Annotated in this window: 46 protein-coding genes (2 of these 46 running past the window's edge); 19 read left to right on the top strand and 27 right to left on the bottom strand. The window is 73.9% G+C overall.

All coding sequences use genetic code 11. The features are described 5' to 3' along the window. Nucleotides 1-947 carry the 3' portion of an SCO5717 family growth-regulating ATPase gene (locus EMA09_RS22330; RefSeq protein WP_240796519.1) on the top strand. 1,918 nt of this gene lie to the left of the window's left edge, so 947 of the gene's 2,865 nt are visible here — the last part of the coding sequence; the start codon falls outside the window, past its left edge; its stop codon occupies nucleotides 945-947. 35 nt (nucleotides 948-982) lie between these two features. Here the strand turns inward: EMA09_RS22330 and EMA09_RS22325 are convergent, their stop codons facing one another. The 8 genes from EMA09_RS22325 to rimP form a co-directional block, all read right to left on the bottom strand. Then, nucleotides 983-1,927 (bottom strand): bifunctional riboflavin kinase/FAD synthetase, encoded by a 945-nt coding sequence (locus tag EMA09_RS22325; RefSeq protein WP_129842766.1) that lies wholly within the window; start codon nucleotides 1,925-1,927, stop codon nucleotides 983-985. Between the two features lie 72 nt (nucleotides 1,928-1,999). Then, nucleotides 2,000-2,899, bottom strand: a complete 900-nt coding sequence (gene truB, locus EMA09_RS22320) for a tRNA pseudouridine(55) synthase TruB (RefSeq protein ID WP_129842765.1) — start codon at nucleotides 2,897-2,899, stop codon at nucleotides 2,000-2,002. Nucleotides 2,900-2,906: 7 nt separating this feature from the next. Continuing rightward, nucleotides 2,907-3,401, bottom strand: coding sequence for a 30S ribosome-binding factor RbfA (rbfA, locus tag EMA09_RS22315; RefSeq protein ID WP_129842764.1), 495 nt, complete (start codon nucleotides 3,399-3,401; stop codon nucleotides 2,907-2,909). 15 nt (nucleotides 3,402-3,416) lie between these two features. Beyond that, nucleotides 3,417-3,713, bottom strand: a complete 297-nt coding sequence (locus EMA09_RS22310; protein WP_129842763.1) for a DUF503 domain-containing protein — start codon at nucleotides 3,711-3,713, stop codon at nucleotides 3,417-3,419. Between the two features lie 77 nt (nucleotides 3,714-3,790). Then, on the bottom strand, nucleotides 3,791-6,820 hold the full coding sequence (infB, locus tag EMA09_RS22305) for a translation initiation factor IF-2 (RefSeq protein WP_129842762.1): 3,030 nt from the start codon (nucleotides 6,818-6,820) through the stop codon (nucleotides 3,791-3,793). Between the two features lie 159 nt (nucleotides 6,821-6,979). Beyond that, nucleotides 6,980-7,291, bottom strand: coding sequence for a YlxR family protein (locus tag EMA09_RS22300; protein ID WP_129842761.1), 312 nt, complete (start codon nucleotides 7,289-7,291; stop codon nucleotides 6,980-6,982). A 117-nt stretch (nucleotides 7,292-7,408) separates the two neighbouring features. Continuing rightward, nucleotides 7,409-8,425 carry a transcription termination factor NusA gene (nusA, locus tag EMA09_RS22295; RefSeq protein WP_129842760.1) on the bottom strand — a complete coding sequence of 339 codons (1,017 nt, stop codon included), beginning with the start codon at nucleotides 8,423-8,425 and terminating at the stop codon, nucleotides 7,409-7,411. Nucleotides 8,426-8,427: 2 nt separating this feature from the next. Further along, a complete protein-coding gene (gene rimP / locus EMA09_RS22290) occupies nucleotides 8,428-8,940 on the bottom strand; it encodes a ribosome maturation factor RimP (protein WP_129842759.1) in 513 nt (170 codons plus the stop codon). Nucleotides 8,941-9,167: 227 nt separating this feature from the next. Between rimP and EMA09_RS22285 the strand changes: the two genes are divergently transcribed. From EMA09_RS22285 to EMA09_RS22275, 3 genes are read left to right on the top strand one after another with little or no spacing between them, the layout of a single operon-like run. Then, nucleotides 9,168-9,656, top strand: a complete 489-nt coding sequence (locus EMA09_RS22285; protein ID WP_129842758.1) for a hypothetical protein — start codon at nucleotides 9,168-9,170, stop codon at nucleotides 9,654-9,656. Beyond that, the gene (locus EMA09_RS22280; protein WP_129842757.1) at nucleotides 9,653-10,132 is read left to right on the top strand and encodes a DUF4439 domain-containing protein; all 480 of its coding nucleotides are present in this window, start codon (nucleotides 9,653-9,655) and stop codon (nucleotides 10,130-10,132) included. Before EMA09_RS22285 ends, EMA09_RS22280 begins: the two co-directional genes overlap by 4 nt. A gap of 3 nt (nucleotides 10,133-10,135) precedes the next feature. Then, a complete protein-coding gene (locus tag EMA09_RS22275; protein WP_129842756.1) occupies nucleotides 10,136-11,026 on the top strand; it encodes an aminoglycoside phosphotransferase family protein in 891 nt (296 codons plus the stop codon). Nucleotides 11,027-11,044: 18 nt separating this feature from the next. Here the strand turns inward: EMA09_RS22275 and EMA09_RS22270 are convergent, their stop codons facing one another. From EMA09_RS22270 to dxr, 5 genes are all read right to left on the bottom strand, one after another. Further along, nucleotides 11,045-11,617 carry a GNAT family N-acetyltransferase gene (locus EMA09_RS22270; RefSeq protein ID WP_129842755.1) on the bottom strand — a complete coding sequence of 191 codons (573 nt, stop codon included), beginning with the start codon at nucleotides 11,615-11,617 and terminating at the stop codon, nucleotides 11,045-11,047. 59 nt (nucleotides 11,618-11,676) lie between these two features. Then, on the bottom strand, nucleotides 11,677-12,522 hold the full coding sequence (locus EMA09_RS22265) for a DUF4081 domain-containing GNAT family N-acetyltransferase (protein WP_129842754.1): 846 nt from the start codon (nucleotides 12,520-12,522) through the stop codon (nucleotides 11,677-11,679). Between the two features lie 73 nt (nucleotides 12,523-12,595). Further along, entirely contained in the window at nucleotides 12,596-13,750 is a 1,155-nt protein-coding gene (ispG, locus tag EMA09_RS22260) for a flavodoxin-dependent (E)-4-hydroxy-3-methylbut-2-enyl-diphosphate synthase (RefSeq protein ID WP_129842753.1), read from the bottom strand. Nucleotides 13,751-13,811: 61 nt separating this feature from the next. Beyond that, a complete protein-coding gene (locus EMA09_RS22255; protein WP_129842752.1) occupies nucleotides 13,812-15,116 on the bottom strand; it encodes a site-2 protease family protein in 1,305 nt (434 codons plus the stop codon). Next, nucleotides 15,113-16,393: a 1-deoxy-D-xylulose-5-phosphate reductoisomerase gene (gene dxr, locus EMA09_RS22250; RefSeq protein WP_129842751.1), complete on the bottom strand. Its 1,281-nt coding sequence runs from the start codon at nucleotides 16,391-16,393 to the stop codon at nucleotides 15,113-15,115. Before dxr ends, EMA09_RS22255 begins: the two co-directional genes overlap by 4 nt. A 93-nt stretch (nucleotides 16,394-16,486) precedes the next feature. Between dxr and EMA09_RS22245 the strand changes: the two genes are divergently transcribed. Genes EMA09_RS22245 through EMA09_RS22235 form a run of 3 tightly spaced genes read left to right on the top strand, consistent with a single transcriptional unit; the run spans nucleotide 16,487 to nucleotide 19,562 of the window. Next, nucleotides 16,487-16,876, top strand: a complete 390-nt coding sequence (locus EMA09_RS22245; RefSeq protein WP_129842750.1) for a hypothetical protein — start codon at nucleotides 16,487-16,489, stop codon at nucleotides 16,874-16,876. 17 nt (nucleotides 16,877-16,893) lie between these two features. Then, nucleotides 16,894-19,026: a hypothetical protein gene (locus EMA09_RS22240; protein ID WP_129842749.1), complete on the top strand. Its 2,133-nt coding sequence runs from the start codon at nucleotides 16,894-16,896 to the stop codon at nucleotides 19,024-19,026. Continuing rightward, the gene (locus tag EMA09_RS22235; RefSeq protein WP_129842748.1) at nucleotides 19,023-19,562 is read left to right on the top strand and encodes a hypothetical protein; all 540 of its coding nucleotides are present in this window, start codon (nucleotides 19,023-19,025) and stop codon (nucleotides 19,560-19,562) included. The genes EMA09_RS22240 and EMA09_RS22235 overlap by 4 nt, the downstream gene beginning before the upstream one ends. 7 nt (nucleotides 19,563-19,569) lie before the next feature. On the opposite strand, the gene EMA09_RS22230 is transcribed toward EMA09_RS22235, so the two are convergent. Continuing rightward, on the bottom strand, nucleotides 19,570-21,408 hold the full coding sequence (locus EMA09_RS22230; protein WP_240796518.1) for an acyl-CoA dehydrogenase family protein: 1,839 nt from the start codon (nucleotides 21,406-21,408) through the stop codon (nucleotides 19,570-19,572). Between the two features lie 224 nt (nucleotides 21,409-21,632). Between EMA09_RS22230 and EMA09_RS22225 the strand changes: the two genes are divergently transcribed. After that, nucleotides 21,633-22,679: a LacI family DNA-binding transcriptional regulator gene (locus EMA09_RS22225; protein WP_129842746.1), complete on the top strand. Its 1,047-nt coding sequence runs from the start codon at nucleotides 21,633-21,635 to the stop codon at nucleotides 22,677-22,679. Between the two features lie 105 nt (nucleotides 22,680-22,784). After that, the gene (locus tag EMA09_RS22220; protein WP_129842745.1) at nucleotides 22,785-24,830 is read left to right on the top strand and encodes a TIM-barrel domain-containing protein; all 2,046 of its coding nucleotides are present in this window, start codon (nucleotides 22,785-22,787) and stop codon (nucleotides 24,828-24,830) included. A 51-nt stretch (nucleotides 24,831-24,881) separates the two neighbouring features. Here the strand turns inward: EMA09_RS22220 and EMA09_RS22215 are convergent, their stop codons facing one another. The 4 genes from EMA09_RS22215 to EMA09_RS22200 all read right to left on the bottom strand — a co-directional run bounded on the left by EMA09_RS22215 (nucleotide 24,882) and on the right by EMA09_RS22200 (nucleotide 30,698). Continuing rightward, on the bottom strand, nucleotides 24,882-26,870 hold the full coding sequence (locus tag EMA09_RS22215) for a beta-galactosidase (RefSeq protein ID WP_129842744.1): 1,989 nt from the start codon (nucleotides 26,868-26,870) through the stop codon (nucleotides 24,882-24,884). Nucleotides 26,871-26,917: 47 nt separating this feature from the next. After that, nucleotides 26,918-27,862, bottom strand: a complete 945-nt coding sequence (locus EMA09_RS22210; RefSeq protein ID WP_129842743.1) for a carbohydrate ABC transporter permease — start codon at nucleotides 27,860-27,862, stop codon at nucleotides 26,918-26,920. After that, a complete protein-coding gene (locus EMA09_RS22205) occupies nucleotides 27,859-28,914 on the bottom strand; it encodes an ABC transporter permease subunit (protein ID WP_240796517.1) in 1,056 nt (351 codons plus the stop codon). The genes EMA09_RS22210 and EMA09_RS22205 overlap by 4 nt, the downstream gene beginning before the upstream one ends. Nucleotides 28,915-29,024: 110 nt before the next feature. Then, nucleotides 29,025-30,698 carry an extracellular solute-binding protein gene (locus EMA09_RS22200; RefSeq protein ID WP_129842742.1) on the bottom strand — a complete coding sequence of 558 codons (1,674 nt, stop codon included), beginning with the start codon at nucleotides 30,696-30,698 and terminating at the stop codon, nucleotides 29,025-29,027. A 296-nt stretch (nucleotides 30,699-30,994) separates the two neighbouring features. On the opposite strand from EMA09_RS22200, the gene EMA09_RS22195 reads away from it, so the two are divergent. Continuing rightward, nucleotides 30,995-33,928: a glycoside hydrolase family 3 C-terminal domain-containing protein gene (locus EMA09_RS22195; RefSeq protein ID WP_129842741.1), complete on the top strand. Its 2,934-nt coding sequence runs from the start codon at nucleotides 30,995-30,997 to the stop codon at nucleotides 33,926-33,928. 107 nt (nucleotides 33,929-34,035) lie between these two features. On the opposite strand, the gene EMA09_RS22190 is transcribed toward EMA09_RS22195, so the two are convergent. Beyond that, nucleotides 34,036-35,496, bottom strand: a complete 1,461-nt coding sequence (locus EMA09_RS22190; RefSeq protein WP_129842740.1) for an aldehyde dehydrogenase family protein — start codon at nucleotides 35,494-35,496, stop codon at nucleotides 34,036-34,038. A gap of 204 nt (nucleotides 35,497-35,700) precedes the next feature. Between EMA09_RS22190 and EMA09_RS22185 the strand changes: the two genes are divergently transcribed. Beyond that, entirely contained in the window at nucleotides 35,701-36,555 is an 855-nt protein-coding gene (locus EMA09_RS22185) for an SDR family NAD(P)-dependent oxidoreductase (RefSeq protein ID WP_129842739.1), read from the top strand. A 12-nt stretch (nucleotides 36,556-36,567) separates the two neighbouring features. Here EMA09_RS22185 and EMA09_RS22180 read toward each other — a convergent pair whose 3' ends face one another. Together EMA09_RS22180 and EMA09_RS22175 are read right to left on the bottom strand one after the other, a co-directional pair. Next, the gene (locus EMA09_RS22180; protein WP_129842738.1) at nucleotides 36,568-38,115 is read right to left on the bottom strand and encodes a PucR family transcriptional regulator; all 1,548 of its coding nucleotides are present in this window, start codon (nucleotides 38,113-38,115) and stop codon (nucleotides 36,568-36,570) included. 148 nt (nucleotides 38,116-38,263) lie between these two features. Then, entirely contained in the window at nucleotides 38,264-40,639 is a 2,376-nt protein-coding gene (locus tag EMA09_RS22175) for an ATP-binding protein (protein WP_129842737.1), read from the bottom strand. 193 nt (nucleotides 40,640-40,832) lie between these two features. Between EMA09_RS22175 and EMA09_RS22170 the strand changes: the two genes are divergently transcribed. Beyond that, complete coding sequence (locus EMA09_RS22170) at nucleotides 40,833-42,182, top strand: ABC transporter ATP-binding protein (RefSeq protein WP_129842736.1); 1,350 nt, start codon at nucleotides 40,833-40,835, stop codon at nucleotides 42,180-42,182. Nucleotides 42,183-42,547: 365 nt separating this feature from the next. Here the strand turns inward: EMA09_RS22170 and EMA09_RS22165 are convergent, their stop codons facing one another. Beyond that, the gene (locus EMA09_RS22165; RefSeq protein WP_240796516.1) at nucleotides 42,548-43,258 is read right to left on the bottom strand and encodes a maleylpyruvate isomerase family mycothiol-dependent enzyme; all 711 of its coding nucleotides are present in this window, start codon (nucleotides 43,256-43,258) and stop codon (nucleotides 42,548-42,550) included. Between the two features lie 204 nt (nucleotides 43,259-43,462). Between EMA09_RS22165 and gabT the strand changes: the two genes are divergently transcribed. Beyond that, the gene (gabT, locus tag EMA09_RS22160) at nucleotides 43,463-44,845 is read left to right on the top strand and encodes a 4-aminobutyrate--2-oxoglutarate transaminase (RefSeq protein ID WP_129842735.1); all 1,383 of its coding nucleotides are present in this window, start codon (nucleotides 43,463-43,465) and stop codon (nucleotides 44,843-44,845) included. Between the two features lie 101 nt (nucleotides 44,846-44,946). Here the strand turns inward: gabT and EMA09_RS22155 are convergent, their stop codons facing one another. From EMA09_RS22155 to EMA09_RS22145, 3 genes are all read right to left on the bottom strand, one after another. Then, nucleotides 44,947-45,711 (bottom strand): hypothetical protein, encoded by a 765-nt coding sequence (locus tag EMA09_RS22155; protein ID WP_206305982.1) that lies wholly within the window; start codon nucleotides 45,709-45,711, stop codon nucleotides 44,947-44,949. Beyond that, nucleotides 45,687-46,682 carry a serine/threonine-protein kinase gene (locus tag EMA09_RS22150; protein ID WP_206305981.1) on the bottom strand — a complete coding sequence of 332 codons (996 nt, stop codon included), beginning with the start codon at nucleotides 46,680-46,682 and terminating at the stop codon, nucleotides 45,687-45,689. Before EMA09_RS22150 ends, EMA09_RS22155 begins: the two co-directional genes overlap by 25 nt. 77 nt (nucleotides 46,683-46,759) lie before the next feature. Continuing rightward, complete coding sequence (locus EMA09_RS22145; RefSeq protein ID WP_129842733.1) at nucleotides 46,760-47,734, bottom strand: hypothetical protein; 975 nt, start codon at nucleotides 47,732-47,734, stop codon at nucleotides 46,760-46,762. 65 nt (nucleotides 47,735-47,799) lie between these two features. Here EMA09_RS22145 and EMA09_RS22140 point away from each other — a divergent pair, with 65 nt between their 5' ends. The 4 genes from EMA09_RS22140 (at nucleotide 47,800) to EMA09_RS22125 (ending at nucleotide 52,775) form a co-directional block, all read left to right on the top strand. Further along, nucleotides 47,800-48,855 carry an adenosine deaminase gene (locus EMA09_RS22140; RefSeq protein ID WP_129842732.1) on the top strand — a complete coding sequence of 352 codons (1,056 nt, stop codon included), beginning with the start codon at nucleotides 47,800-47,802 and terminating at the stop codon, nucleotides 48,853-48,855. After that, on the top strand, nucleotides 48,843-49,577 hold the full coding sequence (locus EMA09_RS22135; RefSeq protein WP_206305980.1) for a glycerophosphodiester phosphodiesterase: 735 nt from the start codon (nucleotides 48,843-48,845) through the stop codon (nucleotides 49,575-49,577). Before EMA09_RS22140 ends, EMA09_RS22135 begins: the two co-directional genes overlap by 13 nt. A gap of 190 nt (nucleotides 49,578-49,767) precedes the next feature. Next, complete coding sequence (locus EMA09_RS22130) at nucleotides 49,768-51,174, top strand: SWIM zinc finger family protein (protein ID WP_129842731.1); 1,407 nt, start codon at nucleotides 49,768-49,770, stop codon at nucleotides 51,172-51,174. Between the two features lie 839 nt (nucleotides 51,175-52,013). Next, nucleotides 52,014-52,775 carry a MerR family transcriptional regulator gene (locus EMA09_RS22125; RefSeq protein ID WP_129842730.1) on the top strand — a complete coding sequence of 254 codons (762 nt, stop codon included), beginning with the start codon at nucleotides 52,014-52,016 and terminating at the stop codon, nucleotides 52,773-52,775. A 159-nt stretch (nucleotides 52,776-52,934) separates the two neighbouring features. On the opposite strand, the gene EMA09_RS22120 is transcribed toward EMA09_RS22125, so the two are convergent. After that, the gene (locus EMA09_RS22120) at nucleotides 52,935-54,368 is read right to left on the bottom strand and encodes a gamma-aminobutyraldehyde dehydrogenase (protein WP_129842729.1); all 1,434 of its coding nucleotides are present in this window, start codon (nucleotides 54,366-54,368) and stop codon (nucleotides 52,935-52,937) included. 313 nt (nucleotides 54,369-54,681) lie between these two features. On the opposite strand from EMA09_RS22120, the gene EMA09_RS22115 reads away from it, so the two are divergent. Both EMA09_RS22115 and EMA09_RS22110 read left to right on the top strand, forming a co-directional pair. Beyond that, on the top strand, nucleotides 54,682-55,446 hold the full coding sequence (locus EMA09_RS22115; RefSeq protein WP_129842728.1) for an ATP-binding cassette domain-containing protein: 765 nt from the start codon (nucleotides 54,682-54,684) through the stop codon (nucleotides 55,444-55,446). Then, a complete protein-coding gene (locus EMA09_RS22110; protein ID WP_129842727.1) occupies nucleotides 55,428-56,621 on the top strand; it encodes a hypothetical protein in 1,194 nt (397 codons plus the stop codon). Before EMA09_RS22115 ends, EMA09_RS22110 begins: the two co-directional genes overlap by 19 nt. 7 nt (nucleotides 56,622-56,628) lie before the next feature. Here EMA09_RS22110 and EMA09_RS22105 read toward each other — a convergent pair whose 3' ends face one another. Beyond that, nucleotides 56,629-57,671 carry the 3' portion of an alkene reductase gene (locus EMA09_RS22105; RefSeq protein ID WP_129842726.1) on the bottom strand. It continues 85 nt past the right edge of the window, so 1,043 of the gene's 1,128 nt are visible here — the last part of the coding sequence; its start codon lies off the right edge, out of view — the gene reads right to left on this strand; it ends in the stop codon at nucleotides 56,629-56,631.

Here is a 57,671-nt window from a genome sequence, read left to right as displayed (position 1 = left end):
ACAAGGTCATCGCCATCGACGCCAACCCGGACGCCGGCACCCTCGGCCGCCGCGTGCGGCGCGAGACGGGCGCCACCATCCGCGACCTGGTCGGCGCGATCCCCTACCTGCACAGCTACATGGACATCCGCAGGTTCACCTCGCAGGCCCCCTCGGGTCTGGAGATCCTGGCGAACGACGTCGACCCGGCCATCTCGACGGCGTTCAACGACGAGGACTACCGCCGCGTCATCGAGGTCCTGGGCAAGCAGTACCCGATCATCCTCACGGACTCGGGCACGGGCCTCCTGTACAGCGCGATGCGCGGCGTCCTCGACCTCGCGCACCAGCTCATCATCGTGTCGACCCCCTCGGTGGACGGCGCGAGCAGCGCGAGCACGACGCTGGACTGGCTCTCCGCCCACGGGTACGGCGAGCTGGTGCGGCGCAGCATCACCGTCATCTCCGGCGTGCGCGAGACCGGCCGGATGGTCAAGGTCGAGGACATCGTGGCCCACTTCAGGACGCGCTGCCGCGGTGTGATCGTGGCGCCGTTCGACGAGCATCTCGCGGCCGGCGCCGAACTCGAACTGGACCTGATGCGTCCGAAGACACGGCAGGCGTACTTCGACCTGGCGGCGCTCATCGCGGAGGACTTCACCCGCATGCAGCAGGAGCAGGGCCTGTGGACGCCGGACGGTGGCATGCCGCCGCAGGTGGCGCCGCCGCTGCCGGGGCAGCAGGGCGGCCCGCAGGGGTATGGCTTCCCGCAGCCGGGCCAGCAGCAGCCGCCGGCGCAGCCGCAGCACGGCCAGCCCTACGGGTATCCGCAGCAGCCGGGCGCCCCCGTCGGCGGCCACCCCGGCCAGTACGCGGGCGGCCCCCCGCAGCCGGACGTGCCCGGCGGCTACGGCTTCCCGCCCCCGCCCCCGGGCGCCTGGGGCCAGCCGCAGCCCCCGCAGGGCTGACACGGCGGAGCGGCGGCCGGCCGGACCCCGTCCGGTCAGCCGCCGCTCGTCAGCTCACGCGCGCGCCGCAGGTCGTCGGCGATGCGCTCCAGCAGGGCGTCCAGGGACTCGAAGGTCTCCTGCCCCCGCAGGAACTCGGTGAAGTCGACCGCGACCCGCATGCCGTACAGGTCGAGGTCCGTGCGGTCCAGGGCGTGCGCCTCGACGGTGCGCCGCGTGCCGTGGAAGTGGGGGTTGGTCCCGACGGAGACGGCGGCGGGCATCCGTTCCCCCGCGGCGGTCAGATAACCCGCGTAGACACCGTCGGCGGGAATCGCGGAGTAGGGCACGGTGTCCAGGTTCGCGGTGGGGATGCCGAGTTCACGGCCGCGGCGCGCCCCGTGCACGACGATCCCCTCGACCCGGTGCGGCCGTCCCAGGACCTCGGCGGCGCCCGCGACATCGCCCCCGGCGATGAGGCGCCGCGCCAGCGACGAGGAGAACGGCTCCCCCTCCCCCGCCGCGCCCCGCTCGTACAGGTCGATGACGTGCACGTCGAAGCCGTAGGTCCCGCCCAGTTCCCGCAGCGTCTCCACGCTGCCGGCGGCACGGTGGCCGAAGCGGAACGTCGGCCCCTCGACGACCGCCCGCGCGTGCAGCCGCTCCACGAGCACCTTCACGACGAAGTCGGCGGGCGCCAGCCGCGAGAACTCCTCGGTGAACGGCAGCACGAGCACCGCGTCCACGCCCAGTTCCGCCATCAGCTCCGCGCGCCGCGGGTGCGGTGCGAGGAGCGGCGGGTGCGTCCCGGGGCGGGTGACCTCCTTGGGGTGCGGGTCGAAGGTGACGACCACCGCCGGCACCCCCAGCTCCCGCGCCCGCGCCACCGCCTGTCCGATGATCAGCTGATGCCCTCGGTGGACTCCGTCGTACGACCCGATGGTGACGACGCTGCGTCCCCAGTCACCGGGGATGTCCGCCAAGTCACGCCAGCGCTGCACCGTTCTCGCTCCTCGCCGCCTGGGCCTATGCCACTGCTGTGCTGTCTGCCGGTCCAAGGTACCGGCCGCCCCTCAGACGAAGACGGCCAGGCTGCGCGATGTCCCGCCCTCCGCCTCGATCAGCGCCACGAACCGCTCCTGCGGCCCGAAGACGGCGACCGGCCCGGACGGCAGCTCGGGCGCGCCGAGGCGCACACCGTTGCCGAGCAGACGGGCCTGCTCCTCGTCCACGTCCCAGCGGGGGAACGCGGCCGCCGCGGCCTCGCCGAGCGGCAGGACGGTCAGCCCGGCCCGCAGTTCGTCGAGCGTCCGGGCGCCGTCCAGGCCGTACGGGCCGACGCGCGTGCGCCGCAGCGCCGTCAGATGGCCACCGGTGCCGAGGGCGGCGCCGAGGTCGCGGGCGAGGGCGCGGATGTACGTGCCGGACGAGCAGACGACGCGCACGTCCACATCGGTGACGGGCGTGCCGTCCCCGGCCGTGCGTTCCGTGACCGCGTCGACGGTGAACACGGAGACCGTGACCGGCCGGGCCGGGATCTCGACGTCCTCTCCGTCCCGCACGCGCCGGTACGAGCGCTTCCCGTCGATCTTGACGGCGCTCACCCGTGCCGGCACCTGGAGGATCGGGCCGGTCAGCGCGGCGACGCCCGCGTCCAGCGCGGAACGGTCGATCCCCGCGGCGCCCGCCGAGGCCGTCACCTCGCCCTCGGCGTCGTCGGTGACGGTGTCCTGCCCGAGCCGGATCGTGCCCCGGTACTCCTTCTCGGTGAGCGCGAGATGGCCGAGGAGCCGCGTGGCGCGGCCGAGGCCGACGAGGAGCACGCCGGTCGCCATCGGGTCGAGCGTGCCGGCGTGGCCGACGCGCCGCGTCCGCGCGACGCCGCGCAGCACGGCCACGACGTCGTGGGAGGTGAAGCCGGCGGGCTTGTCGACGACGACAAGCCCGTCCACGGTGCTCGTGGTGCGGCCCATGTCCGGCTCAGTCCTCCCGCTCGCCGGTGGCGCCTTCGCCGTCCCCGCCGTCGCCCGCGCCGTCCGCGTCCTCCGCGTCGCCGTCACGGGTGACGTACGGGTCGGCGCCGGCCGCGTAGTCCGCGCCGGCGGCGGCCCGCCGCAGCTCCTCGTCCCGCTCCCGGGTGCGGTCGAACAGGTCGTCCAGCGTGCGCGCCGTCTCCGGCAGCGCGTCGGGCACGAACTCCAGGCTCGGCGTGTGCTTGACGCCGGCCGCCGCGCCCACCGCCGAGCGCAGCACGCCCCGCGCACTGCGCAGCCCGGCCGCCACCTCGGCGCGGTCGGCGTCGTCGCCCCACACCGTGTAGAACACGGTGGCCTCCCGGAGGTCTCCGGTGAGCCGGGCGTCGGTGATGGTCACCCGGCTGCCGAGCCGCGGGTCCTTGATGTCCCGCTGGAGCTTCCGTGCCACGACCTCGCGGATGAGGTCGGCCAGCCGCTTCGCCCGCGCGTTGTCGGCCATGGGTGTTTCTCCTCGCTATTCGTCCTCGTCGCCGTGGAACCGCCGCCGGGCCGACAGCAGCTCCACCTCGGGGCGGCCCGCCATCCACCGTTCGCAGGCGTCGAGCACCTCCGTGAGGTGCGCGGCGTCCCCGGACACCATGGCGAGCCCGATCCTGGCCCGCCGGTACAGATCCTGGTCGCCGACCTCGGCGACACTCACCGCGTACGACCGGCGCAGCTCCGCGACGATCGGCCGTACCACGGACCGTTTCTGCTTGAGCGACCGCACGTCGCCGAGCAGCAGGTCGAAGGACAAGGTCCCGGTATACATACGGTGATCGTACGGGGAGGGCCGGGCCTCCCTCGACGGAGTTTCCGCTCCGCCGGAGGGTGGCCCGGCCCCGTGGGTCAGGCGCGGGGCTTCTCCCGCATCTCGTAGGTGGCGATGACGTCGTCGACCTTGATGTCGTTGAAGTTGCCGAGGTTGATACCGCCCTCGAACCCTTCGCGGATCTCGGTGACGTCGTCCTTGAAGCGGCGCAGCCCCTCGATGGTGAGGTTCTCCGCCACGACCTTGCCGTCGCGCAGCAGGCGGGCCTTCGTGTTCCGCCGGACCTCGCCGGAGCGGATGAGGACACCCGCGATGTTGCCCAGCTTGGAGGACCGGAAGACCTCGCGGATCTCCGCCGTGCCCAGCTCGACCTCCTCGTACTCCGGCTTCAGCAGGCCCTTCAGGGCCGCCTCGATCTCCTCGATCGCCTGGTAGATGACCGAGTAGTACCGGACGTCGACGCCCTCGCGCTCGGCCGCCTGCGTGGCACGCCCCTCGGCGCGCACGTTGAAGCCGATGACGATGGCGTCCGAGCCCGCCGCCAGGTCGATGTCGGTCTCGGTGACCGCACCGACGCCGCGGTGGAGGACCCGCAGGTCCACGCCCTCGCCCACGTCGAGCTGGAGCAGCGACGACTCCAGGGCCTCGACGGAACCGGACGCGTCGCCCTTGAGGATGAGGTTGAGCTGCTGGATCTCGCCCGCCTTGAGCACCTTGTCCAGGTCCTCCAGGGAGACCCTGCGGGTGCGCTTGGCGAATGCCGCGTTCCGCTCGCGGGCGGCACGCTTCTCGGCGATCTGCCGGGCGGTGCGGTCCTCGCTGACGACGAGGAAGTTGTCGCCGGCGCCGGGGACGTTCGTCAGACCCTGGACCAGGACCGGGGTCGACGGGCCGGCCTCGGTGAGGTTGCGGCCCGTGTCGTCCAGCATGGCCCGGACACGGCCGTGGGCGTCACCCACCACCATCGTGTCGCCGACGCGGAGCGTGCCGCGCTGGACGAGGACGGTGGCGACGGCGCCGCGCCCGCGGTCGAGGTGGGCCTCGATCGCGATGCCCTGGGCATCCTGCTCCGGGTTGGCCCGCAGGTCGAGCGCCGCGTCGGCGGTGAGGACGACCGCTTCGAGGAGGTTCTCGATGTTGGTGCCCTGGCGTGCGGAGATGTCCACGAACATCGTGTCACCGCCGTACTCCTCGGCCACGAGACCGAACTCGGTGAGCTGGCCGCGCACCTTCGTCGGGTCGGCGCCCTCGACATCGATCTTGTTGACGGCGACGACGATCGGCACGTCGGCGGCCTTGGCGTGGTTCAGCGCCTCGACCGTCTGCGGCATGACGCCGTCGTTGGCCGCCACCACGAGGATCGCGATGTCGGTGGACTTCGCACCACGGGCACGCATGGCGGTGAACGCCTCGTGACCCGGGGTGTCGATGAACGTGATCCGCCGGTCCTCGCCGTTGACGCCGATGGAGACCTGGTAGGCACCGATGTGCTGGGTGATGCCGCCGGCCTCGCCCTCGATGACGTTCGTCTTGCGGATCGCGTCGAGCAGGCGGGTCTTGCCGTGGTCGACGTGGCCCATGACGGTGACCACCGGGGGCCGGGAGACCAGGGCCTCCTCGCCGCCCTCGTCCTCGCCGAACTCGATGTCGAAGGACTCGAGCAGCTCGCGGTCCTCCTCCTCCGGGCTCACGATCTGGACGGTGTAGTTCATCTCGTCGCCGAGCAGGTGCAGCGTCTCGTCGGAGACCGACTGGGTCGCGGTGACCATCTCGCCGAGGTTGAACATGACCTGGACGAGGGACGCCGGGTTGGCGTTGATCTTCTCCGCGAAGTCGGTCAGGGACGCGCCGCGGGAGAGACGGATCGTCTCGCCCTTGCCGCGCGGCAGCATGACGCCGCCGATGGACGGGGCCTGCATGGCCTCGAACTCCTGGCGCCGCTGCCGCTTCGACTTGCGGCCACGGCGCGCGGGACCGCCGGGACGGCCGAACGCGCCCTGCGTGCCGCCGCGGCCACCCGGGCCGCCGGGACGGCCGCCGAAGCCGGGACGGCCACCGCCGCCGCCGAAGCCGCCGCCACCCGGACGGGCACCCGTACCGGTGCCGCCACCGCGGCCGGCGAAACCGCCGCCGCCACCGCCACCGCCGAAGCCGCCGGGACGGCCACCGCCGCCACCGCGGCCGGCGAAGCCGCCGCCACCCGGGCGGGGACCGCCCGCCGGACGGCCGCCGGGGCCGCCGGGACGCCCGCCGGCCGAGGGCCGCTGCGGCATCATGCCGGGGTTCGGACGGTTACCGGGCGGGCCGGGACGCGGACCGCCGGGGCCGCCCGCGGCCTGGGGACGCGGCATGTTGCCCGGCGTGGCGCGACCGCCGCCCGGCGCCTGCGGACGCGGGCCACCGGGACCCGGGCGGTCCTGACCGCCGGGACGCGGGGCACCCTGGCCCTGGCCGCCGGGGCGCGGGCCACCGGGACCCGGCCGCGGGGCGGGCCGGGCCATGCCGGTGGAGCCGCTGGTCGTGAAGGGGTTGTTGCCCGGCCGCGGGCCCGCGGGCCTGCCGCCCGGCTTCGGGCCGCCCGGCTTGGCGCCGGGGGCCGGCCGCTGACCGCCACCGGCCGCGGGACCCGCCGGCTTCGGACCCGGACGGGCACCCGGCCGCGGGGCCTGCTGGCCGCCGGCACGCGGCGCGCCGGAACGGGGTGCCGCCGGCTCGCTCGCGGCGGGCGCGGGCGGCGCGGAGAACTCGGGGGCCGCGGGCGCCGGCTTGGCCGGCGGCTTCGGCGCGGCCGGGGCGGGACCCGGCGTCGGGCGCGGCGCGCCCGGCTTCGGGGCCTGCTGGCCACCCGGGCGCGGCGCACCCGGACGGGGACCCATGGCGCCCGGCTTGGGCGCCCCGGGCTTGGGGGCGGGCGCCCCCGGACGGGCGGGACGACGGCCTGAGCCGCCTCCCGCGTTGAATGCGTCCTGCAGTTTTCGGACGACCGGCGCCTCGATCGTCGAGGACGCCGAACGGACGAACTCACCAAGTTCCTGGAGCTTGGCCATGACGACCTTGCTCTCTACTCCCAGCTCCTTGGCGAGCTCGTATACCCGGACCTTAGCCACTTCGCTCCTTATGCGGTCCGGGGTCGGTCGTCCGCCGGACCTTCGCTACTTCTCGGGCGTACTCATCGCGTACTCATCGAGTGCTCATCGCAATCTCGACCTACTTCCGACTCGCGAGGTACCTGCCGCGCGGCCTGTCCGCGCGGCGCTTGTTACGTGTTACGTGTCCCGGCGGGGCCGGTCCTGCGGCGCTTCCGGGGCCGCCGTCACGACGGCGCTCCGGAGGTTCCCGGTGTCGAGCGGCCCCTGGACCTTCAGTGCCCGGGGAAACGCCCGGCGGCGGACCGCCAGTTCGAGACAGTCAGGCGTGGGGTGCAGATACGCGCCCCGACCGGGCAGCGTACCGCGAAGATCGGGGACACAGCGATCCCCGTGTGCCACCACACGCAGCAGGTCGTTCCTGGCTGAGCGGCGGCGGCATCCGACGCAGGTACGTTCCGGGCAGGCGCGCGTACGCGTCCGGCCAGACACTTCGGATTCTACCTCCCCGTCCGCCCGGCCCCGCAGGGGGGCGGGGTGGCGGTGGTCGTTGCAACGGGCGGGGGGCCGCCCGTATTCCGGGTCCGCCGGGACGAGTCCCGGCGGACCTCACGCCTCGCTGGCGGAGCGCTCGGGCCGTGCCTGCTGCTCCGCGGTGTCCGGCCGGATGTCGATGCGCCAGCCGGTGAGGCGGGCGGCGAGCCGGGCGTTCTGCCCCTCCTTGCCGATGGCGAGGGAGAGCTGGTAGTCCGGCACCGTGACACGCGCCGACCGCGCGGCGGCGTCCACCACCTCCACCCGGGTGACGCGGGCGGGCGACAGGGCGTTCGCGACCAGCTCCGCCGGGTCGTCCGACCAGTCGACGATGTCGATCTTCTCGCCGTGCAGCTCGGCCATGACGCTGCGGACCCGCCCGCCCATCGGGCCGATGCAGGCGCCCTTGGCGTTCAGCCCGGAGCGGAGGGACCGCACGGCGATCTTGGTGCGGTGACCGGCCTCGCGGGCGATCGCGGCGATCTCCACCGAGCCGTCGGCGATCTCCGGCACCTCCAGCTCGAACAGCTTCTTCACCAGGTTCGGGTGGGTGCGGGAGAGCGTGACGGACGGGCCGCGCGCGCCCTTCACGACGCGGACGACGTACGACCGCAGCCGGGTCCCGTGCGGGTACTCCTCGCCGGGGACCTGCTCCTGCGGCGGCAGGATCGCCTCCAGGCGCCCGATGTCGACGAGCACGCTCTTCGGATCCCGCCCCTGCTGGACCACGCCGGCGACGACGTCGCCCTCGCGCCCGGCGTACTCGCCGAAGGTGACGTCCTCCTCGGCGTCGCGCAGCCGCTGGAGGATGACCTGCTTCGCGGTGGTGGCGGCGATCCGGCCGAAGCCCGACGGGGTGTCGTCGAACTCCCGCGGCTCGGCCCCCTCACCGTCGAGGTCGGCGGCGTCCTCGCGCGCCCACACCGTCACATGCCCGCTGGCGCGGTCGAGGACCACGCGGGCCTGGCGGTGACTGCCCTCGGTGCGGTGGTAGGCGATCAGGAGGGCCGATTCGATGGCCTCCACCAGCAGGTCCAGGGAGATCTCCTTCTCCCGGACGAGCAGACGCAGCGCACTCATGTCGATGTCCACGGCTATGCCTCCTTCTGGCTCTCGTCGTCGGCGGCGGCGGGCTTGCGGTTGAACTCGACCTGGACGCGCGCCTTGGCGATCTCGGTGAACTCGACCCGGCGAGCCGTGGGCCTGCGTCCCTTCTCCCCCGGGACCTCCAGATCCACTCCCGCTTCGTCCGCGGCGGTGACGCGCGCGGTCAGCGGCGTACCCCGGTGCGGGGTGACGAGCACCAGCCGGCCCGTCGCACGGCGCCAGTGGCGCGGCTCGGACAGGGATCGTTCGGCACCGGGCGAGGTGACCTCGAGTTCGTAGGGGGCGTCGCCCATGACGTCGGAGGCGTCGAGGGCGGCCGAGGCGTCACGGCTGAGGTCGGCGCAGGCGTCCAGGCGTACGCCCTCGTCCGTGTCCACGACGACCTGGAGGAGCCGGCGCCGGCCCGCCGGGGTGATCCGCACGTCCTCCAGATCCATGCCCCGGGCCGCCGCCAGCGGTTCCAGGAGTGCCCGCAGCCTCTCGATCTGGGTCGTGCTCATCCGGGTGACTCCTCGGCCGCGTGTGCTGTTGTGGAACGGGTGCGTGTCGGGCGCGCTCGGCCCACACCCTATCGTCTGCGGCACGCCGCGCCGACCGCCGGCACCGGCCGGCGCCGGGGGCTGGCACGCCGGGCGCGCCGGGGTGCCACGGGATGGCGCCACACCCCCGGGTACGCTCACCGTGCGGTGATCTTGTCGTTCACTCACAACGGGAAGTGCGGGAAGCCATGTCCTCTGCTCCGCCCACGGCCCTCCCCCGGCGCACCCTGCTGGCCTGCGGTGTCGCGGCCGGGCTGGCCGGCTGCACCGGCGGGGACGGCGGCGGGGGCGTCACCGAGATGGAACCGTCCGCCGTGCGCGGCGTGCGCCGCCGGGCGGCCCGCGACAGCGCCGGTCTCCTCGCCAGGTACGACGCGACGACCGCCGCGCATCCGGACCTCGACGGCACGCTCGCGCCCTTCCGCGCCGTCGCCGCCGCCCACCTGACCGCGCTCGCCGAGGACGACCCCGCCGCCTCCGTCACCCCGGACGGCGCCCCCGAGGTCCCCGCGGACGGCGCCGCGGCCGTCACCGCGCTCGCCGACGCCGAACGGACCCTGGCCGACGAGCGGACCCGCGCCCTCACCGGGCTCCCCCCGGAACTCGCCCGCCTGCTCGCCTCCCTGGCCGCCGCCGGCGCCGCCACGGCGTATCTCCTGAACGAGGTCAGCGCATGACCGCACCGCACGCCCCCACCCGTACCGCGGCCGGGGAGGAGACTCCGACGGAGCTCTCCGCCGCGCAGGCCGCGCTGGCCGCCGAGCACGCCGCCGTGTACGGCTACGGCGTGGTCGGCGGGCGCGTCGGCGAGGACCGGGGCCGGGAGGCCGAGGACGCCTGGACCGCGCACCGCGCCCGCCGTGACGCCCTCCGCCGGACGGTGCGGGACCTCGGCGGCACGCCGGTCGCCGCGGCCGCCGCGTACAGCCTGCCGTTCGATGTGGCCGACGAGGCGGGGGCGGTCCGGCTCGCGGGCGAGCTGGAGACCGGCCTCGCCGCCGCCTACGCGGACCTCGTGGGGGCCGGTGACGAGGACACGCGCCGGGACGCGGCGGCCGCCCTCGGCGAGGCGGCCGTGCGGGCGGCCCGCTGGCAGGGCGCGCCGGCGGCGTTCCCCGGCCTGCCCGAGTACGCGGCGGACGGGAGCCGCTGACCGATGGAGTTCGCCCCGCCGGAACACCTCGTCCGCGCCCAGCGGGCCACCGCGCCCGGCTGGCTCGACGACCTGCCGGCGCTGGCGGCGCGGACCGCGGAACGCTGGCGGCTGACGCCCGAACGTGTGATCGCGCCCGGCGGCCGGACGAGCATGACGGTCCTCGTGCGCACGGCGGACGGCGTTCCCGCGGTGCTCAAGCTGACGGCGCCCGGCCGTTCCGCTCCGCTGGAGGACGCGGCGCTGCGCACCTGGGACGGCCTCGGCGCCGTACGGCCCCTGCGGCTCGACGCCGACGCGGGCGCCCTCCTGCTGGAGCGGCTGAGCCCGGCCACGTCGCTGCGTTCCCTGGCGGACGCGAAGGCCACGCTGGAGGCGGTGTCGGTCCTGCGGCGGCTGTGGGTGGCGCCGGTCGCGGGGCACCCGTTCCCGGATGTCGCGGAGCTGACGGGCGCGCAGACGGAGCTGATGCGGTCGGCCGTGCCGCACGAAGCGGCGCCGCTGGTCGAAGCGGCCCTCACGGCGCGCGCCGGACTCCTCGCCGGCGCGCCCGAGGCCGTCCTGCTGCACGGCGACTTCCGGCAGGGCGCCGTCCTCGCCGCGGCCACGGACCGGGCGCACTGGCTCGCGGTCGGTCCCGACCCACTGGTCGGGGAGCGGGCCTACGACCTCGCGCGGCTCGTCCGCGACCGGCTGCACGACCTGGTCGCCTCGCCGGGCGCCGCGGCGGCGACTCGGCGCCGGGTCACGCGGCTGGCGGGCTCCGTCGAACTCGACCCCGAGCGGCTGCGCGGGTGGGCGCTGTTCCGGGCCGTCGCGGCCGCGGCCCGGGCGTACGCGGCGAAGCGGGACGGGGCGGCCGAGCACCTGCTGGAGTTCGCCACCTGGCTGTGACGGCGGGCCGGCCGCCGGTCAGGCGTCCCGGCGGCGCAGCGGAAGCGGGGCACCCATGACGGCGTACGGGGTGGCCGCGGAGGGGAACATGACGCGCTGCGCCAGGTCCTGGTAGCCGAGCTTGCGGTACAGGCCGCGGGCGGGGCTCTCGATGTCGAGCGCGGAGAGGATCGACCGCGGCTCATCGGCGGTGTCGGTCAGCTCGGTGATGAGCCGGCGGCCTATGCCGTGCTTCTGGTGGCTCGGCAGGACGTGGAGTTCGGTGACGGTGAAGGAGTCGTCGAGCCAGGAGTCGTTCCCGGCCCGCCGCAGGTACGGCTCGACGACGGTGGACCACCACTGCGCGCGGTCGTTCGGCATGCCGTAGATGAAGCCGACGAGCCGCCCGTCCGGCGTGGTGGCGCCGAGGGCGCGCGCTCCCGGGGCGGCCGCGTGCCGCAGCACGATGTGGCGCCGCACGGCGACCTCCTCGGGACTCAGCCCGAACGCCCGGGCCTGCACGGCAAGGGCGTCGTCGACCGACGCCGTCAGGTCGAGGGGGGCGATGCGGATGCGCTGGTCGTCGTGTGCGGCGCCGCCGGATGGTGTCATGCGGGGAGGCTAACGCGCGGCCGGGCGGAAGTCGCGTCCGGTGTGCCCGTGGAGCGGAATCAGAACAGGACGCTCATGAGGGTGCCGGCGTCGCGGAAGCCGAGGCGCCGGTACACGGCGAGGGCGGGGGCGTTGAAGTCGTTGACGTAGAGGCTGACGACGGGGGCGATCTCGGTGAGGGCGCACCGCAGGACCGTCGCGAGGCCGGCCGTGGCGAGGCCGCGGCCGCGCCGGTCGGGGGCCGTCCAGACGCCCTGGAGCTGGCAGACGCCGGGCGTGACGGCGCCGATCTCCGCCTTGAAGACGACGCGGCCGGCCTCGAAGCGGGCGAAGCAGCGGCCGGTGCCGACGGTCTCGGCGACGCGCGACTGGTACGTGAGCCCGCCGTCGTGGGCGTCCAGCGGGGAGACGCCGACCTCCTCGGTGAACATGGCGACGGCGGCCGGCAGGACGAGGTCCATCTCGTCCTTGCGGACCCGGCGGACCGCCGGGTCGGGCGTCACACCGGCGGGGACGGCGCCGGTGGCCATGAGGGGCTGGCGGCGCCGCAGTTGCCTGGCCGGGCCCCAGCGGGGCTCCAGGTGGTCCCACAGCAGGGCCGTGGGCTCGGCCGGGCCGACGATGGAGGAGCAGCGGCGGCCCTGCCGCAGGGCGCGGACGGCGAACGCGCGGACCGCCGCGGGACCCGCGCCGATGGGGACGAGGTTGGCGCCCGCGTAGGCCAGGGAGCGGAGGCGCCCGTCCCGGTACCAGCCCCACATCTCGCCGCCGAGCCAGGCCGGTTCGAGACCGGAGTCGAGCACGCGGGCGGTCACGAAGGCGTTCGCGACGGGGTCCTCGTCCAGGACGCCGAGGACGGCGTCGAGGTCGGCCGGTGTGAGGAGCCGTGTGGCGGATGTGGGCACAGGGTCGGGACCTCGGGTCGGGCGCCCGGGGCACGGACGGCGCGCGGCGCGGCCGTGCCCCCGGTGGCGTCGGTCAGCTGACGGCGACCTCGGGCTCGCCGGACGGCGTGCCCTCCGCCCGCATCCGCTCCGCGATCCGCATGGCCTCGTCGATGAGCGTCTCGACGATCTTCGACTCGGGGACGGTACGGACGACCTCGCCCTTGACGAAGATCTGGCCCTTGCCGTTGCCCGAGGCGACGCCGAGGTCGGCCTCGCGGGCCTCGCCCGGGCCGTTGACGACGCAGCCCATGACGGCGACGCGCAGCGGCACGTCCATGCCCTCCAGGCCGGCGGTGACCTCCTCGGCGAGCTTGTACACGTCGACCTGGGCGCGGCCGCAGGACGGGCAGGACACGATCTCCAGGCCGCGTTCCCGCAGGCCGAGGGACTCGAGGATCTGCGTGCCGACCTTGACCTCCTCCACCGGCGGGGCGGAGAGGGAGACGCGGATGGTGTCGCCGATGCCCTCGCTCAGCAGCGCGCCGAACGCGACGGCCGACTTGATGGTGCCCTGGAAGGCGGGGCCGGCCTCCGTGACGCCGAGGTGCAGCGGGTAGTCGCAGGCGGCGGCGAGCTGCCGGTAGGCGTTCACCATGACGACGGGGTCGTTGTGCTTGACGGAGATCTTGATGTCGCGGAAGCCGTGCTCCTCGAAGAGGGAGCACTCCCACAGCGCCGACTCGACCAGCGCCTCGGGGGTGGCCTTGCCGTACTTCGCGAGGAGGCGGCGGTCGAGGGAGCCGGCGTTGACGCCGATGCGGATCGGGGTGCCGGCGTCGCCGGCGGCCTTCGCGATCTCGCGGACGCGGTCGTCGAACTGCTTGATGTTGCCCGGGTTGACGCGGACGGCGGCGCAGCCGGCGTCGATGGCGGCGAAGACGTACTTCGGCTGGAAGTGGATGTCCGCGATGACGGGGATCTGCGACTTGCGGGCGATCACCGGCAGGGCGTCGGCGTCGTCCTGCGTGGGGACGGCGACGCGGACGATCTGGCAGCCGGACGCCGTCAGCTCGGCGATCTGCTGGAGGGTGGCGCCGATGTCCGACGTGCGGGTGGTCGTCATCGACTGGACGGACACCGGGGCGTCACCGCCGACGGGGACCGATCCGACGTTGATCCGGCGGCTGGGGCGGCGCTCGGCCAGCTTGAGCGGAACGGACGGCATTCCCAGCGAGATGGCTGTCATGACTGTGTGCGACCCCACGGTGCGGTTGGGCGGTGAACCTGTTGTCCGAGCCTACGGCACCTCACCCGGTCAGACTCACGGGACTGACGATATCCGCGACCAGGACCAGCAGGGTGAAGCAGATGAAGACACCGGCGACGACGTAGGCGACGGGCATGAGCTGCGCCACGTCGAACGGCCCCGGGTCGGGGCGGCGCCTGACCTTGGCGACCCCGCGGCGCAGCGACTCCCACAGGGCTCCCGCGACGTGGCCGCCGTCGAGGGGCAGCAGCGGCAGCATGTTGAAGAGGAAGAGGGAGAGGTTGAATCCCGCGACGAGGAAGAGGGCCGTCGCGATCTGCTGGCTGGCCGGGATGTCGAGGGTGAAGATCTGGCCGCCGACGCGGGCCGCGCCGACGACGCCCATGGGCGAGTCCGGTTCGCGCTCCCCGTTGCCGAGGGCGGCGTTCCACAGGTCGGGGATCTTGGAGGGGATGTCCACCAGGGACTGGACGCCCGTGACCATGATGTCGCCCATGCGCCCGACGGACTCGGGGAAGCTCTGGCGCACGACGCCGCTGGCCGGCGAGAAGCCGAGGAAGCCGGCGCTGACGTACTCGTCCTCGACGTAGCCGCCGTCGCCGTCGGTCTTGGCGACCTGGTTCTCGATGAGGTCGGCGTGCAGGTCGAGGGTGCGGCCGTCGCGCTCGACCGTGACGGTGGCCGGGCCGATGGTATCGCGGATGCGGTCCTGGAGGGTGCCCCACTCGTCGATGGACTCGCCGTTGAACGCGACGATGCGGTCCCCCGGCTGCAGCCCGGCGGCGGCGGCCGGCGCGGCCGGGTCGGAGTCGCGGCACTCGCGGGCGCCCTCGTCCTGCGGGACGACGCACTCCGAGACGCTGGCCACGGTGGTCGTCTGCGTGTTGACGCCGAAGGCCATCAGGACGCCGAGGAAGATCACGACGGCGAGCAGCAGGTTCTGGAACGGGCCGGCGAACATGACGATGATCCGCTGCCACGGCTTGCGCGTGTAGAAGAGCCGCTTCTCGTCGCCGGGCTGCAGCTCCTCGAAGGCGGCGGCGCGCGCGTCCTCGATCATGCCGCGGAACGGCGAGGTGGACCGTTTGCGGATGGCGCCGTCCTCGCCGGGCGGGAACATGCCGATCATGCGGATGTAGCCGCCGAGCGGGATCGCCTTGACGCCGTACTCGGTCTCCCCCCGCTTGCGCGACCAGACCGTGGGGCCGAAGCCGACCATGAACTGCGGCACGCGCACGCCGAACATGCGGGCGGTCGTGAAGTGGCCGAACTCGTGCCACGCGATGGAGAACAGCAGTCCGAGGACGAAGACGAGTATGCCGAGGATGAACATCAGCGCCGTCATGCGGTCATCTCCTGGTTCTCCTGGTGCGCGCGGGAGGCCGTACCGGTCAGCTCGCGGGCGCGGCGGCGGGCGGCCGCCTCCGCTTCGAGGACGTCCGGGAGGGTCGGGGAAGTTCCGGCGGGGCCGCCGGCCAGCTCCTCGACGACCCGGGCGACGGTGTCCACGATCCCGGTGAAGGGGAGCCGTCCGGCGAGGAACGCGTCCACGCACTCCTCGTTGGCGGCGTTGAACACCGCGGGCGCCGTACCGCCGAGGCTACCGACCAGCCGGGCCAGCGGCACGGAGGGGAAGGCATCGGTGTCCAGCGGCTGGAACTCCCAGGTGTGCGCGCGGGTCCAGTCGACGGGGGCGGCGGCGCCCGGCACCCGTTCGGGCCAGCCGAGGCCGAGGGCGATCGGCATCCGCATGTCCGGGGGGCTGGCCTGGGCGAGCGTCGAGCCGTCCGTGAACTCGACCATGGAGTGCACGTACGACTGGGGGTGGACGACGACCTCGATGCGGTCGAACGGGATGCCGTACAGCAGGTGGGCCTCGATCACCTCGAGGCCCTTGTTGACGAGGGTCGCCGAGTTCACGGTGATGACCGGTCCCATGGCCCAGGTGGGGTGCGCGAGGGCGTCGTCGGGCGTGACGCCGGCCAGCTCGGCGCGGGTGCGGCCGCGGAAGGGGCCGCCGCTCGCCGTGACGACGAGCTTCGCGATCTCCGCGCGGGTGCCGCCCATCAGGGCCTGGAAGAGGGCGGAGTGCTCGGAGTCGACGGGCACGATCTGCCCGGGGGCGGCGAGGTCCGTCACGAGGGGGCCGCCGACGATGAGGGACTCCTTGTTCGCCAGCGCGAGGACGCTGCCGGCCCGCAGCGCGGCCAGCGTGGGGGCGAGACCGATGGAGCCGGTGATGCCGTTGAGCACGGTGTGGCAGGGGCTCGCGGCCAGGTCGGTGGCGGCGTCGGGGCCGGCCAGCACCTCGGGCAGCGGCTCCCCGGCGCCGTACCGGGCGCGCAGGGCGGCGCGCAGCTCGCCGGCGAGGCCCGCCCGTGCCACGCCGACCGCGCGGACCCGCAGCCGGTGGGCCTGGTCGGCCAGCAGGTCGAGCCGTCCGCCCGCCGCCGACAGGGCGGTGACGCGGAACCGGTCGGGGTTGCGCAGCACGACGTCGACGGCCTGGGTGCCGATCGATCCGGTGGAGCCGAGGATCACGACCTCGCGCGGCGCCCCGGACGGCGAGGCATCCGGTCGGCGCAGGTGCGGGTCGGCGAGACAGACGGGACTCTCGGTCATCCCCCCATTGTGACCCGCCCGCCGGGTGCCCCGGCACACCGTCCTTGCTACCGTGTGCGCGTCATCGGACACGCGGTGCAGCTGGGGGGCGGTATGGCATCGGGGGCGGAGGCACGGGACGAGGGCGCGGGTGACCTGGCGCTGAGCACGGAGGTCCTCGGGCGGATCGGGCAGGACGCGGCCGGGCTGCGGACTGATCTGCTGGACCGGGCACTGCGTGCCGTGGACGCGAGCGGGCACGCCGCGTCGGCGCTCACGGACGCGGGCCTCACGACCGGCGCCGCGCTGAGCACGGCGCTGGAACGGTTCGAGGAGAAGACGGACGCGCTGGCGGGCGACTGCGAGTCGATCGACGGGCATCTGTCGGTCACCGTCAGCGCGAACACCACACTGGACACGGGCCTGCGCTCGGTCCTGCAGCAGTTGCACACGGCGGGGGACGGCGTGGGGATTCCCCTGAACCCGGGTATCGCGGATCTGTGACGGGGCGGGGGGACCGTATGACGACGTACAGAAAGCTGACCGAACTGGACCTGGCGGCGCTCGACGGCGCGGTCGCGGACTGGGAGGGCGTCGCCAGGGAACTGGGGACGCTGGCCGGGGACGCGCGGGACGGGATGGGCACGCGGGCCGGCGAGGCCGACTGGGACGGTGCGAACGCGGCCGTCACCCGCAGATTCGTCACGGCGACGGTGGACCGGTTCGGCTACGCGCACGAGCACGCCGACGGCATCCGGCTGGTCCTCGGGGAACTGGCCGCCGTGCTGCGCCGCTGCCGGACGCAGCTCGACGACATCGCGGCGGACGCGGACGGCGACGGGCTGCTGATCACCGAGGACGGTGTGGTGCTGCTCGCGGGCGAGAGTCCGTACGGGGCGGTCCAGCAGCACCCGTACCCCGACCGGCGCGACAACACCGGCGGCGAGGCGGCGGAGCGGGAGATCGCGGCGTTCAACGAACGGCTTGCGGCGTCGCACGACCTCAAGAACCTGTACGCCGACCGGATCGCCGCCGTGCTCGCGGAGGCGGCGGAGGCGGACGAGACGGCCGCCCGGGCGCTGCGGGAGATGGCCGGCGAGGGACACGGGCCGTTCACCGCCGGGGCGTACGAGTCCTGGGATGACGTGGAGGAGACGTTCGGCCGCCGGGCCGCCGAGGAGGTCCTTCCCCTGCTGCGGGAGGGCTGGGACATGTCCGACGAGGAGGCCGCGTGGCTGAACTCGGTGGTCGAGGAGAACAAGGACAACCAGTACTTCGCCGCCGCCCTGGCCGGCGAGCTGGGCGCCCGGGGTGTGCTCGACTTCTGGACGGACATGACCGATCCGGAGCACGAGTGGGAGACGAGCGACGAGCGCAGGGAGACCCTGACCGCGCTGCAGGGCAACCTCGGGGAGGCACTGGGCCTCGCCACGACGCTCACGGACGATCCGGTGATGCAGCAGTGGCGGACCGACATGATCGACCTGGGGCGCGAACGCCTCGGCGACGACGTCCGCTGGTCGCCGTACGGGTTCCAGGTGATGAGCAACCTGATGGCGTCGGGCGCGTACGACTCGGGGTTCCTTGAGGCGTACGGCGAGGAGCTGATCGAGTTCGAGCGCGACAGCGACGTGCCCGGCGGGATGTGGGCCGAGGTGGAGGGGGAGCCCAACCCGATCACCATCGGGGACGCGTTCCGGCTGGACCCGATGACCGGCTACATGGACGCACTGAGCCACAACCCGGACGCGGCCAACACGGTCTTCACGGACGCGGAGACGGCGGAATACCTGCTGACGCAGCGCATCGACGGCCACGTCATCGTGACGGAGGACGACCAGGGAAGGGACGTGGCGCTGCAGTCCACGGGCAACGCCCTCTTCGCGGCGACGACGGGCCTCGACCCCGACCACCTCGAACGCCCACCGACCGTCGACCGCGACCGGCAGGCGGGAGTCCTGGACAGGTCCCTGAGCATGCTGGCGGGCACAGGCCACGAATTCCCACCGGAATTCCGCGAACCAGTGGCCCAAATCCTGGTCAACCACGGCGCCGAAGTACACGACACGACCAGCGGCTACCTCCTCGACACGGCCCTCGACCGGGAAGACCTGCGCGGGGTGATCACCGAGGTCTCCCGGGACGGCGGCGCATACGCCCTGCTCAACGAAGGGCTTATGCACTCCATTGTCGGATCCTTCGACGACACGGAGACCCTGCGTGAAAGCACCCTCGATCCCGGGCAAACCCTGGACAGGGCGGGGCAGACGGTGGGATATCTCGAAGGAGCCCGCAGGGAAGCAATCGACCTCGAACTGCAGGATCGTGGCGACGATTTGGCCTGGGATACCCAGATGGCTGGTTATATGACGGGCACAGCCGCAAGTTACGTCCCGTACGGCGGCTTCGCCGGAATTCTGGCGGACGCCGTGATCACCGAGTGGAGCAAGGACGAGCAGCGGAGGATCGCGGAATTCTCCGAAGATGCCACTGCTGCGGCCAACCAGGTGCGCACCTATCAACTCAACTCCCTGGCGGATGCCTGGTACGAGATAAACCGCGACTGGGCCGACGGGCATGATCGATACGAGCATGAAGGCTCTCGTTACTCCCACATCGCCGATTCAGCAGTAAACGGGGAGCGCTACAGGTGATCAAACACACTTTCGCCAACCGGAAGTCCCGCATTCCTCTCATGCTGGCCATTTTGGCAACTCCTACCCTGTCCGGCTGCGGGGGGAATGACCAGGATGCTCTTGGCTACAGCACGCCCGAGGAGCTGTGCGAAGTCAAGATCGATGCCACTTTGTTGGAGCCGCTTCTCCCTCCGGGTGACCGACTGTCGTTCTCCGAGGACGGCCTTGGGATCTCCTGCGTCGCTCTTGTGGACGGCACCACAGCGGTCATATCCACTGCATTCCTCCTTCCCGAGGCCGATGCACCGCTGTCATGGGCAGGTGACGATGCCGAGCCGGCGCAGATCGGCGACGAAGGAGCCGTATCTCCCAGCGGGGCAGCCGCTTCCATCGCGTGCGTTTCCGATCAGGAACCCGATACCTCTTACGCCCTTATCCAGTTGGGTGGTTTTCAGCGCGACGGGGAAGATCCCGAAGAATGGATCGACATGATCGAGGCGTTCGCCCGCGACTATGTCGAGCACTTCAAGGAGGTGTACTGCACTGGGGAGTGAGGCCCGGTCATGGTGTCGTCGAAGGGTCCAGTGTCGGTTCTTCCAGCCATGTGTAGCGGTCCGCTGTCACCCGTAGTGCCAGTGTCGTGTCGCGTGTGTCCGTGTTGTGCCACAGTGCGCGGAACAGTGTCTCCGTCCGCAGGCGTGCGTGGCCGCACCATGCGTCGGCCAGTTCGTATGCCTCCCGGCCGTGGTCGCCGCGGGAGCGGAGGCGTTCGGCGTGGACGCAGGCCGCTGACGTCGCGAAGAGTTCGGCTCCGATGTCCACGACGCGTGCCAGGAAGTTCTGGCGGGATTCGAGGCCCGTCTGCCAGCGTGACATGCCGTAGAACGTGGCGCGGGCCAGGCGGCGGGCCGTGCGTTCCGTCCAGCGCAGGTGCGCCGCGAGGTCGGGGTAGCCGGAGATGTGGAAGTCACCGTAGGACAGCGGCAGATGGCCGCGGCCGGTGGCAAGGCTCGGGAGCCAGCGTGCGTAGAACCGGCCGGCCGCGAGGCCCGCGCGGCGTTTGCGGGTGAGGCTCGCCTCCGGGTCGACCAGGTCGCCGGCCACCTTGAGGTGCGCGTCCACGGCCTCCCGGGACAGCAGGACGTGCATGATCTCGGTCGTGCCGCCGGCCACCCGGGCGGCACGCAGGTCGCGGAGGAACTGTTCGGCCGGGATGCCCCGTTCCCCCCTGGCGGTGAGGGACGCGGCGGTCTCCAGGCCGCGTCCGCCGCGCAGCTGGACCAGTTCGTCGGCCATGCGCCAGGCCAGTTCGCCCCCGAGCAGCTTCGCGAGCGCCGACTCGGCACGCAGGTCGCAGCGGCCCTCGTCGGCGAGTTCGGCGGTGAGCTCGACGACGGCGTCGAGGGCGAAGGCCGTCGCCGCGATGAACGCGACGCGGCCGGCGACCGCCTCGTGCCGGACGATCACATGGCCGCCCTGGCGGCGGCTGCCCGACCATTCCCGGGCGATCCGCAGACACCATTTCCCCGCGCCGACGCACAGCGCGGGGACCGCGAGGCGCCCCGTGGTGAGGACGGAGAAGGCGATGCGCAGCCCGTCGCCCTCGGCTCCGACACGGTGCGCGGCGGGCACGCGGACGCCGCGCAGGCGTACCGTCCCGGTGCCGCTGCCGCGCAGGCCGAGGAACCCCGTGGTGTCCTCCACGGCGACACCGCGCGCGCCGGCCTCCACGACGAACGCGGCCGGTCCGGCGCCGGGCACCGTCGCGACGACGAGGAGCAGTTCGGCGGCGGCGGCGTTGACGGTCCACAGTTTCACGCCGTCCAGCACATAGCCGTCGCCGTCCGGCACGGCGGTGGTGGCGAGGCGGGACGGGTCGGAGCCGGCGTCCGGTTCGGTCAGCAGGAACGCCGACAGCGCGCCGCGCGCGCAGCGGGGCAGGAACGCGGCACGCTGCTCCGCGGTGCCGGCGACCGCAAGGGCCTGCGGCACGCCGGTGGACACGTGGGCGGTCAGCACGGCGGCCAGCGCCGGGCTGACCGAGCCGATGACGGCGAGCGCGCGGTTGCAGGTGACATGGCCCAGGCCGAGGCCGCCGTACTCCGGGTCGATGCGCATGCCGAACGCGCCGAGGTCGGCGAGCCCGCGGAGGGTGCGGGCGGGGACGCGGGCGTCGCGTTCGATCGCGGCGGGGTCAACCGACGTACGGCAGAAGTCGGCGAGGCGCGCGAGGAACGCGTCCCTGCGCCGTCCGGTCTCCGGATCCGGCTCGGGGCGCGGGTGCACCAGGTCCATGCGGAGGCGGCCGAGGAACAGATGGTCCGCGAAGCCGGGTTCGAGCCGGTGCGCGGTACGGGCCGCGGCGGCGGCCCTGCGGGCGTCCCGTCCGGGGATCGACATGCGCATCACCTCGTCACGGCGCGGGGCGCGTCCTGGCCGCGCTCCGTGACCCGTATGTACCCGCCCGATGGCGCCGCGTATCCGCCGACGGGCCGTCAGCTTCCGTGTTGAAGCGCTTCAACACGTGTATGGACACCGCCATGGCACCGGTCTAAGGTCAACGCGATCGCCAAGAGTTCCGCTGTCGAAGCGCTTCACGCCTTCCACCCACCACGGGAGAGCCGATGGTCACTCTCGCCGAGGTCGCCCGCCACGCGGGCGTCTCAGCCAGCACGGTGAGTTACGTCCTCAGCGGGAAACGCACCATCTCGACGCCGACCAGGGAGCGGGTCGAGCGCAGCATCAGGGAGCTGGGCTACCACCCCAACGCGGGTGCCCGCGCGCTCGCCAGCGCGAAGTCGAACATCATCGCCCTCATGATGCCGCTGCGGACCGAGATGTACGTCCCGGTGATGACGGACATCGCCGTCGCCGTGGCGACGACAGCCCGTGAACAGGCCCACGACGTGCTGCTCGTGACGGGGCACGAGGGTCCCGCCGCGGTGCGGCGCGTGGTGGGCAGCGGTCTCGCCGACGCCATGATCCTCATGGACGTCGAGCTGGAGGACGGCCGCCTCCCGCTGGTGCGGGAGGCCCACCGCCCGGCCGTCCTCATCGGACTGCCGGCCGACGCCGCCGACCTCACCTGTGTCGACCTGGACTTCGCCGCCACGGGCCGGCTGTGCGTCGACCATCTCGCGGACCTCGGGCACCGCGACATCGCGGTGGTCGGCGAGGCGGCCGCCGTGTACGAGCGCCGCACCGGGTTCGCCGAACGCACGGTGCAGGGCGTCCGGGAACGCGCCGCCGAGCTGGGGGTGCGCGTCCTGCACCGGCCGTGCGAAGGCAGCTACGAGTCGGTTGCCGGCACGCTGGCGCGGATCTTCGACGAGCGCCCCGCCACGACCGGGTTCGTCGTCCAGAACGAGGCGGCCATCGGCCCGCTGCTCGGCCTGCTGCGGCAGCAGGGCCGCGCCGTGCCGGAGGACATCTCGGTGGTCGCCGTCTGCCCCGACCACGTGGCGACGCAGACATCGGTCGCGCTCACGTCCGTCGCGATCCCCGCGCAGGAGATGGGGCGGCGCGCCGTGGACCTCGTGATGGCGAAGATGCGGGAGGCGTCCGCCGAGCCGGTCGTCGAACTGCTCCCGCCGCAGCTCACCGTGCGGGCGAGCACCGGTCCCGCGCCCGCCGCGCCCCGGACCGGGCCGGCCGTGCCCGCCGCCCGCTGACCCCGCGCCCCCGCTCCCCCCGTACGTCCGCGCCGCCGCGCAGCCCCGCGCCGCACGCCGGCGCGGCCGGCCAACTGCCACCCGCCGCCGTCCGACAGGAGCAGCGTGAACGATCCGACTTCCGTCTCCCTCGCCCAGTCCTCCCCGACCGTCGGCACCTTCACCGAGCGCGACGGCGCGCTGGAGTGGAGCGGCCGGCAGGAGACCCTGCGGGTCGAGCCGTGGGGTCCCGACGCGGTCCGCGTCCGGGCGCGGCTCGGCGGCCCCGTGCTGCGGGACCTGCCGGGCGCGCTGGACGGGACGCCGCCGCCGAGCGGCACCGCGGCCGTGCGCATCGGTGCCGGGGCCGCCACGCTCGTCAGCGGCGCGATCACGGCGGAGGTGAGTGCCGAGGGCATGGTGCGGTTCACGCGCACCGGCGACGGTTCCGAGCTGCTCGCCGAGGAGCGCGCGCACTTCTGGTGGCCCGGCCCCCGCCTCTACACGGCCACGGGCAACGGCTACCACCGCCTCGAACAGCGCTTCGCCGCGTACGAGGGGGAGCGCCTGTACGGGCTCGGGCAGCACCAGCACGGGCTGTTCGACCAGAAGGGCGCGGTCGTCGACCTGGTGCAGCGCAACGCCGAGGTGTCGATCCCGGTCCTGACGTCGAGCCGCGGGTACACCCTGCTGTGGAACAACCCGGCGATCGGGCGCGTCGAGCTGGCGCACAACGGGACGCGCTGGGTCGCGGACAGCGCGCGCCAGATCGACTACTGGATCACGGCCGGCTCCCCCGCCGACGCGCAGCGCCGGTACTCGGCGGCGACGGGGCGCGCGCCGCTGCTGCCCGAGTGGGCGTCCGGCTTCTGGCAGTGCAAGCTGCGCTACCGCACGCAGGACGAACTTCTCGGCGTCGCGCGGGAGTACGCGCGGCGCGGGCTGCCGGTCTCGGCGATCGTGTGCGACTTCTTCCACTGGACGCACCTGGGCGAGTGGAAGTTCGACCCGGCCGAGTGGCCCGACCCGGCGGCGATGGTGCGCGAGCTGGACGAACTCGGCATCCGGCTCGTCGTGTCGGTGTGGCCGTCCGTGTCGCCGCTGAGCGAGCACCACGGGCCGATGGAGCAGCGCGGCTGGTTCATCGGCACGGAGTACGGGCCGCTGGCGCACGCGGACTGGCCCGACAAGGAGGTCGCCTCGACGGTGCAGGTGGCGTTCTACGACGCGACGAACCCGGAGGCGCGCGGCTTCGTGTGGGACCGGGTGCGGGAGAACTACCTGGAGCCGTACGGGATATCGGCGTACTGGCTGGACGCGTGCGAGCCGGAGCTGAAGCCGGGCTTCGCCGCGAACCTGCGCTACCACGCCGGTCCCGGCCTGGAGGTGGGGAACCTGTATCCGCGGGAGAACGCGCGGGCGTTCGCGGAGGGGCTGTGGGCGTCGGGCGCGGGCGAGGACGGCGTCATCACGCTGAACCGTTCCGCCTGGGCGGGCAGCCAGCGGTGGGGCGCGGCCCTGTGGTCGGGCGACATCGGCACGGACTTCGCGACGCTGCGGCGGCAGATCGCCGCGGGCCTCAACACGGCGCTGTCCGGCATCCCGTGGTGGAACACGGACATCGGCGGTTTCCACGGCGGCGACCCGGACGACCCGGCGTACCGGGAGGTGCTGGTGCGGTGGTTCCAGTTCGGGGCGCTGTCGCCGCTGATGCGGCTGCACGGGTTCCGCGACCCCGGGATGCCGCTCGGTCCGGCGATGACGGGCGGGCCGAACGAGGTGTGGTCCTACGGTGCGGGGGCCGGGGAGATCCTGGAGGCGTACCTGCGGCTGCGGGAGCGGCTGCGGCCGTACGTGATGCGGCTGATGCGGGAGGCGCACGAGGAGGGCCTGCCGCCCATGCGCCCGCTGTTCCTGGAGTTCCCGGACGACGGGCGGGCGTGGGACGTCGCCGACGCGTACCTGTTCGGCCCCGACCTGCTGGTGGCGCCGGTGCTCGACGCGGGCGCGCGGGAGCGGACGGTGTACCTGCCGGCGGGCGCGCGGTGGACCGACGCGTGGACCGGCGAGGCGTACGACGGCGGCGCCGAGGTGACGGTGGCGGCGCCGCTCGAGCGCATTCCGCTGTTCCTGCGGGACGGGGCGCGGCTGCCCGTGCGCGACGGCGCGTGACCCCGTGCGCCCCCGGCCGGCCGTCACCGGCCGGCCGGGGGCGGCACGCGGTCAGGGCCGCAGGACCGCCACGCCACGGCCTTCGACGGTGATCTCCGCCTCGTGCCGCGCGCCGGTGAGCAGGTCGGTGCACGGCTCCGGCACGGCCACGGTGGCCGGCTCGGCGGTGTGGTTCAGGACGAAGAGGAGCGGTCCGCGCCGTACGGCCTCCACGCCGGCCGGCGCGCCCGGCAGGACGGGCTCCACACCGGCGTCGGCGGCGGTGCCGGCCAGCAGGTCGCCGAGGGCGTCGGCCCCGGGCAGCGTGGAGACGTACCAGGCGGTGCCCTCACCGTGCCGGTGGCGGGTGATGGCGGGGCGCCCGGCGAGGTCGCCCTCGGCGTAGGCGGCGTGTGTCGTCGCGCCGGCCGGCTCGACGTCCTCGCTCCACAGCGTGCCGGCCGTCCCGTCCGTCAGGGCGACGGTGCCGCCGGTCGGCAGCGGGCACCACTCGTGGACGGCCGCGAGGCCGAGGACGCGGCGCAGGCGGGCGTCCATGCCGCCGGGGCGCACCCGGTCGTCGGCGTCGGCGACACCGGTGAAGAAGCCGCACACGAGGACGCCGCCGTCGTGCACCCAGGCGGCGAGGTTGTCGAGGGCGGCGTCGGTGAGGAGGTAGAGCTGCGGGACGACGACCATGCGGTAGCGGCTCAGGTCGGCCTCGGGGTGGGCGAGGTCGGTGGTGAGGTTGCGCCGCCACAGGGCGTGGTGCCAGGCGGCGAGGACGTCGGGGTACGACAGGTCTGTCGACGGGCGTCCCGGCTGCTCGGACGCCCACCAGGCGGGCCAGTCGTGGAGGATGGCGATGTCGGCGGGGACCCGGGTGCCCGTGACGGGGGCGAGGGCGTCGAGTTCGGCGCCGAGGGCGCGGATCTCCCGGTGCACGCGGGAGTGCTCCCCGCTGTGCGGCAGCATCGCCGAGTGGAACTTCTCGCTGCCCTGCCGGGACTGGCGCCACTGGAAGAAGCACAGGGCGTCGGCGCCCCTGGCGACGGCCTGCAGCGACCACAGGCGCATCAGGCCCGGCGGCTTCGGACGGTTCACCGGCCGCCAGCTCACGCCGGACGCCGCCTGCTCCATCAGCGCCCAGGGGCCGCCCGCCTGCGAGCGGGTGAGGTCCTGCACCAGCGCGCCGTACGCCGCGCCCGCGGGCTCGTCGGGACCGGCCGCCGGGTCCGGGTAGATGTCGACGGACACCGCCGACTCCTCGGCGGCCCAGCGCCAGCCGTCGAGACCGGCGAACAGCGGCATGAAGTTGGTCGTGACGGGGACGCCGGGGCTCGCGGCGGTGACGATGTCGCGTTCGGCCGTGAAGCACTCCATGAGGGCGTCGCTGGTGAAGCGGCGGAAGTCGAGGAGCTGCGTCGGGTTGATGAGGTACTGGGCGCGGCGCGGGGGGATGATCTCGTCCCACTCGCTGTAGCGCTGGCTCCAGAACGCGGTGCCCCACGCCTCGTTGAGGGCGTCGAGGGTGTCGTAGCGTGCGCGGAGCCACCTGCGGAAGTGGCGGGCCGACTCGTCGCACCAGCAGGAGGTGCAGTACTCGTTGCCGACGTGCCACATGCGGAGCGCCGGGTGGGAGCCGTAGCGGTCGGCGACGGCCTGCGCGATGGCGGCGGCGTGCTCGCGGTAGACGGGGGACGAGGGGCAGAACTGGTTGCGCGAGCCGTACCAGACGACCGTGCCGTTCTCGTCGCGCGGCAGTGTCTCGGGGTGGCGTGCGCCGAGCCAGGGCGGGGGTGACGCGGTGGGGGTGGCGAGGCAGACGCCGATGCCCGCCTCGTCCAGGAGGCCGAGCACGGAGTCGAGCCAGGAGAACTCGCGGGCACCGGGCGTCGGCTCCAGAGTGGCCCACGAGAACACGCCGACCGTGGCGATGTTGACGCCCGCCTCGCGCATGAGGCGGATGTCGTCGTGCCACACCTCGGCCGGCCACTGTTCGGGGTTGTAGTCGCCGCCGAACAGCAGGCGGCCTCGGGTGGCGTCGTTGAGCGCGGACATGGTGTGGTGTCTCCGGTGGTGCTGGGGTGCAGGGGTACGGCGGCCGGTCAGCCCTTCACGGCTCCGATCAGCATGCCCTTCTTGAAGTGCCGCTGGACGAACGGCGAGAGGACGGCCACCGGCAGCAGCGCGAGGATCATAACGGCCGTCTGGACGGCGAGGCTGGGAATCTGCCCGGTGCCGATGAGCTGGGCCATGCCCGCGGGCCGCTCGTTGGCGAGGACGATCTGCTGGAGGATGTTCTGCAGGGGCAGCTTGTCCTGGTCGGTGATGTAGATGAAGCCGGCGAACCAGTTGCCCCAGTACGCGACGGCGTAGAAGAGGGAGATCACGGCGAGGACGGCGCGGGACAGCGGCAGGACGAGCTGGAGCAGGATGCGCAGCTCGCCGGCGCCGTCGATGCGGGCGCTGTCGATGATCTCCTGCCCGATGTTCATGAAGAACGCGCGGAGCACGAGGATGTTGAAGACGTTCACGGCCATCGGGAGGATGAGGGCCGCGTAGGTGTTCATCAGGCCGAGGCTCTGGATCAGCAGGTACGTCGGGATGATGCCGGCGCCGCCGAAGAACATCGTCGCCATGAGCGTGAACAGCAGCGGCCGGTGCGCGAACGTCCCGAGGCGGGAGAGGCCGTAGGCGGCCAGCACGGACACGACCATGCTGAAGAGGGTGCCGACGACCGTGACGCCGATGGAGACGATCATGGCCTGGGACACCTCGCCGCCGGAGAGCAGTTCGCGGTACGCGTCCAGGCTGATGCCGTCGGGCCACACGACGAGGCCGCCGGTGCGGGAGATCGTCTCGGCGTCGGAGATGCTGGTGGCGAACACGATCCAGACGGGGAAGAGGATGATGAGCAGGGCGACGGTGAGGGCCGCGCCCTTGGCGCCCTGGCCGATGGCGGTCGGCTTCTCCTCCCAGACGGGGCGGCGGCCGTCCGCCCGGAGTTCGTCGGCCTCGCGGACGCCTGCCGTGGTGTCGATGGCGGTCATCGGCGCTGGTACACCCCCTGCTCGCCCATCGCGTGGGCGACTCGGTTGGCGGCGAGCACGAGCAGGACGCTGAAGACGCCCTTGACGATGCCGATCGCCGCCGCGTAACTGAAGTCCCCGTTCTGGATGCCGGTGTTCCAGACGTAGGAGTCGAGCACCTCGGAGGCGCCGGGTCCCACGGCGGTGCGCTGGATGAGGTACTGCTCGCCGCCGATCGTCAGCATGTTGCCGACCTGGAGGACGAGCAGCAGTGCGATGACCGGGCGCAGCGCGGGCAGCGTGATGTGCCACATGCGGCGCCAGCGGCCGGCGCCGTCGGCGGCGGCGGACTCGTACAGCTCGGCGTTGACCGTGGAGAGGGCGGCGAGGAAGACGATGATGCCCCAGCCGGCGTCCTTCCAGATGACCTGGGCCGTGATGAGCCACTTGAAGAAGCCGGGGTCCGTCATCAGGTCGAAGCTGTCGGACACGCCCCAGTCGCGGAACAGCTGGGCGACGAGGCCGGCGCCGCCGAACATCTGCTGGAAGACGGTGATGACGAGGACCCAGGAGAAGAAGTGCGGCAGGTACAGCACGGCCTGTGCCCAGGCGCGCAGGCGGCGGTGCAGGATGCTGTTGATGAGCAGCGCGAGCGCGATGGGGATGGGGAAGTAGAAGAGAAGCTGGAGCGACGAGAACAGGAGGGTGTTCTGCACGGCGTTCCAGAAGTCCCGGTCGTCGAGCATCCGGGAGAAGTTCTCCATGCCGGTCCAGGCGCTGTTGGCCATGGAGTCGAAGAAGCCGTCGCCGGCGTAGGGGCTGAAGAACTGGAACGCGATGACGTTGCCGGCGATCGGGACGTAGGCGAAGACGATCAGCAGCACGACGGCCGGGAGCGTCATCAGGATCAGCGGGTAGTCGCGCCGCAGCCGGTGGCGCAGGGGTACGCGTGCCGAGGGACGGCCGGCGCCGGGGGCGCCGGTCCGGCCGCGGCGTCCCGGGCCGCGCCGGGGCTGGCGTGTCTCCGCCGCCGAGGGCGGGGGCGGCGGGTGCGGGGCCGTGCTCTGCGACACGGGGTCCTCCTTGTCCGTGGCGGCCCGGCTCGTCGCGGGCCGCCCGTTCGCGGACCGGCCGGGCGCGGTGGGATCCGCGCCCGGCCGGTCCGGGCCGTCGCCGGCCTCGATCAGGCGCCTTCCTCGTCCAGCAGGCCCTGGTAGAAGTCGCGCAGTTCGTCGCCGCCGGCGCTGCGCCAGTCGGCGACCGCGTCCTGGAGGTCGCTGATGGAGCGGCGGCCGCGCACGACGTCGTCCTCCAGGTCCTCGAAGCCGTCGTTGAGGGTGGCGAGGCGGGCCGGCTCCTGGATCTGGCGGCCGTAGAAGAGGGGCTCGCGGGCGTAGGCGAGGTTCTTCTTCTGCCAGGCGGTCCAGTCCTCGACGACCTGCGGGGTGTCGGGGAGCGCGATGACGTGGCCCGGGGAGCAGATGAACGTGTAGGTCTCGGGGACGACCTCGGTCTCGCCCTGCGTCGTGCGGACGGGCAGGCCGTCCTCGACGGTGTAGTGGGTGCCCTCGACGCCGTAGGTGCGCATGCGGTTCTCGACGGTGCCGTAGGGGGCGGCCGTGTAGTTGGCGAGCGCGAGTGCTTCCTTGATGCGGTCCTCGGAGAGGTTCTTGTTGATGAACGTCCAGATGGTGGCGCCGTTGCCGAGGTAGAGGACGGGGTCGTGGCCGTCGACCTTCGGGTAGTCGAAGGCGTTCATGTGGAAGTCGGGGTTGGCCGCGCGCTGTTCGACGACGGTGTTGTGCCAGGTGCCGTCGCCCTGGTTGAACATGAGGACCTCGCCCGACGTGAAGCGCTGCGTCGAGTCGCCCGACGCGGCGACGGCGTCGGGGTGGACGACCTCGGCCTCGTACAGCTTGCGGGTCCATTCGAGCGCTTCGAGGTACGCGTCGGTCTCGTAGCGGTTGATGAGCTTGCCGTTGTCGCCACGGGCGAAGTAGTTGGGCCTCTCGGGCAGCACGCCGAACATGATGAACGCCGACCACTTGAGGTCCTCGCAGGCCCAGCGGCGGTCGCGGGCGGAGGTGATCTCCTTGCAGAAGTCGATGAAGTCGTTGGCGTCGGTGGGGACTTCCCAGCCGTTGGCCTCGAAGACGTCCTGCCGGTAGTACGGGACGACGCTGCCGATGGGGGCGGCCGGCATCGGCAGGCCGCAGAGCCTGCCGCCGAAGACGGACGCCTGCCAGGCCGCGGTGGGGATGGCGGCGAGGTTCGGGTAGTCGAGGACGGCGTCGCCGGAGAGGTACGGGCCGAGGTCGGCGAAGCGGCTGCCGATGGCCTGGGGTATCTGGCCGTTGAGGTTCCAGCCGGGGATGCACACGAGGTCCGGGATGTCGCTGCCGGCGAGGACCGCGCCGAGCTTCTCGTTGTACGTGTTGCCGTCCTGGGTCTGCCAGTTCATGCGGACGCCGATGGCCTCGTCCATCGCGGTCCAGAAGGCGTTGCCGCTGTCCGGCGGGGTGCCCCACAGCGGTGTCATGGCCGTGAACTCGCCGCCCTTGCCGAGGACTTCGGGGACCGAGGTGCCGAGGTCGGCGGTCGGGATCCACGAGGTGTAGCCGGGGCTCGACCCGTTCTCCGCCGCGATGTCCGGCTCGACCGCGGTCGCCGACGCCTGGTAGGTCGGCATGAGGCCCGTCAGCTCGTCCTCCGACACACGGCCCTCCTGGCCGCCGCCCCCGCCGCCTCCGCCCCCGCACGCGGCGAGCAGCGGCGCGCCGCCCGCGGCGGCCAGTGCGGCGAACGTCGAGGAGCGGAGGAATCTTCTCCGGCTCGGGGCCAGGCGCGGGTTGGGCATGGTGACAACACCCCTTGAGGCTCTGCGAATTGGCAAGACCATGGCGACAACCTGGTCGAAGCGCTTCGATGTTGCGCTGAGGCTAAGACCCGACCCGGAGGCACACAAGACTTGGTTCGCGAAAACTTTCGACGCCTCATCCGGCCCCCGGTCCCGGCCGCATCAAGGCGATGAGCACGCGGTGCGCCACGGTGTCTTGACACGACCGGGGGCCTGAACTCAGCATCGAAGCGCTTCGAACGACCTCGTCGCACACACCGGCGGGTGCGCCGCCGCCACCGCAAGGGAACTCCTCCGTGACCGACGGAACCCCGCCGTACCGCGACCCGGACCTGCCCGTCGACGAGCGTGTCGCCGACCTGCTGGAGCGGCTGACCCCCGCCGAGCGCGTGGCGATGCTCCACCAGTTCGCCCCCGCCGTACCGCGCCTCGGACTGCCCGCGTTCCGCACGGGCCAGGAGGCGCTGCACGGGGTGGCGTGGATGGGTCCTGCGACCGTCTTCCCACAGGCGGTCGGCCTCGGCGCGACCTGGAACGACGAGCTGGTGCGGCGTGTCGGCGAGGCCGCGGGCCGCGAGGTGCGGGCCATGCGCGACAAGGACCCGCGCGTCGGGCTGAACGTGTGGTCCCCCACCGTGAACCTCCTGCGCCATCCCCTGTGGGGCCGCAACGAGGAGGGGTACGCCGAGGACCCGCACCTCACCGCCTCCCTCGCCACCGCCTACACCCGCGGCCTGCGCGGCGATCACCCCGTCTACTGGCGTACGGCGCCGGTGCTCAAGCACTGGCTCGCCCACAACCACGAGCACGAGCGGGACACGGCGTCCACGTCCGTCCGTCCGCGTGTCCTGCGGGAGTACGAACTCCCCGCGTTCCGCGGCCCGGTGCGGGCCGGCGCGGTCGCGGGGGTCATGCCCGCGTACAACCTGGTCAACGGCCGCCCCAACCACCTCTCCCCGCTGATCGCGGCCGAGCTGCGCGGTTGGAGCGACCTGCCGCTCGTCGTCTGCTCCGACGCGGGCGCGCCCAGCAACATCGCGGGCTCCGAGCAGTACCTGCCGAGCCACGAGGAGGGGCTCGCCGCCGCGCTGCGGGCGGGCGTGGACAGCTTCACCGACCACGGGGAGGACGGCGGGCCGACCGTCGCGCGGCTGACGGCGGCGCTGGAGCGCGGTCTGATCGACCGGGCGGACGTGGACGCGGCCGTGGCTCGGCTGCTGGCGATGCGCTTCCGGCTCGGCCTCTTCGACCCGGAGCGCGACCCGTACGCGGCGGACGCGGCGTTCGACACCCCGGCGCACCGCGAGCTGGCGCGGGAGGCGGCCGAGCAGGCCGTGGTGCTGCTGCGCAACGCGCCCGGCGGCGCGGCGGGGGCGGCGGCGCTGCCGCTGCGGCCGGGGACGCGCGTCGCGGTGGTCGGGCCGCTCGCGGACGAGGTGAAGCTCGACTGGTACAGCGGTTCACTGCTGCACCGGGTCACGCCCCTCGACGGCCTGCGCGCGCACCCGGGCCTCGGCTCCGTCACGCACGCGGACGGCGACGACCGGGTGCTGCTGCGCACGGCGGGCGGCGCGGTGACCGTGCCCGACGCCGGCGGTGCCGCGGAACCGGCGGCCGGCGACCGGGGCGCCGCCCTGGACCCCGCGCTGCTGCGCGGCCGTACCGACCTGCCGCCGCTGACCGTGGACCCGTCGGGCACCGGCACGGTGCTGCGGCTGGCCGACTGGGGCGACGGTGTCCTCACCCTGCGGGCGCCGGACGGGAACTTCCTGTCGGTGGCCGACGACGGCCTGGTCCGGGCGTCGGCGGCGCAGCCGGGCGGCTGGATCGTGCAGGAGACGTTCACGCTCGAACCGCTGCCGGGGGCTCAGGCCGGGCCGGCGGCGCCGGGCACCGTGGCCGGGCTGCTGCGGCACCTCGGCACGGGCCGGCCGCTGGTGGCCGGCGACGAGGGGCTGCGGGTGGCGCCCGAGGGCGCGGCCGGGGACGTGTTCACCGTGGAGACGGTGCGGCGCGGCACGGACGACGTGGCCTCCGCCGCGGCGGAGGCGGACGCCGTGGTCGTCGTCCTGGGGAACGATCCCCACATCAACGGGCGCGAGACACAGGACCGTTCGACACTGGCCCTGCCGCCTGCGCAGGACCTGCTGTGGCGCGCGGCCCACGCGTCCAACCCCCGCACCATCCTGGTGATGACCTCCGCCTACCCCTACGCCGTCCCCGAGGCCGACGCCACGCTGCCCGCCCTGCTGTGGACGGCCCATGGCGGCCAGGCCGCCGGTACGGCTCTGGCGCGCGTGCTCTGCGGCGACGTCTCTCCCGCCGGACGCCTGCCGCAGACCTGGTACGCCTCGGACGGCGATCTGCCCGGCCTCCTCGACTACGACCTGATCACCGCACGCAGCACCTACCTGTACTTCGACGGGACCCCGCTCTACCCGTTCGGCCACGGCCTGTCGTACTCGTCCTTCTCCTACGGGGACGCTGTCGCGGCCCTCGACGGCGACCGGCTCACCGCCGGGGTCACCGTCACCAACACGGGTGACATGGAGGCCGACGAGGTGGTGCAGCTCTACGTACGCGCCGTACGGCCGTCCGTCCCGCGCCCCCACCGGTCGCTGGCGGCGCACCGCCGCGTGCGGCTGGCGCCGGGCGAGGCGCTGCGCGTGGAGTTCTCCGTGCCCGCCGGCGATGCGCTCGGTTTCTGGGACGTGGCGCACGGCCGGTGGACGGTCGAACCCGGCCCGTACGCCGTCGAGTCGGGCGCGTCCAGCGGGGACATCAGGACGTCCGTCACCGTGACGGCCGCCGGGAAGCCCGTCGGGCCGCGCCCGGTGCGGGCGGCCGGTCTCGCGGCGGCCGACTTCGACGAGGCGCAGGGCGTGGCGCTCGTGGACCTCACGCGGGTGGCCGGTGACGCGGTGGCGCCGGCGGACGGCGGGGCGCCGGGCCGGCTGCTGTTCCGCCGCTGCGCGCTGGGCGACGGGGGCGACGGCGGGCCGGCGGAGGTCGCGCTGCGGGCCGCGTGCGAGGAGGCGGACGGGGCGAGCGTGGTCGTCGAAATCCCCGGGACCGGCTGGAGCGCGGAGCTGCCCGTGCCGTCGACCGGCGACCGGTACGCCTACACGACGGTGACCGCGCCGCTGACGGACTTCCCCGCGGGCGTGCGCGACGTACGGCTCACGCTGCGGGGCGCCGTACGGGTGGACCGCCTGGACTTCACGGGCTGAGACGGCGGGGCCGACCGCGACCGCGGCGGCCCCGCGCACGACGAGCGGGCGACCGGGGACCGTGCAGGGGTTCCCGGGCGCCCGCTCCCCTCACCGCGCCCGGCGGCTCACAGGTCGATGCCGGTCAGCACCATGACGCGCTCGTACGTGTAGTCCTCCATCGCGAAGCGCACGCCCTCGCGCCCCACGCCGGACGCCTTGACCCCGCCGTACGGCATCTGGTCGGCGCGGTACGACGGCACGTCGCCGATCACCACGCCGCCGACCTCCAGCGCCCGGTGCGCGCGGAAGGCCGCCTGCAGGTCGTGGGTGAAGACGCCGGCCTGGAGACCGAACTGCGAGTCGTTGGCCGCCGCGAAGGCCGCCGCCTCGCCGTCGGCGCGGGTCACCATGAGGACGGGACCGAAGATCTCCTCCCTGGCCACCTTCGCGTCGGCCGGCACGTCCGTCAGGATCGTGGGAGCGTACGCGGCGCCCTGCCGCACGCCCCCGGTGAGCACCTTCGCGCCCGCCGCGGTGGCCTCGTCCACCCAGCCCTCGATGCGGCGCGCGGCGTCCTCGCTGATCTGCGGCCCGACGTCGGTCGCGTCGTCGGACGGGTCACCGGTGACCAGGGCCTCGACGGCGGCGACCAGGCGGGGCAGCAGGCGGTCGTACACGGCGGAGTCGGCGATGACGCGCTGCACGGAGATGCAGGACTGCCCGCCCTGGTAGTTGGAGAAGGTCGCGATGCGCTGGGCGGCGTGGTCGAGGTCGGCGTCCGACGCGTAGTCGGCGAGGACGACGGCCGCGCCGTTCCCGCCGAGTTCGAGGGTGACGCGCTTGCGCGGGACGGAGTCGCGGATGGACCAGCCGACCGGCACGGAGCCGGTGAAGGAGATGATCGGCAGCCGCTCGTCCTGGACGAGGGACGGCATCGCGTCGTTGGGCACCGGCAGGACGCTCCACGCGCCGGCCGGCAGGTCCGTGCCGTCCAGCAGCTCGCCGATGAGCAGCGCGGAGAGCGGGGTCGCGGGGGCCGGCTTCAGGATGATGGGGGCGCCGGCGGCGAGGGCGGGGGCGATCTTGTGGGCGCACAGGTTGAGCGGGAAGTTGAACGGCGCGATGCCGAGGACCGGGCCGTAGGGGACGCGGCGGGTCAGCGCGAGCCGGCCCGCGCCGCCCGCGTCGGCGTCCAGCCGCTGGGCCGTGCCGCCGTTGAACCGGCGCGCCTCGTCGGCGGCCCACCGGAAGACGGACTGGCAGCGGGCCACCTCGACCCTGGCCCACTTGACGGGCTTGCCGTTCTCCGCCGTGATGAGGCGGGCGATCTCCTCGGACCGCTCGGTGAGGCGCGCGACGACGCGGTCGAGGGCGGCGGCGCGGACGTACGCGGGCGTCGCGGCGAACTCCGCGGCCACGGCGGCCGCGGCGGCGACCGCCTCCTCCGTCTGCGCGGCGGTGGGCACGCTCACCGTGCCGACGGCCGCGCCGTCCCAGGGGGAGGTGACCTCCAGGGTCTCCTCGCCGGTGGCCTCGCGGCCGGCGAGCCAGAAGGGTCGCGGAGTGGTGGTCGTGGTGGTCGTCATCGCGGAGCCCGCCTTCCGATGGGGTCTGCAGTCCTGGTTTCCCACCGTAGGCGCTCGCACGCCGGCGGGTTCTTGTACGGCGTGGCGCGGTGGGACGGGCGTATGCGCCGTTCCGGTGGGTGCGGGCGGGCCTATTTCCGAGTCGTGACGTCTCGTTTATGCTGACGGCGGCCGGACACCCGCCCGGCGGAAAGGACCTCTCCCGTGCACGTCCCGCAGACCGTCCTCATCACCGGCGCCACCGACGGCCTCGGCCGCTCCCTCGCACACCGCCTCGCCACCGGCCCGGACGACACCGCCACCCGCCTGATCCTGCACGGGCGGGACCCGGGGCGCCTCGCCTCGACGGCCGACGCCATCGCCGCGACCGGCGCCCCGCGCCCCCGTACCGTCCTCGCCGACCTCGCCGACCTGTCCCAGGTCCGGATGATGGCGGCCGAGGTCAGCGCCTCGACGGAGCGGCTCGACGTCCTCGTCAACAACGCGGGCATCGGCTCCGGCGAACCGGACGGCAGGACCCGCCGCACGAGCGCCGACGGCCACGAGCTGCGGTTCGCCGTCAACCACCTCGCCGGCTTCCTCCTCACCCTCGAACTCCTGCCGCTCCTCACCACCTCCGCGCCCGCGCGCGTCGTGAACGTCGCCTCGATCGGCCAGGCACCCGTCGACCCCGACGACCCGATGCTGGAGCGCGGCTACAACGGCACCCGGGCGTACGGGCAGAGCAAGCTCGCCCAGATCGCCACCGGCTTCGAACTCGCCGCCCGCCTGCCCGCGGACCGGATCACCGTCAACAGCCTGCACCCGGCCACGTACATGCCGACGAAGATGGTCCTCGCCGAGATCGGCCACAGCGTCGACACGCTCGCCGACGGCACGGACGCCACCCACCGCCTGGTGACCGATCCGCGGCTCGCCGGCGTCACCGGGCGGTTCTACGACCGCACGCGCGAGACCCGCGCGCACCCCCAGGCGTACGACCCCGTGGCGCGCCACCGCCTGTGGGACCTGAGCGTGGCGCTCACCGGCGCGACGGCGCCCCCGCCCCACGCCGGGTGACGGCCGCCGGTGTCACGGCCCGGCGGGCTCCGTCGCCTTGAGGGCGAGCCACAGCTCCATCCGCACGTCGGGGTCGTCGAGGGAGCGGTCGAGGATCTCCTCCACCCGCCGCATCCGGTAGCGCAGCGTGTGCCGGTGCACGCCGAGGTCGGCCGCCGCCGCGTCCCACTGGCCGTGCCGCGACAGCCACGCGCGCAGCGACGCCACGAGGTCGCCCCTGCCCCGTTCGTCGTGGCGGCGGAGGGCGCCGAGCATGCCGTCGGCGAAGGCCCGTACCGCGTCGTCCGCCAGCAGCGGGAGGATCGACCCGGCCGCGACGTCCGTGTGCTCGACGAGGGGACGCCCCCTGCGCCGGGCGACCAGCAGGGCCTCCCGCGCCTGCCGGTACGCGGCGTCCACCGCGGCCGGGCCGGTCGGCGCGGACAGTCCCATGACCGGCGCCGGCACCTCCGTGAGGGCGGCGGCGTACGCGGCGCACGCGGCCGCCGCCGCGCCGCCGTCCGGGACGAGCCACACAAGACCGTTCCCGTCAGCGGCCGCGAGGACGGCCTCGCCGGCGCGCGCGGCGGCCGTCGACACCGTGCGGCCGAGGGTGTCCAGGGCCTCGGGCGCGCCCGGGGACTCGGCGACGAGCACCCGCAGCGGCGCGTCGAACAGCGAGCCGTAGAGGTCGCCGGCGACGGCCCGCGCGTGGTCGGCCTCGCCGCTGAGCAGCATCCGCAGGACCGCGCCGCCAAGACGGCTCTCGGCGTCCTGGTAGGCGCGGGACCGTTCGGTGAGGAGGGTGAGGACGGCGACGGCGGCCTGCACGGCGTACCGCTCCGCCGTGCCGAGCGGGCCGCCCGTGCCGATGGCGAGGACGGCGGCGGGCGGGCGTCCGGTGCCGAGCGACTGGAGTTCGACGCGGTCGTCGTCGGCCGTGCCCGCGTGGACGGCGCTGGCGGGCGCGGCCCGGTCCGCGAGCCGCCGTACGTCGTCGGCGAGCGCGCCGGCCCTGCGCCCGGCCCACGCGGGCGCCACCTCGGTGACGCGGCCCGTCAGGTCGTGGAGGGCGCACCAGCCGCCGACCTGCCCGGCGAGCCGCTCCAGCAGCGCCCGCCGCCCGCCGGCGGTGAGGGCCGCGCGCGTGAGGTCCCGCTGGGCGGCGAACCCGGCGGTGACCGCCCGGTACCGTTCGGCGGCTATCGCGGCGGAGACCGCCTTCACGATGGCGAGGAACGGCGTCGGGCGGGGCACCTCCAGCAGCGGCAGCCCGGCGGCACGGGCGGCGCCGAGCAGGGCGTGCGGGACCTGGGGATGGTTCACGCCGATGCCGAACCCGAGGCCGACGACGCCCGCCGTGACGAGCCGGGCGACGTACGCGCGCGTCTCGGCAGGGTCGTCGACGGCGAGCTGCAGGCCGGTGGTGAGGAGCAGCTCGCCGCCCTCCATCCAGGGGGCGGGATCGGCGAGTTCGCTGGCGTGGGCCCAGCGCACGGGCCGGTCGAGACGGTCGTCACCGCAGACCACGGCCAGCTTGAGGGCGGTGTGCTGGGCCAGGGAGGCGAGCGTGGGCGGCATGGGTCACCTCGGGGGCCGGGACAACACGGGCCATCACGGTACAACGGTCGTCATACGGGACGGAGGGCGCGCACCCCGGCTCCGGGCGCCCCCGTGATCTCCTCCTGCCCGCCCGCGCGCGGCCGAGACGCCCGGGGCCGTGCGGCGGTCAGCCGAGGCGTACCAGGACGGGCGGGCTCGGCTCGCCCGACACCGTCGTCATGGACAGGACGGCGTGCCGGGGCGGGACGCGGTGGGCCAGCTCGGACGCGGACCAGCGTTCGCGCTCCACGCGGCGGACCGTCACGGCGTCGGTGGTGACCTCGCGGCCCGTGAACAGCTTGCGGATCCCGCGCACCGTGCGCCGCAGGACGCCGCCGCCGCGCTCCGGGGTCCTGGTGGTCTCCTCGTCCTCGGTCCACGCCGTGCCCCAGGCGCGGGCGAAGTGCTCGGCGTCCCAGGTGGTGATGCCGGAGAACGCCATGCGGCAGCCGACGGCGCCGAGCAGGCCGGTGCGCAGGTCCGCCGGGACGTCGTCGAGCGTGCGCAGGGCGAGGACGGCGCCCGCGTTGTTGGGGCGGAGCTGCGTGAGACCGCGGACGGTGCCCGCGGTGACGGCGGCGGTGGCGTCGTCCAGGACGAGGCACGCGAACAGCGAGCGGTCGGGCCGTGTCGTCGCCGCCGTCGTGAACTGGGCGAGCAGCAGGCGCGTGATGATGCGCCCGGCCTCCGCGTGGCCGCTGCCCGGCAGGTCCACGCGGACCCGCACCGGGTGGACCAGCGCGCTCAGGGAGAACGGCCGCGCGCCGGCGGAGAACCCGGCCCGGTCCAGGAGCGCGAGCCGGTCGGCGAGGTGCGGGCCGAGGTCGTCGGGGCGTTCGGCCTGGCGGGCGCGGGCGTCGAGGTCACGCTGCTGATGGGCGGCGCCGGCGAGGGCCAGGTCGTCGCGGAGCGTGGCGAGGAGCGCGGGGGCGCCGTCGAGCATGGCGCGCAGTTCGGGGACGCCGGGGAGTCTGCCGTAGGCGGCCTGGTAGGGGCCGATGAGCTGGACGAGGACGGCCGCGGCGGTGTGGGGCTCGACGCGGCTGCCGCCGACCAGGGCCTCGGCCAGCAGGGCGGCGGCCTCGTCGGTGTCCGTGGCACCGCCGTACGGGTCGATGTGGTGCGTGGAGTGGGGGTCGCCGACGCGCACGATGATGTCGAACGCCTGGTCGGGGCCGAGTCCGGCGCGCGCGGTGCCGACGGCGACCACGGCCGCCTGACCGGTGAGCGCCTGGAGGCACAGCGACTCGGTGACGGGCCGTATGACGCGGCCGGTCTTGCCGGAGCCGGGCGGGCCGACGGCGAGCAGGGACGTGCCGAGGACCGCCGGGTCGAGGGCGACGTCCTCACCGCGGTAGGCGTAGGCGTTGCGCTCCTCGTCGGGGGCGTGGCCGATGCGGACCTGCCGGGTGAGGAGGTCGTGGTGGGCGGCGCGGGCGGGGAGGTCGCGGTCGCCCGAGGGGTGGATGAACGCGGCGGCGCCCTCCGTCTCGGCGGCGCCGGCGAACGCGGGCAGGGCCGTCGGGCGGCCGCGGACGACCCGCCAGGCGTGCTCGATGCGGGCGAAGTCGAGGTCGCTCATGGTGCCCGCCCTGACCTCGCCGGCGAGCCGCTCGGCTGCGGCGGTGGCGCCGGCGGCGCGCAGTTCGGCGAAGTCGGTGAGGCGGGCGCGCTCGGCGCGCTCGGCGGGGGTCTGCGCCCGGCCGCCGGGGCGCAGGCCCGTCAGGGGGTAGTGGCGGAGGACCGCGCCCCAGCCGCCGACGAGGGCGCCGATGAGGAGGACGAGCAGGGTGACGACGACGTAGTAGACGTTGTACGTGAGGGTGTAGGCCGTCGTGTCGCCGTCGCGCCACCAACTGTCGGGGACGATCGCGTAGAGCGGTTCGAGCCACCAGTGCCAGATGCCGGAGAAGCACAGCCGCCACAGCGCGTACGCGACGATGACGCCGGCCAGCGCCCGGCCCGTGGCCCGCTGCGGCAGGGGGTCGATGTCGGGGCGGCCGCACAGCAGCCGGAGGAGGGACGGACGCCAACGGCGCCAGAGGGCCGGGCCGTTCCCGATGCGGGCGAACGCGTAGATCAGCAGGCAGGCGACGAGCGTGTCGTACAGCCACAGGACCGTGATGCCGCCCGTGGAGGAGCCCCAGGAGTCGGCGCCGAGCCACTCCAGCGGCCAGACGACGAACGGCAGGTACCCGTTGCCGTACAGCGACCAGACGATCCAGCCGGTGATGGCGGCGAGCGCGGCTCCGCCGTGGAGTTCGCGGTCACCGAGCCGGTCCGGGTCCTCGGGCGGCTTCGGGGTGTGCCCGTTGCGCCAGACGCCGGGGCCGGCGGGCGGACGGGGGGTGTGCAGCCAGCGGACGAGGGCGGGTGCCTCGGGCTCCGGGTCGTGCCGGGGCATGGGTGGTGCGCCCGGCGGACGGGGAACGGGCGGGGCGTCCCCGTGCGCGCTGCGCGCGCCGGGCGCGTCCTGGGCGCCGTGCGCGCCATTCGTACTCATTCGGTGCCGAGCCCCCTGAGCAGGCCATGGGATGACGGTGCGTCGTCCTTCAATCTAGTGCCCCGTCGGGGCCGCGACCCCGTCGAATATGCCCGCGGTTGACCCGTGCGCACCGGTTCCCCCGGGAACTTCAGGTGCGCTACGTTCCTGGATCACCCCCCGCATGGCTCATTGAGGATCTGGGCGGAGTTGCATGACACGCGCGATAACCCTGCGAGACGTCAGCAAGAACTACAACCGGGACGTGGCAGCCGTGCGCCGGATGTCCCTCGACATCGCGCCGGGTGAGTTCATCGTCCTGCTGGGCCCGTCGGGCTGCGGGAAGTCGACGGTCCTGCGGATGATCGCGGGTCTTGAGGAGATCTCATCCGGCCAGTTGCTGCTCGACGGCGCCCCGGCCAACGACATGCCGCCGGGGCGCCGCCGCATCGCCATGGTGTTCCAGGACTTCGCCCTGTACCCGAACATGACGGGCCGGCAGAACATCGCGTTCCCGCTGCGCGTCGAGGATCCGGGGCTCGACCACTCGGGGCGCGTGCTGGAGGCGGCCAGGCTGCTGGGGATCGAGGACCTGCTCGACCGGTACCCGCGGCAGCTCTCCGGCGGCGAACGGCAGCGGGTGGCGATGGGGCGGGCCATCGTGCGGCGGCCCTCGGCGTTCCTGCTGGACGAGCCGCTGGCGAGCCTCGACGCGAAGCTCCGCAACCGGCTGCGCGCCGAGATCGCCACGCTGACCCGTCACCTCGGCGTGACGACCGTGTACGTCACGCACGACCAGGCGGAGGCCATGTCGCTGGGCGACCGGGTGGTGGTGATGCGGGACGGGGTGGTCCAGCAGATCGGGACGGCGCCCGAGGTGTACCGGCTGCCGGAGAACGTTTTCGTCGCGGCGTTCGTGGGGACGCCGCGCATCAACCTGCTGAGCGCCACCGTCCACGCGCCCCTCGACGGCCGGATGAGCATCGATTTCGGGACACAGCGGGTGATGCTGCCCCAGCCCCTCAGCCGGGACCACCAGTTGCTGCGCATCCAGATGGGCCGCCCCGTGACGGTGGGCCTGCGGTCCGAGGCGGTGCGGATCGCCTCGCCGACGGAGATGCGGCCGACGGAGGCCCTGCTGAACGGCGCGGTGCAGCACGTCGAGTACCAGGGCCACGAGTCGCTGGTGCACGTCAGCACGGGTGCGCGGCCCGCGCGGGTGGAAGGTCTCGAAGCGGCGAGGCCGCCCGTGCCGGAGCGGCGGCGCCGCAGGGGCGCCGGGGCGGCCACCGGGCCGCTGGGCCGGCTGCTCGGGCGCGCGGGGGACCGCCGGCCGGCCGGCGCCGGCGCGCCCGTCGCGACGCTGGAGCGCCCCACGGAACCGCCGCCCCTGCCCGCCGGCCGTTTCCCGGACAGCCTGGTCCTGCGCGTCGGGATGGAGACACGGCTGCGGATCGGCGAACGGGTGCCGCTGCTCGTGGACCTGAACCACCTGTACGTGTTCGACAGCGAAGGGCGCCGGGTCTCCCCGGCACCTGCTCAGGCACCCACCCTGGATCGCTGACCCTGCGGCGCGCCCGGCTGCCCCGCCAAGGGGAAGACCGGGCACGCCCGGTGAACGGGTCCGCCGGGCAGTAGAACGTTGCACACACGGACGGCCCCGCCGCCCCCGCGCACTCTCCCGAGGAGCCTCGCACCGCCACCCGGCCGACTCGACGGACCGCACGGCCGGTACAACGTTGCACGCGCCGCCGCACCGAGAACACCCACCATGGCCCAACCACCCGGAACAGCCCGCCGAAACACCACTCACGCCGGCGAACGCGGACCGGCTACAACGATGCACCCACGCATCGGGCCGCACCCCTCGTCCGCGCGCCGCCGGAACGGACTTCCGGCGGCCCCGCGCCTGCCGTCCCACGCTGTCCGTCAGGGCCAGGGGAGCAGTGGTGGAAGGTTTTCCACCGGCGGGGTCGTCTGGCCTTCCGGCGCGCGGCCCGCCAGCCACGCCGTCAGGTCGGTCAGCCGTCCCGCCACGGTCAGCGGGCGGCCCGCGCCGCCGAGTGTCCGGCGTTCCGGGCCGTCGGTCGCGACGAGGGTGAGCCGGACGCCCTCGGGCGCCCGGGGCGCCAGGAAGTCCAGCGCATGGGCACAGAACTCGCGCCGCCACTCCCGCGTACCCGATCCGAGCCGGGCGTCCGCCGTGTGGATCTCGACCTCGCGCCACCACGCCAGCAGGGCGTCCAGGAGGACCCCGTCGCGGTAGGCGACGCGCCGGCCCCAGTCGTCGGGGCCCACGGCCGACCACGCGTCGGCGGCACTGTCGAGGGCCGCCGTCACCGCCGTCCGCAGCTCCGCCGCCCCGCGCACCGCACCCGCCTCGATGGCCGCCGCGCGTGCCGGCCGCCCGCCGTCGTACACCTCGACCAGTTCACCGCGCAGCGCGTACCGCGCCTGGCGGGCCTGCGCGAGCGCCACGCCCTCCACATGCGACAGCAGGTGCGCCCGGCTCCATCCCGGCAGGGCGCTCGGCTCCCGTTCCGCCCCGTCCGTGAGTGCGGGCAGCAGCGCGCGGAGTCTGTCGTGCGCCTCCAGCACGAAGTCGCGCGTGCGCCTGGGTGATTCCCCTGGTCCGGTCACGGCCACCACCCCCCTAATGGTTGGATGCAAATTTAGCATTAGAAGATCCACCGGAACATCCCTTCCAACTCGGCCAAGTACGCATCCCGACTGCTCCGGAACGGCGCATGCCCGGCGACCGGCCTTCCCCCTAGCCTGCGCAGAGAGGACACAGAAAGCCGCACACAGCCACGAATCCACTCCCTTCGCGACGAGGAGTCCCGTATGAGCGCCCCCACGACCCCCACGAGCGCCGCGGCCGCGGCGACGACCGGCGGCCCCTCCCTCCCCCAGCGCCGCCGGCTCATCACCGAGATCCCCGGCCCGCTGTCACGCGAACTCATGGCACGGAAGCAGGCCGCGGTGGCCGCGGGTGTGGGCACCGTGCTGCCCGTCTTCGCGCGGCGCGCGGGCGGCGGCGTCCTGGAGGACGTGGACGGCAACAGCTTCATCGACCTCGGCTCCGGCATCGCCGTCACCTCCGTCGGCAACAGCGCCGAGGCCGTGGTCCGCCGGGCGACCGCCCAGCTCGCCGACTTCACCCACACCTGCGCGATGGTCACGCCGTACGAGGGCTACGTGGAGGTGTGCGAGGAGCTGGCCCGCCTCACCCCCGGCGACCACGCGAAGAAGTCGATCCTGGTCAACTCCGGCGCCGAGGCCGTCGAGAACGCCGTCAAGATCGCCCGCTACCACACCAAGCGGCAGGCGGTCGTCGTCTTCGACCACGGCTACCACGGCCGCACGAACCTCACCATGGCGCTGACGTCGAAGAACATGCCGTACAAGCACGGCTTCGGGCCGTTCGCGCCGGAGGTGTACCGGGTGCCGATGGCGTACCCGTACCGCTGGGTCAGCGGCCCGGAGCGGTGCGCCGAGGAGGCCGCCGCCCAGGTGATCGAGCAGATCACGAAGCAGATCGGCGCGGAGAACACGGCGGCGATCGTGGTGGAGCCGATCCTCGGCGAGGGCGGGTTCATCGTTCCCGCGCGCGGTTTCCTGCCGCGGATCGCGGAGTTCGCGCGGGAGCACGGCATCGTTTTCGTGGCGGACGAGATCCAGTCCGGCTTCTGCCGGACCGGGCAGTGGTTCGCCAGCGAGGACGAGGGCCTCGTGCCGGACCTGATCACGACGGCCAAGGGCATCGCGGGCGGCCTGCCGCTGGCCGCGGTGACCGGACGAGCCGAGATCATGGACGCCGCCCACTCCGGCGGTCTCGGCGGCACCTACGGCGGCAACCCGGTGGCCTGCGCGGCGGCCCTCGGCGCCATCGAGACGATGCGCGACCTGGACCTCCCGGCCCGCGCCCGCCGCATCGGCGAGATCATGACGGACCGGCTCACCGAACTGGCCGCGAAGCACGCGGCGATCGGCGACGTGCGGGGACGCGGCGCGATGATGGCCGTGGAAATCGTTGCACCGGGCACGAAGGACCCCGACCCCGCGGCCACCGCGCGGATCGCCGCGGCGTGCCACGCCGAGGGCGTTCTCGTCCTCACCACCGGCACCTACGGCAACGTGATCCGCTTCCTCCCGCCCCTGGTCATCGGCGAGGACCTGCTGAACGAGGGACTCGACGTCCTCGCCGGCGCGTTCGCCGCCCTCTGAACCGGGCGCTCACGGCCGTGCGCCCGTGACCGGGTGCGGGCCTCCCGGAACCGGTGCGGACGATCACACGTCCGCACCGCCCGGGAGGCCCGCACCCCGCGTCACAGGAAACGCCAGCACGCGGTGTAGGCCAGCTCGGGGAACCCTTCCGGGCTGAACCCGGACCCGCCGTCCCGGCCGCAGTAGGCGTCGATGTCGTCGGCGTCGTAGCTGTTCTTGCGCTGGGTGACCGTGGCGATGTCCGCGCCGTCGCAGTCCGCGAACTCGAAGGAACGGTGACCTTCCGGGCCTGACACCCGCAGGCAGTCGCTCGGCTGCGCGTACCCGATGTCACTCGGGTGGTTCGCCGACAGGCACAGCACCGTGTCGAGTTCCGGCCAGGACTCCACCGGGTACGGACGGCTGTAGGAGCCCGGCCGCGACCGGTCACAGCCGGAGTCGTCACTCGTCCCTTCCAGGCGCTCGACGACGGTGAAGTCCCCCGTGCTGCAGTCCTCCAGCATCCAGCGGTCGTCCCCGAAGTCGTACTCCTCGACGCAGTCGCCCTCGCGCGCGTGGTAGACGTCCTCCTCCCCGTGGCGATAGGTGAGGCACAGCGTGACGTCCTGCTCGGGCTGGACCGCGGTCAGGTCGCTCAGGGGCGTCCCCTCGCATGCCGCCTCAGCGGCCGAGCCGTGGACGACGCGCAGGACCTCGAACGCCCCGGACTCGCACTCCCCCATCGGCGTCAGCTCCGGGTCCCGCAGGCTCCCCTCGTTCGCGAAGCAGTCCCCCTCCTCGGCCTGCACGGCCTCGCTGCCGGAGGAGGGCTCCGGCGGGTCGGTGCCGTCGTCCCCCCGGTTCAGGACGACGGCGGTGGCGAGCACGGCTGCCGAGGCCGCGGCCAGGGCCGCGATCGCACCGGTGCGGACCGGCCCCCGGCGGCGGGCCCGGCCGTCGCCCGCGCTGGGCCGGCCTCCCTGCGCACGGGTGAGCGGGCTGGCTCGGGAGCGGACATGATGTGCGGCGGGAGGCCCGGGGCGGCCCGGCGGCGACGCGGCGGCGGACCTGCGCGCGGCGCCGCTCGGTCAGCCGGACGATCCCGTCGGGCCAGGACCGGGGCGTTGCGGCCGCCGGGCCGATGAGTTCCAGCAGCCGGGCCGGAGTGGGGCGCTGCCCGGGGTCCTTGGCACGGCTCGATGATCCGCCTCAGCGGGTCCGGCAGCGGAGCGAGGTCGGGCTCGGTGTGCACGACGTTGTAGAGGCTCTGCGGGACGCCCGGCCCCTCGAACGGATTGGTCCCCGTACAGGCCACGAGCAGCGTCGTGCCCAGGGAGAACACGTCGGTGGCCGGTGTCACGGGCTGCCCGGACGCCTGTTCCGGCGACATGAAACCGGGCGCGCCGATGAGCGAGCCGACACCCGTGAGGCTGGTGTGGCGGCTGCGGGACGCGCCGTCCGCCGCCCGGACGATGCCGAAGTCGATCACCTTCGGTCCGTCCTCGGCGAGCAGCACGTTCGAGGGCGAGAGGTCGCGGTGGACGAGCCCCGCCCCGTGGATGTCGCGCAGCGCGGCGGCCAGTCCGGCGGCCAGCCGCACAACCGCGTCCTGCGGCAGGGGACCGATGTCGTCCACGACCTCCCGCAGCGCGGGACCGTGGACGAACTCGGAGGCCAGCCAGGGCGCCTCGGCGTCCGGGTCGGCGTGGACGACGGACGCGACGCGGTCGCCGGCCACCGTACGGGTGGCAGCCGCCTCGCGCCGGAAGCGCCGCCGGAAGTCGTCGTCGCGGGCCAGGTGGGCGTGCACCATCTTGATCGCCACCAGCTCGCCGTCCGCGCCCGTCGCCAGCACCACGCGCCCGGTTCGGTCTGCTGTCGGGGTGTCAGGGGCGACAACCTCCCGCCCGGGCCGGAAGCCGATGGGAACCGCCGTCAGACGTCCAGATCGCCGTCCGTGCCCTGGTCGTCCGTCCCGGAACGGTCGCCGCCGTCCAGGTCGAACTCCCAGTACGCCCACTCGTGGTCGTCGCTCGGCCGGTAGTCGACGCCGAGCACGACCGTCTCCCCCGGCACCTCGATCATGAACCGCACCCGTACCGTCTGCCCCGGCGCCAGGTCCTCGCGCGCCGCCTCGCGGTAGTAGTACTGGTCGGGCAGTTCGTTGTCGCCGACCAGGACGTTGATGCCGTCGTCGTCCAGCTCGACCAGGTGGTCCGTGCCGTTGGCCACGGTCGCGGTGATCTCGTACGTCGCGTCCCCCGGCTCGGCCGCCGTGTCCGCCCCCTGGTTCCGCGGCGTGCCGAACGAGACGGCCATGCCGTCGTCGAAGGTCACGGTCTCGGCCGGCCCCGCCAGGTACGCGGCCCCTGCTTCCGTCTCCACCTGCACGCGCGGCACGCCGTAGATGACCAGCAGGACACTGAGGACCAGCGCCACGGCGCCGCCGCCCGCGCCCGCCCACAGGCCGCCGAGCGCGATGCCCCGGTTGTCCGCCCGCCCGCTCACGACGCGCCGCAGCCCCAGGCGGCCGAAGACGACCGCCAGGACACCGCAGACGAGGGCCGCGGGACTGCCGTAGTACGTCCAGCAGCAGGCTGCCGCGATGAAGCCGAGCACGAGCGCGGTGACGCCGAAGCCGTTGGCCGGGCGCGGGGGCGGCGGCGGTGGCCACGGCGCCGGCACGCCGGGACCGTGCGCGCCCGGGTACGCCTGCCGCGTGCCGGGCGGCGGGAAGGGCGGGCCGGCCGGCGGGGCGTACGGATTCTGCTGGGGCGGCACGCCGTGTCCGGCCGGCGGCACGGACGGGGGCGGCGGCACCGGCCCCGGCGCGGCGACGGGCTGCGCCGGGGTGTACGGCCCGGCCGCGGCCGCCGGGGCACGGAACGGGTTGGGCTGCTCCGCAGTCACACGACCTCCCAGTGTCTTGGCACACCTTACGGCCGCCCCGCTCCCGCGCGGACACCCCGCCTACGATGAGCGGACACCGTTCGTCCGTGGAGGGTCCGTTGTCCGATCTGACCGCTTTCATCGCCGGGCTCCCCAAGGCCGAGCTGCATGTGCACCACGTCGGCTCGGCCTCGCCGCGCATCGTGGCGGAGCTGGCCGGACGGCACCCCGACTCGCCGGTGCCGAAGGACCCGGCCGAGCTGGAGCGGTACTTCACCTTCCGCGACTTCGCGCACTTCATCCAGGTCTACCTCTCGGTCGTGGACCTCGTGCGGGACGCCGAGGACGTGCGCCTGCTCACGTACGAGATCGCCCGCGACATGGCGGCCAGGAACATCCGGTACGCCGAACTGACGGTCACCCCCTACTCGTCCGTGCGGCGCGGCATCCCGGACGTGGCGTTCATGGAGGCGATAGAGGACGCGCGGACCACGGCCGAGCGCGACTTCGGGACGGTCCTGCGCTGGTGCTTCGACATCCCCGGCGAACTGGGCCTCCCGGCGGCGGAGGAGACCGCCAGGCTGGCGTGCGACCTGCGCCCGGACGGGCTGGTGTCGTTCGGCCTCGGCGGCCCGGAGGCGGGGTGGCCGCGCCCGCAGTTCAAGCCGTACTTCGAGCGCGCCCTGGCCGCCGGCCTGCACAGCGTCCCGCACGCGGGCGAGACGACAGGACCCGGCACCGTGTGGGACGCCCTGACCGAGCTGCGCGCGGAGCGCATCGGGCACGGCACCAGCGCCGCCAAGGACCCGGCACTGCTGGCCCACCTGGCCGAGACGGGCATCCCGCTGGAGGTCTGCCCCACATCGAACGTCGCCACCCGCGCCGTGGCCTCCCTGGACGAGCACCCGCTGCGCGCCTTCGTCGAGGCCGGGGTGACCGTCACGATCAACTCGGACGACCCGCCCATGTTCGCGACCGACCTGGACACCGAGTACGCGGTCGCGGCGCGGCTGCTCGGCCTGGACGCCGCCGGCGTGGCGGACCTGGCGCGCGCGGCGGTGCGGGCGTCGTTCCTCGACGCCCCGGGCAAGGCGCGGCTCCTGGCCGAGATCGACGGGTACGCGGCGTCGTGGCCGGAGTGAGCCGGCGGGTGCTGGCGGTCGCCCACCGGGGCGATCCGTACCACGAGCGGGAGAACACCCTCGCCTCCTTCCGCTCCGCCGTCGCCGCGGGCGCCGACGCCGTGGAGCTGGACGTGCGGCGCACGGCCGACGGCGTCCCCGTCGTCGTGCACGACGCGACGCTCGACCGGCTCTGGGGGCACCGGCGTCCGGTGGCCGGCCTGACGGCGCGCGAGCTGCGGGACGTGACGGGCGGCGGGGTCCCGACGCTGGACGAGGCCCTGGCCACGACGGCGGGCGTCCGTACCCTCGTCGATCTGCCGGAACGGTCCGCCGGCACCGCGCTCGCCGCGCTCGCCGCCGTGCGGCGGGCGGGTGCGGCGGGCCGCGTGTACTACAGCGGTGACCCGGTGGCGCTGCGCGCGGTCCGCACCGCCGACGCGGACGCCGAGATCTGCCTCACCTGGCAGCGCACGTCGCGGCCGCGCGACGCGTTCCTCGCCGAAATCGGCCCGCGCTGGCTCAATTACCCGTTCGGTCTGATCACGCGGAGAACGATTGAGGAGGATCGGGCACGGGGTCTGCTGGTCTCGGCGTGGACGGCGGACAGTCCGCGCACGATGCGGCGTCTGATCGCCCTGGGCGTGGACTCCATCACGACCAACCGGGTCGGTGCGCTGCGGTCGCTCATCGACCGCTCCGATCCGGCCGCGCGACCGTCACGTTCCGGACGCCCCGACTGACGCCGGGGCTCGGGAGTGCCATACTGCGGGTCACGCGGAAGACCCGTTCTCTTTGGGCTGCAGTCTCGCGGTTTTCCTTCGCGGGGCAAACGAGGTTCACCGTCAGGCCACCTCAATTTTCGCTCAGAGATAGGAACATGACGGCCCTGCGACGGAGCGGAAACCGATTGCGCGCGCTAACGTGCTCCGCATGGTGGCGACAAGGTGGCACGCATACCGATACCCCGGGCCGTCCGTCCTGGACGCGGGCCGCGGGCGACTGACCCTGATGACGTCCGGCGGCACGACCCCGGAGGGTCCGCACCCGGCACCGTGGCTGTTCGAAGGAACGGTTCGGCACCCGGAGCAGTTCGCACGGAGCCTGCTCGCGGTCGTCGATGTGGCGAACGCCCACCACGACCGCCGCCGCCACGTCCCCCTGCCCCGCGACCCGATCGCCGGTGCCGACGGGGAGCGGTTGCGCTTCGAGTCGCTGTCCATCTGCCGAGGCGTCGCCGCCCGGCTCGACGTCCTGCCCGAGTCCCTGTCGGACGGCACGGTGGGGCGCGGCAGCACGAGTGTCGACCTGGGCGAGCAGCACAGGGCCACCCTGACCGCCGTCCGCGACACCCGGGAGCTGCGTGTCTCCCTCGGCGACCGGTCGGCCCCGCGCACACCGGACGGCCCGGTGCCCGGCCGCGGCAAGCGACGAGTACCCCTGCCCGAACGCTGGCTGCGCACCTTCGCCGAACTGGGCACCGCGTCGGCGGGCTTCGACCTGCGGGCGGAACTGTCGGCGCCGCAGGCCACCCGGCTCATCGCCGGGCTGACGGCCACGCCCGGGTACGGGCGCTCGGTGTGGCTCGTTCCGGTCGGCCCAGCGCTGCGCCTGTCCGCCGCGCCGTCCCCGGGAGCGGTGCACCTGGCGGCTCCTGGCCGGCTCGCGGCGCTGCGTCCGCTGCTCCGGTTCGCGACGGCGTTGCGGGTGTACGGGCCGCCGGTGCGCGCGGGCTCGGCCCCGGCCGTGTCGGCCTGGGAACTGGTGATGCCGGGGATGCGGCTCGTCCTCACCCTGTCCGCCGATCCACGCGGCGGTGGCCTGCCGTTCGACGCGCCGGCCCGCGGCACGCTGGAGGCCGAACGTGCCGCCGAGGACGCGGGGCTCGTCGAACCGCACCTCGGGTACAGCAGCGGCCTGGACCTCGGCGCGCTGGCCGGCAACACGGGCCTCACCGTGACCCGGGTCCGCGCCGCCGTCGGGCTGCTGGCGACGGCGGGGCGCATCGGCTACGACCTGGCGGAGGCCGCGTACTTCCACCGCGAGCTGCCGTTCGACGCCGTCCGCGCGGAACGGCTCATCCCCCGCCTCGCGGCCGCCCGCGCGCTGGTGGCGGAGGGACAGGTGCGGCTGGACGCCGGCGCGGGCGGCGCGACGGTCGCCGGCCCCGACCACGCCCATCGGGTGACGTTCGGGGCGGACGGGATCGCGGATGACTGCACCTGCCACTGGTGGGCCGAACACCGCACCAGCCGGGGGAAGTGCCGCCACGCGATAGCGGCGGAACTGGCGCGCCGTGGCGCGCTGTCGGGCGAGCCCACCCGGCGGGTGGCGGACTGAGGCACCGGGCGGTTCCCGGTAGCGGTGCAACGATCTACCCGACCGCCGCGCACGGCTCGCCCCCGACGCCGCGGACCGGCACCCGGCGAACGTCCCTCTCCTCGACGCCGCACCTCGGGGCGGGAGAGGCGTGACGGCTGCGGTACCCCGCCGACGCGGTCTGCACGGAGGTGGAACGATGCACCGCCGAGGCGCCTCACCCCGGACCACAACTGCCCACCCGCTACCGGCTGTCCTCGCAGTGGTACAACGATGCACTCGGCCGCTCCGGCGTCCATCCGGCGGGCAACGGCCGGACGTACTCCCGTCGATGGGCGAGTCCGTGACCGCACCGCGGTAGAACGTTCCACCCGCCCGCGCGCCTCGCGCCCCCGGCCCCGCGTGTCTCCTGGTGCACGGGCAGCGGTACCGGCTCCCGCCGAGGCACGCACGGACCGAGGCATGGGTACAACGATTGACCCGCGCCGGTCGGCCCGTCGTCCAGTCCCCGACGCGGCCCGCCGGTGGCCAGGGGCCTGCCTGACGCCGGTGGGCGAACTGGCCGGGGTGCATCGTTCCACTCCGCCCACGCCGCGGCCGATCACCGCCTGACATCCATCGCCGACGCTCCACCCGCGGCGCGTACACCGGTGCCGCACCCGGCTCGCCCCGTCGGGAACGGGGACGGTCGCCGCCGCACGCCCGAAGCATCGCTCATGGCTCCCGGCCGTCGCACCCGACGGTGCCCGGCCGTCGCCGCCGGTCGGCCACGACGGTCCGGGCTTGCGCTTTCCGCTGCGTCAACCCCTACCGTCCTCGTTGTGGCCGGAGAGACCGGCCCGGCGACAGGAGGCGGGGCCATGGCCTGGTCGATCGCCGAGGTGGCCCGGATGTCAGGGGTGACGTCCCGGACGCTGCGGCACTACGACGAGATCGGTCTGCTGCCACCGGCGTGGATCGGGAGCAACGGACACCGCCACTACGAGGAGGACGGTCTGCTGCAGCTGCAGCAGATCCTCCTGATGCGGGAGCTCGGCCTGGGTCTGCGCGAGATCCGCGCGGTCCTGGACAGCCAGGTGGATCAACTGGCCGCGCTGCGCGAGCACCACCGGCGGCTGCTCGCGGAACGCGACCGCCTGGGGACACTCGCCCGCACGGTGGGCCGCACCATCGCCGAACTGGAGGAAGGCAGGGACAACAGCGGCATGCAGCGGATCAACAGGCCGGAGAACCTTTTCGAGGGGTTCGAGTCCGGCGACCATGACGCGGAGGCACGCGAGCGGTGGCCCGAGCAGTGGGAGCAGTCCCAGCGGACCATCGAGGGAATGTCCCCCGAGAGCATGGAGCAGTGGCAGCGTGACGCGACGGCACAGATGATCCGCATGGCGGAGTTCATGGTGGCCGGCACACCCGTCACCGACCCCGCCGTGCAGGAGGAGGTGGACGTCCACTACCAGGGCGTCTGCCGGTTCTGGACCCCGTGCGCGGCCGCGTACAAGGGGCTGGGCAAGACCTACGCCGACGACCCGCAGTTCCGCGCGAACTTCGACAGGATCGCCGACGGGCTCGCCGACTACCAGCGCGACGCGATGGCCGTCTACGCCGACGCGCGGCTGAGCTGACCGACGGCCCACCCCGCCGGAGGGCTGCAGACCTCCGGCGCCGCGTGGTGCAACGATCCACCGGCCGATGCCGTCCGAACGTCACACAGGTCCTCGAACTGCGGGACAGAGCCGACCGATGCGGCCCGCCGCCGCGTACAACGTTCTACCGGACCCGGGTCACAGCGCCGTCATCACGTGCTTCACCCGGGTGTAGTCCTCGAAGCCGTAGGCCGACAGGTCCTTCCCATAACCCGACTGCTTGAAGCCGCCGTGTGGCATCTCCCCCACCAGCGGGATGTGGGTGTTGATCCACACGCAGCCGAAGTCGAGCGCCTTCGACATGCGCATCGCCCGCCCGTGGTCCCGGGTCCACACCGACGACGCCAGCCCGTACTCCACGTCATTGGCCAGCCGCACCGCCTCGGCCTCGTCCGTGAACGACTGCACGGTGATGACCGGCCCGAACACCTCGCGCTGCACGATCTCGTCGTCCTGCCGGCACCCCGTGATCACCGTCGGCGCGTAGAACCACCCCCGGTCCCCCACCCGGCGCCCACCCGTGACGACGGTCGCGTGCGCCGGCAGACCGTCCACGAAACCGGCCACCTTCGCCAGGTGTTCCGCGCTGTTCAGCGGCCCGTAGAAGCAGTCCGGATCGGTCACGTCCCCCGTCCTGACCTCCTCCGCCGCCTTCGCCAGCTCGGCCACGAACCGGTCGTGCACCGGCGCGTGCACGAGCACCCGCGCCGCGGCCGTGCAGTCCTGCCCCGCGTTGAAGAAGCCGGCGTCCCTGATGCCCTCCACCGCCACCGCGATGTCGGCGTCCTCGAAGACGACGCACGGCGCCTTGCCTCCCAGTTCGAGGTGGACGCGCTTCACGTCCCGCGCCGCGCTCTCCGCCACCTCCGCTCCCGCGCGCACGGACCCCGTCACCGACACCATCGCCGGCGCCGGGTGGGCGACCATCAGCCGGCCGGTGTCACGGTCGCCGCACACCACGTTGAACACGCCGGCCGGCACGATCTCCCCGATCAGCCCCGCGACGAACGACGCCGACGCGGGCGTGGTCTCCGACGGCTTGAGGACGACCGTGTTCCCGGCCGCGAGGGCCGGCGCGAACTTCCACACCGCCATCATCACCGGGTAGTTCCACGGCACGACCTGCGCGCACACACCGAGCGGCTCACGCCGGACGAACGACGTGAGGCCGGACATGTACTCCCCCGCCGCTTTGCCCTCCAGCATGCGCGCCGCCCCCGCGAAGAACCGGATCTGCTCCAGCATCGCGGGCAGTTCCTCCGCACGCGTCAGCTCCAGGGGCTTGCCGGTGTCCCGGCACTCGACGGCCAGCAGCTCGTCCGCGTGCCGTTCGAACGCGTCGGCGATGCGCAGCAGTGCGAGCTGCCGCGTCGCGGGCGTCGCGTCACGCCAGGCCGGGAACGCGTCGGCGGCCGCGGTCATGGCGGCGTTCACGTCGTCCGCGCCGGACAGCGGCGAGGTCGTGTACACCTCGCCCGTGGCCGGATCGTGCACGTCGAGCGTCCGCCCGTCCGCGGCGTCCCTGTACTCGCCCTCGATGTAGTTGCGCACCCGACGCGGTTCGCTGCTCACGCAAGCCCTCCTGCCTCGCCCGTCCTGGCGGCCATGCGGCTCACCCTAAGCCCGGCGGCCGTTCCGGAACAGCACGCCAGGCGCAAAATACGCCACAGGCAAGCCACCCCACCGGACGATCACCAGTATTCACTCGCTCGGAGGGAAGAATCTCCCGTCACGCACGCCGGGCATGAGCACGCCCGCGCCCTGTCCCCCGTCCGGAGGATTCCCGCGGGGGCCCGCCGAGTCGCCCACCCGGCCCGTCCGCCCTGTGTCAGCGTGCTGCGGACATCCAGGTACGGGCTCACGACGAGCGGAGGCGCCGACGGCCATGGCCCCACCCGACACAGCCCCAACCCCGACCCAGTCCCCCACCGCACCGCCCCCCACCGCGCCCCCCGACAACGATGTCCTCTGGGCGCGCGGCCTGCGGTACTCCCACAACGGTTCGCCGGCCCTCCTCGGCGTCTCCGTGAACATCCGCCAGGGCGAGATCCTGGCCGTGACCGGCCCCCGCGGCTGCGGCAAGACGACGCTGCTCACGTGCCTCTCCGGGCAGATCGTGCCCGACGAGGGCGAGGTCTGGTTCAACAGCGTGCCCGTCCACACCCTGCCGCCCCCGTCCAGGGAACGCCTGCGCCGCGACCGCTTCGGCTGGGTCGGCGACACTCCGCAGCTCGTGGACGAACTCACGGCCTGGGAGAACGCCGCCCTGCCCCTCCTGCTCGCCGGCACAGGACACCGCACGGCCCGCCGTACCGCCATGGACTGGCTGGACCGCCTGGACGTCGCCGACTGCGCCCACAAGCGCCCGTACGCCATGCTCCAGTCGCAGCGCCAGCGCATCGCGCTCGCCCGCGCGCTGGTCCACAAACCGGACGTCCTGTTCGCCGACGAGCCGACCGCGCCGCTGCACCGCGCGGACCGCGCCCAGGTCCTGCGCACCCTGACGACGGCGGGCCGTTCGCACCACATCACGGTCGTCCTGGCCACGCACGACGCGGAGGTCGCCACGCTCGCCGACCGGACCCTGACGCTCGTCGACGGCCGCGCCGAAGGCGCCGCCGCGGAGGCACCGTGCTCGCTTACCGTCTGACCCGTGGCTCCCACCCCGCCGTCCTGCTGCGCCGTCTGCTGCTGGCGTGCGCGGCCGGCGGGGTGGGTTTCCTCCTGCTGAGCGCCCTGGCCTACGCGGTGGCACGGCCGTCCGGTGCCGCCTCGGCCATCCCCCGGCTGCTGTGGTGCGCCGTCCCGCTGGTGGCGACGGTGCAACTGGCGGTCGTCGTGGCGCGCGCGGAGCCGTCGGGTCGGCCGCCATCCGGGCTCGACGTGGCGGGCATGGGGCCGGCGCGGGTGCCGGCGCTCGCGGCGGTCTCCGCCGCGGCGGCCGGGCTGCTGGGCAGCGGAGCCGCGTGGGGGCTGTTCCTGCTCCTGCGCGGTGACCTCACGAGCCTTCCGTTCCACGGCGCGGCCGCCGACCTGCTGTCGGCGGGCGGGCCGCTTCCGCTGGGCGCCACGGTGACGCTGCTGGCCGTCGCGCCGGTCGCCGCCGCGGCCGCCACCGCGCTGACCCTGCACGCCCGTCCCGCGCGCCGGCGCACCGCCTACGCCGTGGAGGCCGCCGATTTCGCCGACGCGGCCCGCGCCGAACCGCCGCTGCCCGTACCCACGGGGCTCCCCTGGGGAACGACACTGATGGGCGCCGGCATCTCCATCTCCGCCTACGCGTCCGACGACCCGGTGGCCGTTCCCCCTGATGGCTGGCTGCCCCTGGGCGGTGCCCTCGGTGGCGCCAGTCCCGGCATGGTGACGGGCTGGCTGTTGATCGCTGCGGGCGTCGTCCTGGCGGCTCCCGGCCTCACCCACGTGTGCGGCCTGCTGCTGGCCACGGGCAGGCCCGGTGTCCTGCGCCTGCTGGCCGGGCGCGGTCTCCAGGAGGAGGCCACGCGGGTGGGCCGTCCGCTGGGGGCACTGTCCGCCGCCTGCGCCGCTGTGCTCGCCACGCTGGAGCTGGACGGACTCGGTGAGCTGGGACCTCTCGGTGTGCTGGGCGCCGCCACCGTCCTGCTGTGCGCCATGGGATCGGTTGCTACGGCAGCCGACCAGGCACGTTCCGCACGGCGCCCCGCCACGGCCCTGTTGCTGCGGCTCGGCGCCCCGCGCGGGCTGCTGCGCCGGTCGGCCATGCTCCGCACCGCGGTTCTGCTGGCCGTGTTCCTGCCCCTGACGTGGCTGGCCGCGCAGATGATCACCCTGCCGACCGGCCGCTGACCGTACGTCACCGGGAGGCTCGCAGAGCGGGGTAGTCGGTGTACCCGGTGGCTCCGCCCACGTACATCAGGTAGGCGTCCCGCACCGGATTGACGGGCGCGCCGGTCCGCAGCCGCCGGACGAGGTCCGGGTTGGCGAGGAACGGGCGGCCGAGCGCGATCAGGTCGGCGCCGGCCGCCCGCAGCCGTTCGGCCGCCGCCCGGCCGCCGTCGTCCGGGATCGCGTCGGGGAGCACCGGGTTGCCGATCAGCGTGCCCGGCCACTGGGCGCGCAGGCGGCCGAAGAGGGGGTCGGCGGAGTCGGACCGGACGATGTGCAGGTACGCGAGTCCCCTGCCGGCGACGGCGTCGAGCAGCGCGGGGTACAGCACGTCGGAGTCGGTCTCCACGATGCCGTTGACCGTGGACCCCGGGGAGACGCGCAGGCCCACGCGCTCGGCGCCGATGGCCGCGGCGACGGCGTCCACGACCTCGACGGTGAGACGGATGCGGCCGGCCGGCGACCCGCCGTAGGCGTCGGTGCGGTGGTTCGTGTTCGCCGCGAGGAACTGGTGGAGCAGGTAGCCGTTGGCGCTGTGCACCTCCACGCCGGCGAAGCCCGCGTCGACGGCCCGGCGGGCCGCAGCGGCGAAGTCCGCAACCGTGTCCCGGATGTCCCCGGCGGTCATCGCGCGCGGGACGACGGCCTCCTTGCGGCCGGTGGGGGTGTGGACGGTCTCCGGGAGCGGGATCGCGGAGGGCGCCACGGGCAGGAGCCCGCTGGTGTCGGGGTGACCCACGCGGCCGCCGTGCTGGATCTGGAGGAATGTCCGCCCGCCCGCTGCGCCGACCGCCCGGGTGACGTGCCGCCAGCCGGCCGCCTGGGCGTCGGTGTGGATGCCGGCCGTGTGCGGATAGGTGCGGCCGACGAGGCTGGGCGTTGCCGCCTCGGCGATGATCAGACCGGCCGTGGCGCGCTGGCTGTAGTAGGTGCTCATGAGGGGCGTGGGAACGCCGTCGGCGTCGGCGCGGTTGCGGGTCATCGGCGCCATCACCAACCGGTTGGGCAGGG

This window comes from Streptomyces sp. RFCAC02 (genome assembly GCF_004193175.1).
Lineage (GTDB): Bacteria > Actinomycetota > Actinomycetes > Streptomycetales > Streptomycetaceae > Streptomyces.
Note: the sequence above shows the minus strand (reverse complement) of the source record. Positions and strands in the feature narration are given on the sequence as shown.

Coding starts and splice junctions, on each gene's coding strand:
- truB (WP_129842765.1), bottom strand. CDS start 2,899: ATGGGCCGCACCACGAGCACCGTGGACGGGCTTGTCGTCGTCGACAAG.
- rbfA (WP_129842764.1), bottom strand. CDS start 3,401: ATGGCCGACAACGCGCGGGCGAAGCGGCTGGCCGACCTCATCCGCGAG.
- EMA09_RS22310 (WP_129842763.1), bottom strand. CDS start 3,713: ATGTATACCGGGACCTTGTCCTTCGACCTGCTGCTCGGCGACGTGCGG.
- rimP (WP_129842759.1), bottom strand. CDS start 8,940: ATGAGCACGACCCAGATCGAGAGGCTGCGGGCACTCCTGGAACCGCTG.
- EMA09_RS22285 (WP_129842758.1), top strand. CDS start 9,168: ATGTCCTCTGCTCCGCCCACGGCCCTCCCCCGGCGCACCCTGCTGGCC.
- EMA09_RS22280 (WP_129842757.1), top strand. CDS start 9,653: ATGACCGCACCGCACGCCCCCACCCGTACCGCGGCCGGGGAGGAGACT.
- EMA09_RS22275 (WP_129842756.1), top strand. CDS start 10,136: ATGGAGTTCGCCCCGCCGGAACACCTCGTCCGCGCCCAGCGGGCCACC.
- EMA09_RS22270 (WP_129842755.1), bottom strand. CDS start 11,617: ATGACACCATCCGGCGGCGCCGCACACGACGACCAGCGCATCCGCATC.
- ispG (WP_129842753.1), bottom strand. CDS start 13,750: ATGACAGCCATCTCGCTGGGAATGCCGTCCGTTCCGCTCAAGCTGGCC.
- EMA09_RS22255 (WP_129842752.1), bottom strand. CDS start 15,116: ATGACGGCGCTGATGTTCATCCTCGGCATACTCGTCTTCGTCCTCGGA.
- dxr (WP_129842751.1), bottom strand. CDS start 16,393: ATGACCGAGAGTCCCGTCTGTCTCGCCGACCCGCACCTGCGCCGACCG.
- EMA09_RS22245 (WP_129842750.1), top strand. CDS start 16,487: ATGGCATCGGGGGCGGAGGCACGGGACGAGGGCGCGGGTGACCTGGCG.
- EMA09_RS22240 (WP_129842749.1), top strand. CDS start 16,894: ATGACGACGTACAGAAAGCTGACCGAACTGGACCTGGCGGCGCTCGAC.
- EMA09_RS22230 (WP_240796518.1), bottom strand. CDS start 21,408: ATGTCGATCCCCGGACGGGACGCCCGCAGGGCCGCCGCCGCGGCCCGT.
- EMA09_RS22225 (WP_129842746.1), top strand. CDS start 21,633: ATGGTCACTCTCGCCGAGGTCGCCCGCCACGCGGGCGTCTCAGCCAGC.
- EMA09_RS22215 (WP_129842744.1), bottom strand. CDS start 26,870: ATGTCCGCGCTCAACGACGCCACCCGAGGCCGCCTGCTGTTCGGCGGC.
- EMA09_RS22210 (WP_129842743.1), bottom strand. CDS start 27,862: ATGACCGCCATCGACACCACGGCAGGCGTCCGCGAGGCCGACGAACTC.
- EMA09_RS22200 (WP_129842742.1), bottom strand. CDS start 30,698: ATGCCCAACCCGCGCCTGGCCCCGAGCCGGAGAAGATTCCTCCGCTCC.
- EMA09_RS22190 (WP_129842740.1), bottom strand. CDS start 35,496: ATGACGACCACCACGACCACCACTCCGCGACCCTTCTGGCTCGCCGGC.
- EMA09_RS22180 (WP_129842738.1), bottom strand. CDS start 38,115: ATGCCGCCCACGCTCGCCTCCCTGGCCCAGCACACCGCCCTCAAGCTG.
- EMA09_RS22175 (WP_129842737.1), bottom strand. CDS start 40,639: ATGAGTACGAATGGCGCGCACGGCGCCCAGGACGCGCCCGGCGCGCGC.
- EMA09_RS22170 (WP_129842736.1), top strand. CDS start 40,833: ATGACACGCGCGATAACCCTGCGAGACGTCAGCAAGAACTACAACCGG.
- gabT (WP_129842735.1), top strand. CDS start 43,463: ATGAGCGCCCCCACGACCCCCACGAGCGCCGCGGCCGCGGCGACGACC.
- EMA09_RS22140 (WP_129842732.1), top strand. CDS start 47,800: ATGAGCGGACACCGTTCGTCCGTGGAGGGTCCGTTGTCCGATCTGACC.
- EMA09_RS22130 (WP_129842731.1), top strand. CDS start 49,768: ATGGTGGCGACAAGGTGGCACGCATACCGATACCCCGGGCCGTCCGTC.
- EMA09_RS22125 (WP_129842730.1), top strand. CDS start 52,014: ATGGCCTGGTCGATCGCCGAGGTGGCCCGGATGTCAGGGGTGACGTCC.
- EMA09_RS22115 (WP_129842728.1), top strand. CDS start 54,682: ATGGCCCCACCCGACACAGCCCCAACCCCGACCCAGTCCCCCACCGCA.